The organism is Acidovorax carolinensis (assembly GCF_002157145.1).
GTDB lineage: Bacteria > Pseudomonadota > Gammaproteobacteria > Burkholderiales > Burkholderiaceae_C > Acidovorax > Acidovorax carolinensis.
Map to the genome: position 1 here is coordinate 2,316,600 of NZ_CP021361.1, position 57,671 is coordinate 2,374,270.

Annotated in this window: 48 protein-coding genes, 2 tRNA genes and 7 pseudogenes (2 of these 57 cut by a window edge); 26 read left to right on the plus strand and 31 right to left on the minus strand. The window is 62.7% G+C overall.

Annotated elements, in window-relative coordinates:
• A pseudogene (locus CBP34_RS10735) lies at positions 1-711 on the minus strand (MFS transporter) (it extends 461 nt beyond the left edge of the window).
• A gap of 292 nt (positions 712-1,003) precedes the next feature.
• Between CBP34_RS10735 and CBP34_RS10740 the strand changes: the two are divergent.
• The 13 genes from CBP34_RS10740 to CBP34_RS10805 all read left to right on the plus strand — a co-directional run bounded on the left by CBP34_RS10740 (position 1,004) and on the right by CBP34_RS10805 (position 12,429).
• Positions 1,004-1,318, plus strand: a complete 315-nt coding sequence (locus tag CBP34_RS10740) for a hypothetical protein (RefSeq protein ID WP_094098019.1) — start codon at positions 1,004-1,006, stop codon at positions 1,316-1,318.
• Positions 1,319-1,680: 362 nt separating this feature from the next.
• Entirely contained in the window at positions 1,681-2,991 is a 1,311-nt protein-coding gene (locus tag CBP34_RS10750) for a tyrosine-type recombinase/integrase (protein ID WP_236748404.1), read from the plus strand.
• A gap of 179 nt (positions 2,992-3,170) precedes the next feature.
• The gene (locus tag CBP34_RS10755; protein ID WP_094098020.1) at positions 3,171-3,629 is read left to right on the plus strand and encodes a helix-turn-helix transcriptional regulator; all 459 of its coding nucleotides are present in this window, start codon (positions 3,171-3,173) and stop codon (positions 3,627-3,629) included.
• A gap of 4 nt (positions 3,630-3,633) precedes the next feature.
• Complete coding sequence (locus tag CBP34_RS10760) at positions 3,634-5,868, plus strand: bifunctional DNA primase/polymerase (protein WP_094098021.1); 2,235 nt, start codon at positions 3,634-3,636, stop codon at positions 5,866-5,868.
• Positions 5,869-5,879: 11 nt separating this feature from the next.
• Positions 5,880-6,065 carry a hypothetical protein gene (locus tag CBP34_RS10765; protein ID WP_094098022.1) on the plus strand — a complete coding sequence of 62 codons (186 nt, stop codon included), beginning with the start codon at positions 5,880-5,882 and terminating at the stop codon, positions 6,063-6,065.
• Between the two features lie 135 nt (positions 6,066-6,200).
• Positions 6,201-7,427, plus strand: a complete 1,227-nt coding sequence (locus CBP34_RS10770) for a phage major capsid protein (RefSeq protein WP_094098023.1) — start codon at positions 6,201-6,203, stop codon at positions 7,425-7,427.
• A gap of 10 nt (positions 7,428-7,437) precedes the next feature.
• On the plus strand, positions 7,438-7,989 hold the full coding sequence (locus tag CBP34_RS10775; RefSeq protein ID WP_094098024.1) for an HK97 family phage prohead protease: 552 nt from the start codon (positions 7,438-7,440) through the stop codon (positions 7,987-7,989).
• Positions 7,990-8,015: 26 nt separating this feature from the next.
• Positions 8,016-9,179, plus strand: coding sequence for a phage portal protein (locus CBP34_RS10780; RefSeq protein ID WP_335622283.1), 1,164 nt, complete (start codon positions 8,016-8,018; stop codon positions 9,177-9,179).
• The gene (locus CBP34_RS19795; RefSeq protein ID WP_208616324.1) at positions 9,176-9,724 is read left to right on the plus strand and encodes an HNH endonuclease; all 549 of its coding nucleotides are present in this window, start codon (positions 9,176-9,178) and stop codon (positions 9,722-9,724) included. The genes CBP34_RS10780 and CBP34_RS19795 overlap by 4 nt, the downstream gene beginning before the upstream one ends.
• Positions 9,721-10,134, plus strand: a complete 414-nt coding sequence (locus tag CBP34_RS10790; protein WP_094098026.1) for a terminase — start codon at positions 9,721-9,723, stop codon at positions 10,132-10,134. Before CBP34_RS19795 ends, CBP34_RS10790 begins: the two co-directional genes overlap by 4 nt.
• On the plus strand, positions 10,131-11,633 hold the full coding sequence (locus CBP34_RS10795) for a terminase large subunit (protein WP_094098027.1): 1,503 nt from the start codon (positions 10,131-10,133) through the stop codon (positions 11,631-11,633). The genes CBP34_RS10790 and CBP34_RS10795 overlap by 4 nt, the downstream gene beginning before the upstream one ends.
• Positions 11,634-11,836: 203 nt before the next feature.
• The gene (locus tag CBP34_RS10800) at positions 11,837-12,115 is read left to right on the plus strand and encodes a head-tail connector protein (protein ID WP_094098028.1); all 279 of its coding nucleotides are present in this window, start codon (positions 11,837-11,839) and stop codon (positions 12,113-12,115) included.
• Positions 12,112-12,429 (plus strand): phage head closure protein, encoded by a 318-nt coding sequence (locus CBP34_RS10805; protein ID WP_094098029.1) that lies wholly within the window; start codon positions 12,112-12,114, stop codon positions 12,427-12,429. The genes CBP34_RS10800 and CBP34_RS10805 overlap by 4 nt, the downstream gene beginning before the upstream one ends.
• Positions 12,430-12,533: 104 nt before the next feature.
• On the opposite strand, the gene CBP34_RS10810 is transcribed toward CBP34_RS10805, so the two are convergent.
• From CBP34_RS10810 to tolB, 5 genes are all read right to left on the minus strand, one after another.
• Positions 12,534-12,609 (minus strand) — tRNA-Lys (locus tag CBP34_RS10810).
• 42 nt (positions 12,610-12,651) lie between these two features.
• Positions 12,652-13,485, minus strand: coding sequence for a tRNA threonylcarbamoyladenosine dehydratase (locus CBP34_RS10815; RefSeq protein WP_094098030.1), 834 nt, complete (start codon positions 13,483-13,485; stop codon positions 12,652-12,654).
• Positions 13,482-14,243: a tol-pal system protein YbgF gene (ybgF, locus tag CBP34_RS10820; RefSeq protein ID WP_204246653.1), complete on the minus strand. Its 762-nt coding sequence runs from the start codon at positions 14,241-14,243 to the stop codon at positions 13,482-13,484. The genes CBP34_RS10815 and ybgF overlap by 4 nt, the downstream gene beginning before the upstream one ends.
• 20 nt (positions 14,244-14,263) lie before the next feature.
• The gene (gene pal / locus CBP34_RS10825; protein ID WP_086912581.1) at positions 14,264-14,803 is read right to left on the minus strand and encodes a peptidoglycan-associated lipoprotein Pal; all 540 of its coding nucleotides are present in this window, start codon (positions 14,801-14,803) and stop codon (positions 14,264-14,266) included.
• 44 nt (positions 14,804-14,847) lie between these two features.
• The gene (gene tolB / locus CBP34_RS10830) at positions 14,848-16,170 is read right to left on the minus strand and encodes a Tol-Pal system beta propeller repeat protein TolB (RefSeq protein WP_086927428.1); all 1,323 of its coding nucleotides are present in this window, start codon (positions 16,168-16,170) and stop codon (positions 14,848-14,850) included.
• A 119-nt stretch (positions 16,171-16,289) separates the two neighbouring features.
• On the opposite strand from tolB, the gene msbA reads away from it, so the two are divergent.
• Positions 16,290-18,077, plus strand: coding sequence for a lipid A export permease/ATP-binding protein MsbA (msbA, locus tag CBP34_RS10835; RefSeq protein ID WP_094098031.1), 1,788 nt, complete (start codon positions 16,290-16,292; stop codon positions 18,075-18,077).
• Positions 18,078-18,115: 38 nt separating this feature from the next.
• On the opposite strand, the gene CBP34_RS10840 is transcribed toward msbA, so the two are convergent.
• The 6 genes and pseudogenes from CBP34_RS10840 to mltG all read right to left on the minus strand — a co-directional run bounded on the left by CBP34_RS10840 (position 18,116) and on the right by mltG (position 22,748).
• The gene (locus tag CBP34_RS10840) at positions 18,116-18,787 is read right to left on the minus strand and encodes an ankyrin repeat domain-containing protein (protein WP_094098032.1); all 672 of its coding nucleotides are present in this window, start codon (positions 18,785-18,787) and stop codon (positions 18,116-18,118) included.
• On the minus strand, positions 18,784-19,590 hold the full coding sequence (locus tag CBP34_RS10845; RefSeq protein WP_094098033.1) for a TatD family hydrolase: 807 nt from the start codon (positions 19,588-19,590) through the stop codon (positions 18,784-18,786). The genes CBP34_RS10840 and CBP34_RS10845 overlap by 4 nt, the downstream gene beginning before the upstream one ends.
• Before the next feature lie 62 nt (positions 19,591-19,652).
• The gene (locus CBP34_RS10850; RefSeq protein WP_024814905.1) at positions 19,653-20,012 is read right to left on the minus strand and encodes a PilZ domain-containing protein; all 360 of its coding nucleotides are present in this window, start codon (positions 20,010-20,012) and stop codon (positions 19,653-19,655) included.
• 16 nt (positions 20,013-20,028) lie between these two features.
• Positions 20,029-21,035: pseudogene (locus CBP34_RS10855) on the minus strand (DNA polymerase III subunit delta').
• Positions 21,032-21,709 (minus strand): dTMP kinase, encoded by a 678-nt coding sequence (tmk, locus tag CBP34_RS10860; protein ID WP_094098034.1) that lies wholly within the window; start codon positions 21,707-21,709, stop codon positions 21,032-21,034. Before tmk ends, CBP34_RS10855 begins: the two are co-directional and overlap by 4 nt.
• 46 nt (positions 21,710-21,755) lie before the next feature.
• Positions 21,756-22,748: an endolytic transglycosylase MltG gene (mltG, locus tag CBP34_RS10865; protein ID WP_418134666.1), complete on the minus strand. Its 993-nt coding sequence runs from the start codon at positions 22,746-22,748 to the stop codon at positions 21,756-21,758.
• 45 nt (positions 22,749-22,793) lie between these two features.
• Here mltG and ygfZ point away from each other — a divergent pair, with 45 nt between their 5' ends.
• Positions 22,794-23,708, plus strand: a complete 915-nt coding sequence (gene ygfZ / locus CBP34_RS10870; RefSeq protein ID WP_094098036.1) for a CAF17-like 4Fe-4S cluster assembly/insertion protein YgfZ — start codon at positions 22,794-22,796, stop codon at positions 23,706-23,708.
• An 85-nt stretch (positions 23,709-23,793) separates the two neighbouring features.
• On the opposite strand, the gene CBP34_RS10875 is transcribed toward ygfZ, so the two are convergent.
• On the minus strand, positions 23,794-24,327 hold the full coding sequence (locus CBP34_RS10875; protein WP_094098037.1) for an anti-sigma factor: 534 nt from the start codon (positions 24,325-24,327) through the stop codon (positions 23,794-23,796).
• A gap of 154 nt (positions 24,328-24,481) precedes the next feature.
• Between CBP34_RS10875 and CBP34_RS10880 the strand changes: the two genes are divergently transcribed.
• Entirely contained in the window at positions 24,482-25,924 is a 1,443-nt protein-coding gene (locus tag CBP34_RS10880) for an NYN domain-containing protein (protein WP_094099144.1), read from the plus strand.
• A gap of 51 nt (positions 25,925-25,975) precedes the next feature.
• Here the strand turns inward: CBP34_RS10880 and egtB are convergent.
• From egtB to CBP34_RS10900, 4 genes and pseudogenes are all read right to left on the minus strand, one after another.
• A pseudogene (gene egtB, locus CBP34_RS10885) lies at positions 25,976-27,222 on the minus strand (ergothioneine biosynthesis protein EgtB).
• 26 nt (positions 27,223-27,248) lie between these two features.
• A complete protein-coding gene (egtD, locus tag CBP34_RS10890; RefSeq protein ID WP_094098038.1) occupies positions 27,249-28,166 on the minus strand; it encodes an L-histidine N(alpha)-methyltransferase in 918 nt (305 codons plus the stop codon).
• A gap of 331 nt (positions 28,167-28,497) precedes the next feature.
• Complete coding sequence (locus tag CBP34_RS10895) at positions 28,498-29,106, minus strand: OmpW/AlkL family protein (RefSeq protein ID WP_094098039.1); 609 nt, start codon at positions 29,104-29,106, stop codon at positions 28,498-28,500.
• Between the two features lie 133 nt (positions 29,107-29,239).
• Positions 29,240-30,229, minus strand: coding sequence for a DUF808 domain-containing protein (locus CBP34_RS10900; RefSeq protein WP_094098040.1), 990 nt, complete (start codon positions 30,227-30,229; stop codon positions 29,240-29,242).
• A 431-nt stretch (positions 30,230-30,660) separates the two neighbouring features.
• Here CBP34_RS10900 and CBP34_RS20375 point away from each other — a divergent pair.
• Positions 30,661-30,966: pseudogene (locus CBP34_RS20375) on the plus strand (class I SAM-dependent methyltransferase); the annotation flags it as partial.
• 444 nt (positions 30,967-31,410) lie between these two features.
• Here CBP34_RS20375 and purL read toward each other — a convergent pair.
• Positions 31,411-35,430 carry a phosphoribosylformylglycinamidine synthase gene (purL, locus tag CBP34_RS10910; protein ID WP_094098041.1) on the minus strand — a complete coding sequence of 1,340 codons (4,020 nt, stop codon included), beginning with the start codon at positions 35,428-35,430 and terminating at the stop codon, positions 31,411-31,413.
• Positions 35,431-35,631: 201 nt separating this feature from the next.
• On the opposite strand from purL, the pseudogene map reads away from it, so the two are divergent.
• Together map and CBP34_RS10920 are read left to right on the plus strand one after the other, a co-directional pair.
• Positions 35,632-36,446, plus strand: a pseudogene (map, locus tag CBP34_RS10915) (type I methionyl aminopeptidase).
• Positions 36,447-36,513: 67 nt separating this feature from the next.
• Positions 36,514-39,105 carry a [protein-PII] uridylyltransferase gene (locus CBP34_RS10920; RefSeq protein ID WP_094098042.1) on the plus strand — a complete coding sequence of 864 codons (2,592 nt, stop codon included), beginning with the start codon at positions 36,514-36,516 and terminating at the stop codon, positions 39,103-39,105.
• Positions 39,106-39,162: 57 nt separating this feature from the next.
• On the opposite strand, the gene CBP34_RS10925 is transcribed toward CBP34_RS10920, so the two are convergent.
• The 12 genes and pseudogenes from CBP34_RS10925 to aceA all read right to left on the minus strand — a co-directional run bounded on the left by CBP34_RS10925 (position 39,163) and on the right by aceA (position 50,144).
• Positions 39,163-39,480 (minus strand): single-stranded DNA-binding protein, encoded by a 318-nt coding sequence (locus tag CBP34_RS10925; RefSeq protein WP_094098043.1) that lies wholly within the window; start codon positions 39,478-39,480, stop codon positions 39,163-39,165.
• Between the two features lie 103 nt (positions 39,481-39,583).
• A tRNA-Pro gene (locus CBP34_RS10930) sits at positions 39,584-39,660 on the minus strand.
• A gap of 30 nt (positions 39,661-39,690) precedes the next feature.
• Entirely contained in the window at positions 39,691-40,119 is a 429-nt protein-coding gene (locus CBP34_RS10935; RefSeq protein ID WP_094098044.1) for a MerR family transcriptional regulator, read from the minus strand.
• A 95-nt stretch (positions 40,120-40,214) separates the two neighbouring features.
• Positions 40,215-40,547: an integration host factor subunit alpha gene (locus tag CBP34_RS10940; protein ID WP_086912601.1), complete on the minus strand. Its 333-nt coding sequence runs from the start codon at positions 40,545-40,547 to the stop codon at positions 40,215-40,217.
• A gap of 21 nt (positions 40,548-40,568) precedes the next feature.
• A complete protein-coding gene (gene pheT / locus CBP34_RS10945) occupies positions 40,569-43,034 on the minus strand; it encodes a phenylalanine--tRNA ligase subunit beta (RefSeq protein WP_094098045.1) in 2,466 nt (821 codons plus the stop codon).
• A gap of 122 nt (positions 43,035-43,156) precedes the next feature.
• Positions 43,157-44,209 carry a phenylalanine--tRNA ligase subunit alpha gene (gene pheS / locus CBP34_RS10950; RefSeq protein WP_086912603.1) on the minus strand — a complete coding sequence of 351 codons (1,053 nt, stop codon included), beginning with the start codon at positions 44,207-44,209 and terminating at the stop codon, positions 43,157-43,159.
• A gap of 101 nt (positions 44,210-44,310) precedes the next feature.
• A complete protein-coding gene (gene rplT, locus CBP34_RS10955) occupies positions 44,311-44,670 on the minus strand; it encodes a 50S ribosomal protein L20 (RefSeq protein ID WP_005795139.1) in 360 nt (119 codons plus the stop codon).
• Between the two features lie 24 nt (positions 44,671-44,694).
• Complete coding sequence (gene rpmI, locus CBP34_RS10960) at positions 44,695-44,898, minus strand: 50S ribosomal protein L35 (protein ID WP_055402683.1); 204 nt, start codon at positions 44,896-44,898, stop codon at positions 44,695-44,697.
• Between the two features lie 172 nt (positions 44,899-45,070).
• Positions 45,071-45,607, minus strand: a complete 537-nt coding sequence (gene infC, locus CBP34_RS10965; RefSeq protein WP_236748405.1) for a translation initiation factor IF-3 — start codon at positions 45,605-45,607, stop codon at positions 45,071-45,073.
• Between the two features lie 152 nt (positions 45,608-45,759).
• Positions 45,760-47,679 (minus strand): threonine--tRNA ligase, encoded by a 1,920-nt coding sequence (thrS, locus tag CBP34_RS10970; protein WP_094098046.1) that lies wholly within the window; start codon positions 47,677-47,679, stop codon positions 45,760-45,762.
• Positions 47,680-47,996: 317 nt separating this feature from the next.
• A pseudogene (locus CBP34_RS10975) lies at positions 47,997-48,227 on the minus strand (isocitrate lyase); the annotation flags it as partial.
• Between the two features lie 585 nt (positions 48,228-48,812).
• A complete protein-coding gene (gene aceA, locus CBP34_RS10980) occupies positions 48,813-50,144 on the minus strand; it encodes an isocitrate lyase (RefSeq protein ID WP_094098047.1) in 1,332 nt (443 codons plus the stop codon).
• Between the two features lie 526 nt (positions 50,145-50,670).
• Here aceA and CBP34_RS10985 point away from each other — a divergent pair.
• On the plus strand, positions 50,671-51,585 hold the full coding sequence (locus CBP34_RS10985) for a DMT family transporter (RefSeq protein ID WP_236748406.1): 915 nt from the start codon (positions 50,671-50,673) through the stop codon (positions 51,583-51,585).
• Here the strand turns inward: CBP34_RS10985 and rraA are convergent.
• Positions 51,571-52,082: pseudogene (rraA, locus tag CBP34_RS10990) on the minus strand (ribonuclease E activity regulator RraA). The gene CBP34_RS10985 and the pseudogene rraA sit on opposite strands and share 15 nt — an antisense overlap.
• 278 nt (positions 52,083-52,360) lie before the next feature.
• Here rraA and CBP34_RS10995 point away from each other — a divergent pair.
• The 6 genes from CBP34_RS10995 to CBP34_RS11020 all read left to right on the plus strand — a co-directional run.
• Positions 52,361-52,693, plus strand: a complete 333-nt coding sequence (locus CBP34_RS10995) for an SWIB/MDM2 domain-containing protein (RefSeq protein ID WP_086912608.1) — start codon at positions 52,361-52,363, stop codon at positions 52,691-52,693.
• Between the two features lie 213 nt (positions 52,694-52,906).
• Complete coding sequence (locus tag CBP34_RS11000) at positions 52,907-55,174, plus strand: TonB-dependent receptor (protein WP_094098049.1); 2,268 nt, start codon at positions 52,907-52,909, stop codon at positions 55,172-55,174.
• 50 nt (positions 55,175-55,224) lie between these two features.
• Positions 55,225-55,914, plus strand: a complete 690-nt coding sequence (locus tag CBP34_RS11005; RefSeq protein WP_094098050.1) for a Fe2+-dependent dioxygenase — start codon at positions 55,225-55,227, stop codon at positions 55,912-55,914.
• 128 nt (positions 55,915-56,042) lie between these two features.
• Positions 56,043-57,182: an alpha-hydroxy acid oxidase gene (locus CBP34_RS11010; RefSeq protein WP_094098051.1), complete on the plus strand. Its 1,140-nt coding sequence runs from the start codon at positions 56,043-56,045 to the stop codon at positions 57,180-57,182.
• A gap of 102 nt (positions 57,183-57,284) precedes the next feature.
• Entirely contained in the window at positions 57,285-57,557 is a 273-nt protein-coding gene (locus CBP34_RS11015) for a (2Fe-2S)-binding protein (protein WP_094098052.1), read from the plus strand.
• A 100-nt stretch (positions 57,558-57,657) separates the two neighbouring features.
• Positions 57,658-57,671 carry the 5' end (the start) of an energy transducer TonB gene (locus tag CBP34_RS11020; protein WP_094098053.1) on the plus strand. It continues 685 nt past the right edge of the window, so the window shows 14 of its 699 coding nt (coding positions 1-14); its start codon is at positions 57,658-57,660; its stop codon lies beyond the right edge, outside the window.

Here is a 57,671-nt window from a genome sequence, read left to right on the forward strand (position 1 = left end):
GCCCGTCATGCGGGCTGGCACAAAGGCCAGCGTGCCAAACGCCAGGGCGCCTTCGACGGCCACCACGGTGAGCACCCAGCGCACGCGCGGCATGCGCAACAGATGCACCGTGCCCGCCAGGTAGGCCGCCAGTGAAAACGCGGGCGCATCCGCAACGGCCGCAGACGCGCTCACAAGCCCTTCGCGCGCATGGCGATACAGCAGCGCCGCCGCCGTCAGAAACAGCATGGACAGCACCGCAAACGCGGCGCGCCAGCCAAGCGTCTCGGTGGCGAAGCCCCCAAACCACTGGCCCGCCATCATCCCGGTGACGGTGGCGCCCATCAGGCGCGCCAGGGTTTCCTGCCGCTGCGCATAAGGCACCTGGTCACCAATCCAGGCCATCGACAACGGAATGATGCCCGCCGCCGCAGCCCCCATGGCAGCGCGGAACACCACCAGTACTGGCAGGCTGGGCGCCAGCGCAGTCATGGCACTGAACAGCGCGCAGGCGCCGGTGGCACCCATGATCACCCGCACTTTGCCCAGCCGGTCGCCCAGCGGGCCATACACCAGCTGCAACACGCCATAGGCCACTGCAAATGCGGCAATCACGGCGGATGCATCGCCGGTGGTGACCTGGAACTCGTGCGACAGGGTAATCAGCATGGGGTCACACACCCGCATCGATGCCATGCTGGAAAAGGCCGCCAACCCGATCAGGCGCAGCATCATGGGAGAAGTGGTCATGCCACAGATTGTCGAGTGGGACGCGACATGCAGCTGCCGCACTGTCGGATGCCCTGCCGCCGAGCCAGGAGCGGCAATGCAACGACACTGCATTCATACCCTCGGCCTCTTGCCGCCGGACCACCTGCAGTTCCCCGGTATGCGCACTTGGTGATCCACAACCACCCGTTACGCCCCGAAATAGCTATCAAAACAATAGCATTACACGCAGCATGCATATTGAAAAACTGCAAGAAGTGGCAAAAATCGATCCAAACCGAGTCGAATTGTTTGCATGCAGATACGCCTGCTCGACAAATTAACAGCAGGTAACTCTTTGGCAACATGGGTGGTGTGCAATCAGGACGTTTGCGAAATCTCAGAGCTTGCCATGCCGATCGCATATCTCAGACAACTCGCCTTGGCCCTGGAACGCACAAAAAATGCGGTGCGCGTGACCCATCCGTACCAGCTAGCCCTGGTCCAGTGGCTATGGTCCCGTGGTTACATCGAAGCCAAGATTTCTGCAGTGGCAGCGACCTCAAGGGCTGCGGCTGAAGTGCTCTGCATCACGGGATTGGGGCGACAGTTGATTGACCTTCAGACCTAGCGGGCAGCCGTCCTGGGTGGGGCAAAAACGCAAATCGGATGCCGATCGCCACCCATTCGTCACAGGCTTGCCACGCAGGAGATGGCCATTGGCCAATTGCTGCGGCAATATTGAGAACAAAAAAGGCCCCTGCATTGCTGCAGGGGCCCATTGTCTTGGTGGGACGTGCGGGGGTCGAACCCACGACAAACGGATTAAAAGTCCCAATCCATAGACAATCCTGGACAACCCTAGACTGTCACCAGAGCCGTAACCCGTTGATTTTGCTAGATACGTAGTCCAAGATAGTCCGTATGCGTGTGATACCATCCACGCTCAAACTGTCACCAGACTGTCACCAGCACTGCAAACGGACTACGCAAATGGCCACCAAAACTAACGGACAAATCATCAATGAACTGTCACCGGGGCAGTTCGGGAAGATGGGAAAGGTTATCCCGTCCGGATCGCTGGAAGCGCGCAAACTGGCGAGCGGCGCAGTTACCTTTTACTGGCGCGTCACGATCAACGGCAAGACCGCCCGCGAAGTGATCGGCGTCTATGACCCGAGCGCACCGCCCAAGAGCTTGCAACCAACCAGCAAGGGTTATTCCATCATCGCCGCCATGCGTGCCGCTGAAGTGCTGGCAGCGCAGCACCATGCAAATCTTGACAAAGGCGGGTTCGCTGGCGTGAAGGCCGCAGAACAGGAAGCCAAGGCCAGGGCCGTGACCGCCAAGCTGGAGGCGGCACAGTTCACATTGCAGGCCCTGCTGACCGACTATTGCGACCACCTGGAGGCCCTGGGCCGCGTGGCGCACAAGGATGCCCGAAGCATCTTCAAGTTGCATGTGATAGAGGCATGGCCCAAGGTCGCCGCCCTGCCCGCCAATCTGGTGACGGGCGAACAAATAGCGGACATGATGCGGCGCGTGATCGAACTGGGCAAAGCCCGCACGTCCAACAAGCTGCGCAGCTACATGCGGGCGGCATACCAGACGGCGAAGGCGGCACGCTCCAAGGCCAGCATTCCGGTGCGATTCAAAAGCTACAACGTCACCCACAATCCCGGCGCAGACACCGAGCCGGACGAAAGCGCCAACAAGGCCGACAAGCGCCCGCTGACAGCCGAGGAGCTGCGCGGCTACTGGCAGGCCATCAAGACCGCGCCGGGGTTCCGTGGGGCCGTCCTGCGGCTGCATCTTTTGACTGGTGGCCAGCGTATCGAGCAACTGGTGAACCTGCTTACCAGCAACGTGACCGGCGACAGCATCATGCTTTTCGACGGCAAGGGCAGACCCGGTAAGCCACCCCGCCCGCATACGGTGCCGCTGATCCCTCAAGCTGCCGCCGCCCTTTTGGAGTGCCAGCCCCGAGGCACCTACGCCATCAGCACGGACAAGGGCGAGACACACCTATCAGCCATCACCCTGAGCCACTGGGCAGTGGCAGCAAGCGCCCTGCCCGACTTCCAAGCAAAGCGCATTCGCTCCGGTGTGGAAACACTACTCGCCAGCGCCCGCATCAGCTCAGACATTCGGGGCCGGTTGCAGTCGCACGGCATCAGCGGTGTGCAGGCGCGGCACTATGACGGGCACGACTACATGGAAGAAAAGCGGCAAGCCCTGGAAACCCTGTTCCGGCTTTTGGATGCGCCCGAGGCCAGCAACGTGGTGCAACTCAAGACAGCGTGACGCCCACATGCACAGCAAGGCCCTACGGGGCCTTTTTTCATGTCAACACTACCTGTAGTGCGCTGCCATAAAAAAATCACTACAGATAGTGTTGCACAGCGTAAGAATTACTGGAATAATCGCAGCGCCCCGGATAATGCTATTTTTTCTATAGCAAAGGGCAATCAAGAAAGGCAAAAATGATCATCATCAAAGGTATGTCAAGAATTGAGCGCGGCACCTACACGCTACCTAGTCTCGGGCACGCGTTGATGGGCTACGTTGTGCGCAATGGCCGCGACCATGCGCCCGCACTGAGCATTACCGACGACATGCCCGAAGCCGGTGGAGGTGGCGAAAGCGCCGCAGCGCCCGAGGTGGCAGCATCAGACGACGATGGCGGGGATGGTGACGGCGACCCCGACTCAGACCGACGACGCCCACGTTCTAAATCTTCACACCCATCTTTCCCGCCTGCGCTACTCGCGTTTGAGCCTCTCTCGCACTACGTCAGTTTTGGCCGTAGTCGCATCTATCAGCTAATCGCGGCTGATGAATTTCCAAAACCAATCAAAGTAGGTAAGTCGTCCCGCTGGGTGAAAGCGGAAATAGACGCATGGATCAATAAGCAAGCCACATCGCAACGAGTGGAGGCCTAAGACCATGAGCACCACCACCGAAGTGGGCGCAAGCGTGCCCAATGAGAAAGTCGCCGGGGGCTACCAGACCACCACGGCGACTTCGAAAGAGTACAGCCCGATTTTCTCATGCAGTGAAGGCGAGAGCAACAATCAATTGATGCTTGAAGCAATGGACTATGCCGCCAGCGATTGGCATGTGTTCCCACTGCTGCCCAACACCAAACGCCCCGCCACCGAACATGGCCTGAAGGACGCCAGCACCGACCCGGACACGATCCGCGCATGGTGGACACGCTGGCCTAGTGCCAATATCGGCATTGCCCTGCCGCCCGAGCTGGTGGCCGTGGACATTGACGTCAAAGACGTTGACGGGCACGCCACCATGGCAGAGCTGGCAGCGCAGCATGGTGGACTGCCTGAAACCCTCACGGTTGAAACCACCACGGGCGGCTGGCACCTGTATTTCAAGAAGCCGCCCGAAGTGCGTGTGAAGAATCGCGCGGGCATCCGGCCAGGTATCGACGTTCGCGCGCATGGGGGCTACCTGGTGGCACCACCGAGCACGATCGACGGGCGGGCCTATCAGTGGATCGGGCAAGGCCGCATGGTGGATTGCCCGCAGTGGCTTTTGGATGTGCTGACCGAGGAAAAGAATGCTCCGGCAAGCCCCGCAACAGCCCCGCAGGCGCTGCAAAGCACCGCACGCGACCACTACAGCCAACGGGCATTGGAGCGCGCTACAAGCGCCGTTCTGGCAGCACCTGAAGGTGGGCGCAATGATGTGCTGAATGGCGCAGCCTACGGACTGTCCCGGCTGTCTTCCGCTGGGCGGCTGGACTGGCAGCAAGTGGCGGCGACCATGGAGCGCGCCGCACTGGCCGCAGGCCTGGAACCGGACGAGGTGCGCAAGACACTGGAGAGCGCGCGCACCGCTGGGCAGACTTCGCCCAACTATGAGGGCTTGCCAGACCGCCCACGGCAAAGTGCAGGTTTCGAGCCGCTGGAGGTTGACACCGACGAGCCACCCGGCCCGAAGCTATCGCCTGTTTCCGTTTTTGACGTGGTTTCCGCGCCATCCCCGCCGCCGCGTTATGTGTGGAAAGGATATCTGCCCCGTGGTGAGGTTTCGCTTTTGGGCGCGCACGGCGGCACGGGCAAAAGCTATATCTCATTGATGCTGGCAGTGGCAGCGGCGACCGGACGCCCATTGTTCGGGGTTGACACCGAACCATCGCGCGTCCTGTTCCTGAGCCTGGAGGACAGCGGGCCGGTAGTGCGGCACCGACTGGCCAATATCTGCCGTGAATGGGACATTGAACCCGAGGAGCTGGCCAATCTGCAAGTATTCGACGGCACCGAAGATCCCGAGCTTTTCGCAACGACAGGCCGCGATGCTGGCACCACCACGGGCACCTATGCCGAGCTGCGCAAGCTGGCAGCGGGCGCTGATCTTGTCATTGTGGACAACGCCAGCGATGCCTACGGCGGCGACGAAATCCAACGCCGCCAGGTGCGGGCCTTCATTCGGTGCCTGAAGTCAATTGCGAAGGACAACAACAGTGCGGTGCTGCTGCTGGCACACGTTGACAAAAACACCAGCCGAGCGCGCAAGGCCGAGGGCGGCGAAGGCTACAGCGGTAGCACCGCATGGCACAACAGCGTGCGCAGTCGCCTATTCATGACGCGCGATGAGGCGGGCGGGTTGAAGCTGGAACATCAGAAGATCAACCACGGGAAGCTGCGCGAGCCGCTGCACCTGTTTTGGCCTGCTGACGGCCTGCCGCAACTGGACGCGCCATTGGTGGGGGTTGTTGCGCACATTGCCGACCGCGTGAACACGAAGGCCCTGTTAAAGCTGATCGCTGAGTTCACCGAGCGCGGCGAGCATGTGAGCGCCGCTACCACCAGCCGGACGCACGCGGTAAAGCTGCTGTCCGGCGAGAGCACCTACCCCAAGGGCTTGAAACAAAACGATGTGTTTGATCTGCTGCGCCAGGCCGAGCGCGCCGGGTATCTGGCCCGCGTGGAGTACCGGGGCGCAGACCGCAAGCAGCGCGAGCGTTGGGAAGTCACGAGCCAGGGGCGGGAGCAGGCGGGCCTATCACCTGCGGCGACTGCGGCGACTGCGGCGACTTATGAGGTACTGGAAGTCACCGCACCTACCGCAGTGGAGTGCGGCGACTGCGGCGACTCCGCTAGGGGGTATGGGGGAAAGAGCGCGCACATGGAGTCACCGCACCCCACCGTGGCACTTTGAGAAACAACAGCATGAAAACACCTGTTCTCACACCTGAAACCCTGTACCAGCACCCCGACGGGTACGCAATCGAGTACGCACAAAACGCCTTGATTGCCACCGACGCAGACAACTTTGTGATCGTGCCCATCGGCAAGCGCAACTTGCTGGAACTGTCCCGAAAGCTCTACGACATAGCGCAGCGCATGAAGGACTGACACACCAAGCCCGCCCTGTGCGGGTTTTTTCTTGACACCACCATAGATTCCTGCTATATATTCCGCAGTATCAATAGTCTATGACTATTGCAACCCGCCCGGCGATTGCATGGGCACACCTCAAGAAAGAAGCACATGCAACTGCATCAAATCCGTGAAGCCCGCGCCGCCAAAGTCTCCGAAGCCCGCAGCCTGCTGGCATCCATGCCAACCCTCACGCCCGAAGCTCAGACGAAGTTCGACGCCATCAAGGCCGAAATCGTGAATCTGGAAGGCCAAGAAGCCCGCGCTCAGTTCGTGGAGGACGCCGAGCGCCGCAGCCTGGGCACGCCGGTGCACAAGGCCCGCAACGAGCTGGAAGGCCGCGTTAGCCTGATTGATGCCATCAATGCCCAAGTGGAAAACCGCGCTGTGTCTGGTGCCCTTGCTGAGTACGGCCAGGAACAAAAGCGCCAGGGCATTACCGCCCGCCGTGGTGGCGTGCTGGTGCCCTCTAGCGTGTTTGAGCAGCGCACCACCATGGACACCACCAGCGCGGCAAAAATCACGCCAGACGAATACAAGGCCAGCGAGTTCGTGGGCTTGTTCCGCAATGCCCTGGTAATGAAGTCCCTGGGTGCCCGCGTGCTGTCTGGTGTTCGTGGTGACGTGATCGTGCCAAAACAGACTGGTGCATCAAGCGCTTTTTGGGTAGGCGAAGGCGACCCCTTGACCGAATCGAGCGCAACGTTCGACAACATCAAGTTGACCCCCAAGCATGTGGGCGCACTTTCCAGCGTTTCGCGCCAGTTGCTGCAACAGGCCAACCCCTCGATCGAGCAACTCATTCGTGACGACTTTGTGCGGGTGATCGGCCAGGCCATTGACAAAGCAATGCTGCATGGCCTTGCTGCCAACGACGAGCCGGTGGGCATCATCAACACCGCGGGCATTCAAACCGCATCGCTGGCCACTTTGAGCTGGGCCGCTGTGGTGGCCATGCTGGAAAAGCTGGCGATTGAAAACGTCACTGCCAACGGCATCGTGACCCATGCCAAGGCCGCCACCAAACTGCAAACCACCCTCAAGGACTCCGTAGCCGGTGGCGAATACCTTATGCAAGGTGGCCGCGTGGCTGGCTTGAATGCCTACATCACCAACCAGTTGGACGCCAAGAGCGGCACGCCGGACAAGGGCCGAATCATCGCTGGCGACTTTTCGCAACTGATTGTGGCCGACTACCAAAGCTCTGAAATTCTGGCTAATCCATGGGGCACGGGTTTCTATGAAGCCGGTGCAATTCAGCTCCGAATCATGGCGACCATGGATATGGCAGTCCGCAACGCCAAGGCATTCGTGCTGGCTGACGATCTGAGCATCTAAGGAGAACGCGATGACGCTTGAAATTCGTACTGGCGAGCTTCGGGCGTCATCGCCCGGACGGCTGCAAGGATATGTTGCGCGTTTCGGTTCGGAAACCCGGATAGGGGACTTCTTCGAACGCGTTATGCCTGGTGCGTTTCGCGCATCGCTGGCAGACGGCCGCAACATCGTGGCACTTGCCGACCACGACCGCCGCGCCCTGCTGGGAAGCACCGCATCCGGCACCTTGCAACTTCGGGAAGATGACCATGGATTGGCTTTTGAACTTCGCCTGCCTGATACCTCAGTGGCCCGCGATATTGCCGTTTTGGTGGAGAGCCGCGTTATCCAAGGTTGCAGCTTCGGGTTTCATGTGCCCGAAGGTGGCGACACCTGGTTAGACCGTGGCGACGGCTCCATGCTGCGCGAGCTGCGCAACGTGGAATTGGTTGAAGTGACTGTGACGGCGCAACCGGCATATCCAGACACCGAAGTGGCCAAGCGCTCCAAGCCTATCGAGCAAGGCTATGCCCACTTCCATATCCACCGCGATAACAACTTTCTGTGGCTGGAACTGTCATGAGCATCATTACCCGCGCCTTGTCCCTGGTGGGCCTGGAAAAGCGCAGCACCATCGGCGTGAATGGCTGGCCTGTGCCCCTGACTGCCAGTGCTGTGACGCCTACGACCGCACAAGGTGTATCGGCGGTCTATGCGTGTGTGCAGGCCATCAGCGAAACCACCGCATCCCTTCCCCTGATCCTGTTCCGCCGTGGTGAAGATGGCGACCGGGAACGCGCCGCAGACCATCCCCTGTACCGTGTTTTGCACGACATGGCGAACCCCGAGCAAACTGCTCTGGAGTTCCGGGAATACATGCAGGCCGCCGTACTGCTCAAGGGCAACGCCTTCGCCCGCATCGTGCGAGGCTATGACGGCCAGGTGCGCGAACTGTGGCCACTCAATCCGGACAATGTGCAGGTTCGCCGCACGCCATCCGGCCTTGTCTATGAGTACAGCAAGGAAGGCACCCGAACCACCTTGCTTGCCCATGAATGCCTTCACCTTCGCCACCGCCTGGGCGATGACGGTGTGCTGGGTGTAAGCCCTATCGCCGCTGCCCGTGGTGTGGTGGAACTGGCCATTGCAGAGAATCAGCACGGGGTGAGCACCTTCACCAACGGCGCAAAGATGCTGGGGGTGTTGAGGTTTCCCGGCAAGCTCCGGCCCGAACAACGTCAAGCTATCGGCGCATCGTGGGCCAGTCAACATGCTGGTGCTGCGAATGCCGGACGGACTGCGATTCTTGAGGAGGGCGTGGAGTTTCAAGCCCTGTCTATGAGCCTTGAAGATGCATCGTGGATCGAGGCCCGCAAGCTATCCGTGATCGAGGTGTGTCGCCTGTTCCGCGTGCCGCCCACCATCGTGCAAAGCATGGAATCAGCGAACTACAGCAACTCTGTGGAGCTGGCACGGCAGTTCGTAACGATGACATTGCGCCGCCATTTGATCGGCTGGGAGCAAGCCATTGCAGCCAAGTGCCTGACCGAAGCCGGACGCCGCACCTACTTTGCCGAACATCAGGTGGAAGGCCTGCTGAGGGGCGACAGCGTGAACCGTGCGCAGTTCTATTCGAGCGGTATCTCGGACGGATGGCTCATGCGCTCAGAGGCCCGAAAACTCGAAAATTTAAGCGCCATCGAGGGTATCGACGATGCGCCACTGAGCCAAAAATCTGTCCCAGCTCCATTGCCTTACCCGAGCAAGCAATGAGCCGCCCGCCCGACTTCTTTAAGAACGCCCGGCAACAGCCACCCAAGGGCCTGGACAGCAACGGTATGCCCGAAGAGCGCCGCGTGAATGGCTACCTTGTCAAACCACCAATGAGGTGGACAAAGGACAGCAACGGGCGGACGCTGGGACTCAATTCCGCCGCGTGGCGCAAGCTCAGAAAGCAGGTGCTGGCCGAAGAACCGCTGTGCCGCCACTGCGCCGCCCAAGGGCTAGTGGTGCCAGCTACCGAAGTCGACCACATGCGAGGTGCAGCCGATAACAGCCGGGATGCGCTTCAGGCCCTTTGCAAGCCCTGTCACAGCATCAAGACTATGGCAGAGCTGTACGGCAGACCACCGCGCCTTGGATGCGACGAACAGGGCTACCCCATAGGTAGTGACCATCCTTGGAATAAAGCTGCTGTGGCGCGTTCTGGTGGCCTTGCTGCGGGTGTTTCAGAGCAGAAATCACCAGAGGCGATTGACCCCGAACCGACCTGTTCCCTTCGCTTTAACGTTGACTGCTTAAAAAAGAGGCACCCATGAAGCTAACAGCCAAGCGAAAGCGCTCCGACAGCGCCGCAGCCGCCATTGCTGCCACTCAGGCCGCAGCCCTGCCGCCCTTGTCGCCGCCTGCCCATGTGCTGGTGCCGGACGGTGCCCGCCCATTCTGGGATGCCATCGTGCAGGCCCGCCCGCGTGACACCTGGAACCCGGTGGACATGGCGAGTGCTGCCAACCTTGCCCGCGTGCAGTTCGCCCTGGAGGCCGCGCCCGTAGGCTCCGACGACCATGCGAAGCTAACCCGCCTTGCCCTTGCCCTGACACGCGCCATTGCTGTCAACACGGTGGCCACGGTGGGCCGCAGTGCAGACATTGCCAAGGGTGCCGAGCTGGAGCGCAGCGCACGCCAGGACGACGGCGATGATCTGATCCCGAGGCTCAGGGCGGTATGACCCGCGCCGCCCGCGTTATTGAGTTCATCACCCGTTTCATCGTCACGCCAGACGGTGCGCAGGTGGGGCAACCCATGGTGCTGGCAGAGTTTCAAAAGCAGTTCATTCGGGACGTGTACGACAACCCCGCAGGAACGCGCCGTGCTATTCTTTCAGTAGCACGCAAGAATGGGAAATCTGGCCTGATTGCTGGCCTGCTACTGGCGCACCTGGTGGGCCCCGAGGCGAAGCAAAACAGCCAGATCGTGAGCGGTGCCATGAGCCGGGATCAGGCCGCCCTGGTGTTCAATCTGGCCAGCAAGATGGTGCAGCTTTCCCCGAAGCTTTCCAGCATCGTGCGGATCATCCCGAGCGGCAAACGCCTGCTGGGCCTGCCGCTCAATACTGAATATCGCGCCCTTGCTGCTGACGGCAAGACCGCCCACGGCCTTAGCCCGGTGCTGGCCATCTTGGACGAAATCGGCCAGGTGCGTGGCCCGCAATCCGACTTCATCGACGCTATCACCACGTCACAAGGTGCCCACGAAGCGCCGCTGCTGATCGCCATCAGTACCGCCGCAGCGAATGACGCGGACTTGCTTTCAACGTGGATTGATGACGCCCGCGCCAGCCAGGATAAGCGCATCGTCTGCCATGTGTACGAAGCGCCCGCCGGGTGTGACTTGTTGGACGAAAGCGCATGGCGTGCGGCAAATCCTGCCCTGGGCACATTCCGCAGCCTTGATGACCTACGCGAGCAACTGACGCAAGCGCAGCGGATGCCGAGCATGGAAAACAGCGCCCGCAACTTGCTGCTGAATCAGCGGGTTTCGACTGTCTCGCCATTCATCAGCCCGGACGTGTGGAAGTCCTGCGCAGCCCTGCCCGCCTTTTTGGGTGACGTGCCTGTCTGGTGCGGGATCGACCTGAGCGCCCGCCTAGACCTCACGGCCATGGTGATCGTCGGCCAGGTGGATGACGTGTGGCATGTGCAGTCGTATTTCTGGTGCCCCGAGTCCGGCATTGAGGATCGCAGCCGCCGTGACCGTGCGCCTTACTCGACATGGGCGCGCCAGGGCCTGTTACGGACGACGCCAGGTGCCAGCGTGGACTATGAGTTTGTCGCCGCAGACATTGCCGAGATTCTTGCTGACCTTGATGTTCGTGGGATAGCTTTTGACAGATGGCGAATCGACCTGCTGAAGAAAGAGTTCGACCGCCTGGGTGTTGATCTGCCGCTAGTCGAACATGGCCAGGGCTTTAAAGACATGAGTGTCGCCCTTGATGCCCTGGAGGCCGAGCTGCTGAATGGGCGCATCGCCCACGGTGGCCATCCGGTGCTGACCATGTGTGCCGCCAATGCCGTGGTGACAAAAGACCCAGCCGGTGGGCGCAAGCTGGACAAGGCGAAGGCTACCGGACGCATTGACGGATTGCAGGCCCTTGCCATGGCCATGGGTGTGGCCAGCAAAGCCACCGAGGCGCAGGGGATCGCCTTCGACAGTTTCACGTTCGTTTGAATATCGCCCTAGCCGGGGGGCCACATGAGTGGAAGGCCGGACGCGGATTAGTCGGACAGTGCCGCGCATAAGAAAAACCCCGACAGCCAGCAAGTGGGCTTTCACGGACTGGGCGCAAAGGTGAGTGATTCTCTGATGCGTCCATGGCCCTGATCCTTTCTCCCACGGTGCTGGCACCTATTCCAACCATTTGAAAGATTCAAATGCTCGACTTTGCCGAAACGAAGCTGTATCTCCGCTGTGACCACGACGAAGAGGACGGATTGATCCAGATGTTGATGACGACTGCGACCGCAGCCGTGGCGGACTATCTCAACATGCCGCTGGACCAGATGACAGCGACCGTGCCCAGCCCAATCAAAAGCGCCGCCATGTTGATGGTGAACGACCTGTATCTGAACCGGGAAGCGCAGGGCGACCGAAAGCTGTACGGCAACGACACGTACCGCAACCTGCTGAACCCCTACCGGGCGCACTCATGAGAGCGGGCGACCTTGACCAACGGGTGACGGTGGAGCGGCTGCAAGGCGGCTTTGACGAGCTGGGCCAACCCATCGAGAGCTGGGCCCCCTTGTTCACCTGCTGGGCCGCTGTGGAGCCGCTGGTGGGCCGGGAATACCTTGCTGCTGCTGCCCTGGTGGCCGAGGTGACGGCACGCATCAGGATGCGCTACCGGCCCGGTATCACCGCCGCAGACAGGGTGATCCATGACGGCAAGGTGTACGGCATCACCAGCGTGGCAGACGTGCATTCAAGCCGTCGTGAGCTGGTGTTGATGTGCAGGGCCATCGGTTGACTGTCACCAGCCCGCAAACTGTCACCAGACTGTCACCAGCTCAGAAAGTAAAAAACCCCGCTACCTATTTGATAGCGGGGTTTCCATGTGCCATAAGGCTTATCTGGTGGGACGTGCGGGGGTCGAACCCACGACAAACGGATTAAAAGTCCGCTGCTCTACCAACTGAGCTAACGTCCCAACTTGCAGAAGATGTTTTATCAACTGCTGCAAAGCCTTGGATTATAGCGTGATTTTTTCGGGCTTCTTGCTGCCGACTGCCAGTTTGTCGAGCACCCAACCGGCCGCACACTGCCCAAAGGTTGCCGTCACGGCCACGACAGAGCCGTATCCATGGCAGTTCAAGGTGCCGTCGCCATCCACGGCACATGAGGCATCGGGCGCAGCCACGGCCTCCCGGCTGAACACGCAGGTGACGCCCATTTTGCGCCCCTCCCGGGGGGCCTGATGGTGTTTGCGCAGTCGGTAACGCAATTGCGCCAGCAAGGGGTCGTGCGTTGTTGCGCTGAGATCGTCGATATCGATCTTGTGCGCATGCCGCTTTCCGCCTGCAGCACCCACACTGACAAAAAGCGTTCCGGTGTCGCGAGCCCAGGCTGCCATCGCCGTCTTGGCCTTGATCTGGTCACAGGCGTCAATCACCGCGTCCATCGGTTCTGTCAGCAGGCTGGACCAATTCTCGGGCGTAACGAAATCCTCAATGCACAACACCTCGCACAGGGGATTGATGAGCGCAATGCGCTCCTGCATTGCCACCACCTTGGCCTGGCCGACGGTCGTGGTCAACGCATGAATCTGCCGATTGATGTTGGATTCGGCCACATGGTCGAGGTCGATCAGGGTGATGCGCCCCACACCGCTGCGAGCCAGTGCCTCGGCGGCCCAGGATCCCACGCCGCCAATGCCTGCCACAACGACGTGGGACTGCCGGATGCGCTGTGCGCCTGCAACACCATACAAGCGTTCCAGGCCGCCAAAACGGCGCTGCAGATCTGCATCGAAAACCGCTTCACCCTCCACCGCGGCCACATGCGCGGGCGCGATCAATGCCGTCATTTAAGACGTGACAACCGCTCTTTCGCAGCGACGGCAGCCTCGGATTGGGGATACGCCTTCAACAGATCTTCCAGAGTCTTTCGGGCCGCGCGGGTTTCCTTCAACTCGATCTGGCAGTTGGCAATGGACAAGGCCGCTTCGGGCGCACGGGCGTGGCCTGGAGACCCTGACAACAGCAGCCGGAAGTTACCGATTGCATCTTTGTATTCACGCGCCGCATACTGTGCATTGCCCAGCCAAAAACGTGCCGACGGCACATAGCCGCTGCGCGGGTATTGCCGCACAAAACCGGCAAACGCCGTGTTGGCCTCGGCGAATTTGCCGGAGCGAAAGACTGCCAGGGCGGCCTCGAAATCGCGCTTCTCGGCGGCATCGGCTTGAAACTCAAGTCCATCCACCGTCACTTTCACGGGCTCAAACTGGCGCAACCGCTCATCGACACCTTGCGCGATGTCCTTTTGGCGGCGCTGGAGCTCTCCCACGTCACGCAACAGCTGTTCGTTCTGTCCGCGCAATTTGGCTTGCTCCACGCGCAGCGCTTCAATCTGAGTCTGCAGGTCCAGCAATCCGCGCCGCAGCTGCGAGCTGTCATCACCCGATTTGCGAATATCCTCCGCCGATCGCTGCTGCAGCGCGTCAACCCGCTGCCGCAACTCAAGGATGGCACGCCGTGCCTCATCATCCTCAAACAGCGCAGCGTGGCCGGTGGCAGCAAAGGCACAGGACAACAGCAGCGTCAGCAGCGTCTTGGCCGGCATTGGAAACCTTGCTGCGCGCATCAACGGTAAGACAGTTCAGCGCGGCGGTTTTGCGCGTGCACATCTTCACTGCTGCCTTGGACCGCCGGCTTCTCTTTGCCGAAACTCACGGCTTCCACCTGGGCGTCAGGAACACCCAACAAGCCAAGCGAGCGACGAACAGCTTCGGCACGTTTTTGGCCCAGGGCCAGGTTGTATTCGCGACCACCACGCTCGTCGGTGTGGCCTTCCACCATCACCTTTCGGTTGCCGCTCGACTTGATGAAGCGGGCATGGGCTTCGATCAGCGACTGGAATTCGGGCTTGATAACGTAGCTGTCGTAATCAAAATACACGAGCCGGCTGACACCGACCGGACCGGCCGCGTCCGCTGCGGATTGCCCTACATTGACACCGGCCACACCGGCTTGTCCAGCACCGCCGGATGTGGCACCGCCATTGGCGCCCGTGGTGGGGATGGCCGTTTTGTCTTCAACGGGAACATCGTCGAGCTTGACGCCCGAACTGCAGCCCGCCATGAGGGCTGCGACGGTGATGGCGAGGGAAATGCGTTTGATCATCCAAAATTCTCCTGCAAGCTTGATTTACAAATGTGCCAATAGGTTCACTGCTTCTGAAACGGGCCCCAATCGGGTTCGCGAATGTCGCCGCCCTGCCCCGCGAGGCGCGCCTTGATTTTTCCATCCAGGGTGCTGGTCATCAGGGCTTCACGGCCTTGCTGTTGCGTGGCGTAAACGATCAGGCGGCTGTTCGGGGCAAAACTGGGGTTTTCATCGGCGCTGGTGTCGGTAATGGCCGAAACGGCTCCCGACGACAGATCCAACACATGCAGCTTGAAGGCGCCGCTGACACGCGAGATGTAGGCAAGCCAGCGCCCGTCAGGACTGATGCTGGGCGAGATGTTGTAGGTGCCCGTGAAGGTGACACGCTCGGCATTGCCGCCAGCTGTGGGAACCTTGTAGATCTGTGGCGCGCCACCGCGGTCACTCACAAAGTAGATGTGGCGGCCATCACTGGAAAACACGGGTTCGGTGTCAATTCCGCTGCTTTGCATCAGTCGACGCGGCTCGCCACCGTTGGCGTCAATGGTGTAGAGCTGGGAGCCCCCGTCCCGGCTCAGGGTGACAGCCAGCGTGCGGCCATCCGGCGCCCATGCTGGCGCGCTGTTGGAGCCCCGGAAATTCGCGATGAGCCGGCGCCGCCCCGTTGCCACGTCGTGCACATACACCACGGGCTTGCGCGACTCAAACGACACATAGGCGATCTGCCCACCATTGGGCGACCAGGCCGGAGAAATAATAGGCTCGGGGCTGGACAAGGCCGACTGCGCATTCTCGCCATCGGCATCGGCCACCCAGAGGCTGTAACGCGTGCCCGCCTTGGTGACATAAACAATGCGCGTCGAGAAAACGCCGCGTTCGCCCGTCAGCTTCTCGTAGATGAAATCGGCAATACGGTGCGCTACCAGGCGCAGATCACCTTGGGTGACCACAAAACTCTGGCCACCAAGGTCTTGCCCACGCACTACATCCCACAGGCGAAAGCGCACGTCAAAACGCCCATCGGCAAGGCGCGTCACGCTTCCGGTGGCCAGCGAATCAGCGCTTTTTTGCCGCCACAGCGCCACATCGGGGCGCGAGGTTTCATCGAGCGCGGAGCCCGATGCGTCTACCGCGCGAAATTGCCCGCTGCGCTCCAGGTCGGCCTGAACGATAGCGGCGATTTTCTGGGGAGATTGCGCCTCGCCGCGAAAGGGGGCGATGGCAATGGGCAGCTGGGTCAGTCCAACGCCCGTGACCTCGACGCGGAACTGCGCCAAGGCGGGCAATGTGGGGGTGGAGATGATCAGCGCGGCCAGCAGACGGCGGCGCAGGGATTGCGGCAAGGCCGCTGCAGGTAAGGAGGTAGGAGTTCGATCAGTGGTCATTGGCAGCCAGCGGAAACCGAGCGAAAGCCGGTGAACAGGCGTGAATGTTACACACCATCTAGGTGCCCCTGTGACAAACTGTGCAATGGGCATGCAGCGAAACGTAGAATCCGCCCCACATGCACGCTACCGATACAAGCGCCCAGGCGACCTCTGCCGCGCCTTCTTCCCCGCCCAGCCTGCGCGCCCGAATGTCGCGACTCACGACCTATTTCGGCCACCATCGCCTCGCCTGGGTCGTCGCCATCGTGGCAACCCTGGTGGGCGCCGCCACCGAACCGCTCATTCCCGCCTTGCTGCAGCCGCTGCTGGACCGTGGTTTCACCCAGGGAACGCTGCAACTGTGGATGGTGCCGGTTGCCATTCTGGGCGTTTTTCTGGTGCGCGGAATGGCGCAATTCGTGGCCCAGTATGCGCTGGCGCGCATTGCCAACGAAGGCATGCTGGCGCTGCGACAGGCACTGTTTGATCGCGTGCTGGCAGCGGAAATGGCCCTTTTCAGCCGACAGTCTGCCAGCGCGCTGTCCAACACCGTGGTGTACGAGGTGCAGACAGGTTCCACCCTGCTGGTCCAGGCATTGATGGGTTTGTCGCGCGATGGCTTTACGCTCATTGCCCTGCTGGGCTACCTGCTTTTTCTGAACTGGCAACTCACGCTGATTGTGGCCGTGGTGGTGCCCGGCGTCGCGTGGATCATGAAGACGCTGTCACGGCGCCTGTACAGCCTGACCAAAAGCAGCCAGCAGGCAACGGACGAACTGGCCTATGTCGTGGAAGAAAACGTCTTGGCGCATCGCATGGTGCGCCTGCACGGGGCACAAGCGGGTCAGGCAGAACGCTTTGGCAGCCTGAGCCGAAACCTGCGTCGCCTGGCCATCAAATCGACCATCGCGTCGTCGTCCATGACGCCGCTGACGCAGTTGCTTGCCGCCGCCGCCCTGTCAACGGTGATCTGCATCGCCCTGTGGCAAAACCGCGGCGCGGTGGACACGCGGGGGGTGACGGTGGGCGGTTTTGTCGCGTTCATCACGGCAATGCTCATGCTGATTGCACCCATCCGCCGGCTTGCGGACGTAGCCAACCCGATCACCCGGGGCCTGGCGGCGCTGGAGCGCGGGCTTGCGCTGCTCAGCGATGCGGCTGCAGAAACCGGCGGCAAATACACCACCGAGCGTGCGCAAGGCGCCCTGACCCTGCAGGATGTGACGGTGTCCTTCGGACCAGAACACGCCCCCGCCCTGGACCGCGTGAGCCTGTCCGTTCGGCCGGGCGAAATCGTGGCCCTGGTGGGTCCCTCGGGCGCAGGCAAGACCACCCTGGTCAACCTGCTCCCCCGTTTTGTCAATCCCTCGTCGGGCCAGATCATGCTGGATGGCCACCCCCTGGCCGAATGGCGCCTCGATGCGCTGCGTTCGCAGTTCGCCATGGTCAGCCAGGACGTGGTGATGTTCAACGACACCATCGCCGCGAACGTGGCCTTGGGCAGCAGCGTGGATGAGCAACGGGTGCACGAATGCCTTGCGGCTGCGAACCTGAAGGAACATGTGGCTGCACTGCCCCAGGGCATCCACACGGTGGTCGGCCACAACGCCACCCAGCTTTCCGGCGGCCAACGCCAGCGTCTGGCCATCGCTCGGGCCTTGTACAAGGATGCGCCCATCCTCATCCTGGACGAGGCAACGTCCGCGCTGGATACCGAGTCAGAGCGGCTGGTACAGGACGCCCTGCAACGGCTGATGCGCGGCCGCACTACATTGGTCATTGCCCACCGCCTGTCCACCATCGAGCATGCCGACCGCGTGGTGGTGATGGAGCGAGGCCACATTGCAGAGCAAGGCACGCACAGCGCCCTGCTGGCCAGCGGCGGGCTTTATGCCCGCCTGCAAAATCGCCCGAACGCCGGATAGAACAGATTCCGAGGGCCCGCTGCGCGCTCAGCCACCAACTACCACTTGCCGCGGTTGGGCTGGCGGCGGCGCACTGCGGCGGCAATGGTTTCCGCCGTCTCCTTGCGACTGACCCGCAGCGCAAAGTCACTGGCGGTCAGCCCCAGCTGGTTTTTCAGCGATGGATCTGCACCCTCGTCCAGCAACAACTGCACTGCGTCGCTGGTGCCATATTGCGCCGCCATCATCAAGGGCGTCGTGCCGTTGGGCGACGCCGCATCGATGTAGGCATGGTTCTCCAGCAACAGGGCGATGATGCGCGTGTGCTCGGGTGTGGTGCCCGACGCGGCATAGTGCAGGGCCGTCCAGCCCGGCTTGTTCACATCGGCATCCCGCGCAATCAAGGCCTTGACGGCCTCGATGTGGCCCTTGATGGCTGCCAGCATGAGCGGACTTTCGTCCTGCGCGTTGCGTGCCTCCACATTCAACTGCCGCGCCCCCATGAGTGCGTCAAAGGCCTTGCGGGAATCGAGCTGCAAGGCCATCGCTAACCCGACCTGCCCCCTGGGGTCGCGCGTATTCGGGTCAAAACCGCGCCGCAGCAGCGCTGCAATCGCGGCGCCATCATCGCGCCGGATGGCGGTGAAGAAATCATCGTAGGAGCCTGCGCGCGCCATCGCGCTCGCAGCCACCAGCGCCAGGGCCAGCACGGAACGGCGTTGCAGACTCATGCCACCACTCCCTTGAACAACGTCTCGAAATTGCGGCTGGTGGCCTGGGCCACCACGTCCACCTCGATGCCCCGCGTCAGCGCGATTTGCCGCGCCACCAGGGGCACATACGACGGGTTATTTGTCTTGCCGCGATAAGGCACAGGCGCAAGATACGGGCTGTCGGTTTCGATCAGCATACGATCCAGGGGAACATAGGCCGCCACATCGCGCAATTCCTGCGCACTCTTGAACGTGACGATGCCCGAGAACGAGATGTAGTAACCCAGGTCGAGCGCAGCGCGCGCCACCTGCATCGACTCGGTAAAGCAGTGAAACACGCCGCCTGCCAGATTGCCGGCACCATCTTCGCCCTCTTCGCGCAGGATGGCCAGGGTGTCATCCGAGGCGCTGCGGGTGTGAATGACCAGGGGCTTGCCGCAGGCCCGCGCAGCGCGGATATGCGTGCGAAAGCGCTCGCGCTGCCATTCCAGGTCGGCAATGCTGCGGCCGCCCTTGCGGTCCTCCATGCCGTAATAGTCCAGGCCCGTTTCGCCAATGGCCACCACGCGGGGCAACGCAGCGCGGTCCAGCAGATCCTGCACCGATGGCTCGGTCACACCCTCGTTGTCGGGATGCACGCCCACCGTGCTCCAGAAGTTGTCATGGGCCAGCGCGAGGGCATGCACACCATCGAATTCCTCCATCGTGGTGCAAATGCACAAGGCACGGTCCACCTGGGCGTCGGACATGGCCTGGCGGATGACGGGTAACTGACTGAGCAGTTCCGGAAAGCTGAGGTGACAGTGGGAATCGGTAAACATGCGGTTTCAAAACAAAAAAGCCGACCAGCCAGCGCGGGTCGGCACAGGATCACACCAGGCAATCAGATGGTTTGCGTGGGACGCTCCGAACCGAGGGCCGTGCCCAGCAGTTCCTCGATCTTGGCCTTGAGCTGGCGCGATTTCTCGTCCTTGGGGAACTGGATGCCAACCCCCTGCGTGCGGTTGCCGGCTGCGCGCGGCGGGGTGACCCATGCCACACGCCCGGCCACCGGATAGCGCTGTGTATCGTCGGGCAGGGTCAGCAGCACATACACATCGTCACCCAGTTTGTAGTCGCGCGGCGTGGGAACAAAAATGCCCCCTTCCACAAAAAAGGGAATGTAGGCCGCGTACAAGGCGGCCTTCTCCTTGATGGCCAGCTGCATGACACTGGGACGGGGCGCTGTGGATGGACTGCTCATGGTGATGGCTACTACTTCAGTGCCTTGAGTGTAGGGTGTTTCGCGCCTGGGCCACAAGCGCCTCCAGCATCAGGCCGGCATTGAACGGATGGTCGGCCGTGCGTGCAGCTTTGGCCAGGGCGCGCGACCAGCGCGTAAGAGCCCCCAGCGGTGGCGGCTTGGGCAGGTCGCCCGGCGCGAAATAGCGAGGTGCCGCACCCACGCAGGCAGCCAGCAGGTCATGGCACAGCTTCTGCAGGGCGTCTATCGCCTGGGCGGGCGCCCAATCGCCCAGCGCCGCCACGTCGCCGCGCGCCATGGCCTGGGGCAGTGCCGCCCAGGCCTGTGGGCTGCGTCCAGACCGTGCGAGCGCCAGGGCGTCGTCCGGCCGGCCGCCGGCGGCGCGCAGGTGTGCCGCTGCGGCCGCTGGCTCCACCCCCTGCCCGTTCAGCCACTGCAGCATCTCGGCCTCGGCGGGCCAGACCATGGTGTGGCCCAGGCAGCGACTGCGAATGGTGGGCAGCAGCTGGTGCGCCGCTTCGCTGGCCAGCACAAAGCGCACATCGCCGGGCGGCTCCTCCAGGGTCTTGAGGAGCGCATTGGCCGTGATGTGGTTCATCTGCTCCGCCGGATAGACCAGCACCGCCTTGCCCCGCCCCCGGCCGGACGTACGCTGGGCAAACTCCACCGCATCGCGCATGGCCTCCACGCGGATCTCGCGGCTGGGCTTGCGCTTCTTGTCGTCGATGTCGGCCTGGGCCTTTTCTGACAGAGGCCAGCCCAGCGCCATCATCTGCACCTCAGGCATCAGCACGCACAGGTCGGCATGGGTGCGCACATCGATGGCGTGGCAGCTGCCGCACCGGCCGCATGCGCCCTGGGGCGTGGGGGCATCGCACAGCCAAGCGCGCACGAGCTCCATGCCCAGTGCGTACTGGCCCAGCCCGAGGGGCCTTGCAGCAGCCAGGCATGGCCGCGCTGGGCCAGCAAGCTGCTGCGCTGTGCGGCAATCCAGGGCGCAAGGGCAGCGACCCTCTCGCTCATTGCGGGCCTCCCTGGCTGGCCACCATGATCGCCAGCCACCCCTTGCGCACGAACACGCTGGTGAGCTGCTGCCATACGCGGTGGCGGTCCTGCGCGGCGTCCAGCCGTGCAAAGCGCTGGGGCGCTGCGGCGGCCCGGTCGGCATAGCCCTGGGCCACGCGGCGGAAGAACTCCACGGGCTGCGCCTCAAAACGGTCGGGAACACGGGCACCGGCCAGGCGCTCGGCGGCGACCTCGGGCGCGAGATCAAACCAGACGGTCAAATCAGGTTCACGCATCAAATCGGCATCAGGCGCAAGCCCAGTCTGCGCCAGTCGCTCCAAAGTTGATAGCACATCCAGATCAAAACCCCGCCCTGCCCCCTGGTAGGCAAAGGTCGCGTCGGTGAAACGGTCGCACAGCACCACATCGCCCCGCGCCAGGGCGGGCTCGATGACATTGCGCAAGTGGTCGCGACGCGCGGCAAAAATCAGCAGGGACTCGGTGAGCGCATCCATGGGGTCGTTCAGCACCATCTCGCGCAGCTTTTCGGCCAGCGGGGTACCCCCCGGCTCACGGCTCACGGTGACCGCGCGCCCTTGGGCGCGGAACGCCGCCGCCAGGCCCTCGATGTGCGAGGACTTGCCCGCACCGTCGATGCCTTCAAAGGTAATGAACAGACCGGGTCGTAACATGGAATCCTTGGTTGAATCGGGACGCGGTGGCGCGCACAGAGGCCGCTCATTGCCCCCGCTGGTAGCGATTGACGGCGCGGTTGTGCTCGTCCAGCGACGCGCTGAAATGGCTGGTGCCATCGCCCTTGGCCACAAAGTACAGGGCGCGTGTGGGGTCGGGCTGCACGGCGGCCAGCAGCGAGGCCTTGCCGGGCATGGCAATCGGCGTGGGCGGCAGGCCCGCACGGGTGTAGGTGTTCCAGGGCGTGTCGGTCTGCAGGTCGCGGCGGCGCAGGTTGCCGTCAAACTTCTCGCCCAGGCCATAGATCACCGTGGGGTCGGTCTGCAGCAGCATGCCCACGCGCAGGCGGTTGGTGAACACACCCGCGATCTGGCCGCGGTCGCTGGCCTTGCCGGTTTCCTTTTCGACGATGCTGGCCAGAATAAGGGCTTGGTCGGCCGACTTGAGCGGGGTATCGGCAGCGCGCTGCGCCCAGGCGGCTTCGAGGCGGCGATCCATGGCGTGCAGAGCCCTGCGCAGCAGGGCGATGTCACTCGACCCCTTGGCATAGGTGTAGGTATCCGGAAAAAACCGCCCCTCGGGCGCCACGCCGGGTCGGCCCAGTTGGGCCATCAGGGCTTCGTCAGTCAGGGTGGCGGCGTCGTGCCTGAGCTGCTCCTCCCTGGCCAGCGCCTGGCGCACCTGGCGCCAGTTCCAGCCCTCCACCAGCGTGAGTGCGCGCAACGCCTCCTCGCCCCGTGCCAGCTTGCGCAGCAAACCGATCGGCGTCGTGCCCGGCGGGATTTCGTAGTTGCCCGCCTTGATGGCACGGTCCTGCCCCGAAAAACGGAACCAGGCATACAGCAGGCGGGCGTCGGTATTCACCCCCGCCGCCACCACATCGCGGGCCACACCGCGCGGTGTGGTGCCGGGTTCGATGGCAAGCTCCAGCGCCTGCGTGCCAGCGCCAGTCATTTGCAAAGGCTGGTGCAGCCACCAATAGGCCGCACCGCCCAGTGCGATCACCACCAACACGATCAAAGCCAGTAAACGTCGCACAACCCTGCTGCCTGTAAGAATGGGAGCGGGCATCATAATTCAGCGATGACGTACCCCTTGAATGGCATTGCCCCCCTGTCCCATCTCGGCGTGATTCGCGTGGAAGGCGAAGACGCTGCCAAGTTCCTGCACGGCCAGCTGACCCAGGATTTCGCCCTGCTCGGCATGGACCAGGCGCGCCTGGCCGCCTTTTTGTCGGCCAAGGGCCGCATGCAGGCCAGCTTCATCGGCTTCAAGCGCAGCGCGACCGAGGTGCTGCTCGTCTGCAGCCGCGACCTGCTGGCCCCCACGCTCAAGCGCCTGTCGATGTTTGTGTTGCGCGCCAAAGCCAAGTTGACCGACGCCACCGCGGATTACGCGCTGTACGGCATGGTCGGAGATGCTATTAATTCAGTAGCTGTTAGCGCACAGCCCGCCTGGACCAAGGCCGATTTTGGCTCTGCCACTGTGGTGCACCTGTATCCCGCTGACGGCCAACCCCGTGCGCTCTGGGTGGCCCCCGTGTCGGAGGCGCCCCCTGCCGGCCCGACACTCGACCCGGCGCTATGGCTGTGGAGCGAGGTACGCAGCGGCGTCGCCACGCTGACCACCCCCGTGGTGGAAGCGTTTGTGCCGCAGATGCTCAACTACGAATCGGTAGGCGGAGTGAACTTCAAGAAGGGCTGCTACCCCGGACAAGAAGTGGTCGCCCGCAGCCAGTTCCGGGGCACGCTCAAGCGGCGCGCCTACATTGCACACGCCGATGCCGATGTGACGGCAGGTGCAGATGTTTTTGCGGCCAGCGACCTCGAGCAACCCTGCGGCATCGTGGTGCAGGTGGCACACGCACCCGGTGGTGGGGTGGATGCCATCGTGTCACTGCAGATTGCCGCCACGCAAGACGCGCTGCAGGTCGGCGCCACTGACGGCGTCGCGATCACTCTGGCCCCGTTGCCCTACCCGTTGCTTGAGGATATTTGAGGGGATAGCGGGAACAAGGGAACACCATGGGGGCCGCCCAACGGCCGAGCCAATGCAGGCGTGTCCCCTGCCCTGCCCGCCGCGCTCAGAGGGCCTTCTTGACCAGCCCGCCCCTGAACAGGTAAGGCAACCGGGGCCCGCGTCCCTGGGCGGCGCCACCCTTGTCTTCCACGCTGATGGCCAGCTCCTGCACCCCCGCCAATGCGGCGGCCGAAGCGGGCAGTTGCAGTGTCTTGTAGGTGCTGGTGATCACGCCCAGGGAGCGCGGTGGTTTGTCGCCATCGAGCGCCCACAGCTGCATGCTGTCCTCCCGCCCTTCGCGCACCTCGTTCAGGCGCTGCAGTTGCAGCACGCTGCCCTGCACGTCGGCCGTCACCAGCAGGGCCGGCAATTGCTTGTCGTCCAGCAGCACAGACAGGTACTGCACCTGGGCCACCGTGGTCACCTTGGCCTGAAGGTGCGCGATCTGGGCCTTGAGTTGTTCGACCATGCTTGCACTGGCTGCCCAGGCGATGAGCAGGACCACCATCAGAAAAATGGCCAGGGCGCGCCACCAGGCGCTGACTCCGCTGCGAGCCGGTGCGGAGGGTGGCGGTGTGATCGAGGGGGTGTCGGGCATGTCGGAATCCGTGGAAGCAGCAATCGATCGGGAGTATGCCCTTGCCCATCAACGGCTGGCACGTACCGGCATGCCTGCCCGGCGCCTCGGTCGCGATCGCCATCTGCCGCAGTTTCCGTGTGATGATCCGGCCAGCAACGTGAATGGAAACACCATGGCCTCCCCCACCGACAACATCAGCATGGCACTTTTTTGCGACTTCGAGAATGTCGCACTCGGAGTACGCGACGCCAAGTACGAAAAATTCGATATCAAGCCGGTTCTTGAACGCCTTCTGCTCAAGGGCTCCATTGTGGTCAAGAAAGCCTATTGCGACTGGGACCGCTACAAGGGCTTCAAGGCCACCATGCATGAAGCCAATTTTGAGCTGATCGAAATTCCCCACGTACGCCAGTCGGGCAAGAACTCGGCCGACATCCGCCTGGTGGTGGACGCGCTGGACCTGTGCTACACCAAGTCGCACGTCAATACTTTCGTGATCATCAGCGGCGACTCGGACTTTTCTCCGCTGGTTTCCAAGCTGCGCGAAAACGCCAAGCAGGTGATCGGCGTGGGCGTCAAGCAGTCCACCTCGGACCTGCTGATTGCCAATTGCGACGAATTCATTTTTTACGACGACCTGGTGCGCGAGAGCCAACGCGCGCAAGCCCGGCGCCAGCCAGCCGATGCGCCACCCCAGGCCCGGCGCTCGCCCGAGGAAGAGCGCAACCGCAAGGAGGCGCAGGAGTCGCGCCGCACCCAGGGCATCGAGCTGGCCGTGGAGACCTTTGATGCATTGGTCTCCGAGCGCGGCGACAGCGGCAAGATCTGGGCTTCTGTGCTCAAGGAAGCGATCAAGCGCCGCAAGCCCGATTTCAGCGAAACCTATTACGGCTTCCGGGCCTTTGGCAACCTGCTGGAAGAAGCCCAGGAGCGCGGCCTGCTGGAGTTTGGCCGCGACGAAAAATCGGGCGCCTACGTGTTTCGCAGCCACGGCATTGGCGGCGGCGCTGCCCCTGTGCGGCCCGAAGCGACGGCCGACCGGCCCGCCACCAGCTACTTCCGGCACGACGCCCCCCAATCCGGCAGAGAACCCGGTGCTGACAGCCATGGGCCGCGCCAGCGGGGACGCGGCGGCCGGTCCCGGTACGCATCGGAATCCGTTCCACGCGAACTGCCGCCAACCGTGCAGACCAGCGCGGAGGATCTCGCGAACGACGACGTACCCGTCAACGAACCGCATCGCGGCAACGACGCCCACCACGGCTTGCACGAACCGGTCGATGCGCCGCAGGAAAGGCCGATGGGCAGCTATTTCCGGCAGCAACCCCCTGCCGCAGAGCCGCCTGCCGAGATGACAGAACCCGCGCCCCCTGCCGAGCCGCAACCCGCGGCTGCGCGCGGCCGTGGCCGCAGCCGCAAGGCGGTGTCGTCACCCGTCGAAGTGGTCGCACCACCCGCAGCCCGCCAGGCGAAGACAATGCCGCAAGCGTCCGCCGACGCCGCCAGCGCGTTACCAGTGGCTGCCGCCGAAACGGATGTGGAGCAACCCAAAAAAGCCCCAGCCCGGCCACGCCGAGCCCGCAGCAAGCCCGCGACAGACACCGGGGCCCAATGAAGCCGCCCCGCGCGGTGCAGGCCCTCGGCGCCTGCCGCGCGTGAACGGGCCTCAGCCCAGGTCCTTCGCCAGCCGCACGCCCGCAAACTGCCAGCGCGCCGTGGCCGGGAAAAAATTGCGGTAGCTGGCGCGCGCATGGCCGGGTGGCGTGGCGCACGAGCCACCCCGCAGCACATACTGGTTCACCATGAACTTGCCGTTGTATTCGCCCACAGCGCCCTCTGCCACCCGAAAACCGGGGTATGGCGCGTAGCTCGACTGCGTCCATTGCCACACCTCGCCCGCGAGCTGCTCCAGACCGACACCCAGGGCTGCGCGGGGGTGCAGGATGTCGCTTCGGGCCTCGCCGCCTGCGGTGCCTGAGAACAAGGGTGCTGCCGCATGCTCCCACTCGGCCTCGGTGGGCAGACGCGCCCCGCCCAGCGTGCATAAGCGTCCACCTCGAAATACGACAGGTGCACCACGGGCTGCTCGGCCTGCAGGGGGCGCAGCCCGGCGAGGCTGAACTCGTGCCAGGCAGAAGCGACACGCTGCCAGTACAGGGGCTGCTCCAGCGCTTGGGTAGCGCGCCAGTCCCAGCCTTCGGCCAGCCAGTGGGCCGGATTGCGGTAGCCACCATCGTCCACAAAGGCGGCAAACTCGGCATTGGTGACGAGGCGCGACGCCAGCGCATAGGGCTGTAGATACACCCGGTGGCGGGGGCGCTCGTTGTCAAACGCAAAGCCAGCGCCCGCATGGCCCATCTCGCAAAGCCCACCGGCAAACGCATGCCAGACCAGTGGCTGTGCAGCTTCACGTTCGGCGGCCGCGGGCTGGGCCGGGTGGTAGGCGGGATGCATCGGATTGCACGACAGCAGGTGCTTGATGTCGGTCAGCAGCAGCTCCTGGTGCTGCTGCTCGTGCTGCAGGCCCAACTCCACCAGCGCGCACGGCGCCGCGTCGTGCACCAGCGTGGGCAGCAGGCGCACCATGCGCGCATCCACATCGGCCCGGTAGGCCAGCACCTCGGCCAACGCGGGGCGGGTGAGCAGGCCGCGCTGCGGCCGTGGGTGCCGGGCGCCCACGCCGTGGTAATACGAGTTGAACAAGACACGGAACGCCGGATGAAACGGCGCAAATCCGGTCTCGTGCGCCTCCAGCACAAAGGTTTCAAAAAACCAGGTGGTGTGGGCCAGATGCCATTTGGCCGGGCTCGCGTCGGGCATGGACTGGGCGGTGCAGTCTTCGGGTGACAGGGGCGCGGCCAGGCCCGTGGTGTGGCGGCGAATGTCGAGGTAGCGGGAAAGCAGGGAATTCATGAGCAGACAGCACTCCAGCAGATGGTTCAAGGACGGGCGTGCAGAACGGCAAACCAGCCCCGCTCGTCCGTCCAGGCCTGCGCACGGGAAAATCCAGCCTGGGCCAGCATGGTGGTGAACACCGCAAGGGGGTATTTGTAGCTGTTTTCCGTGTGAATGCGCTCACCCGCCGCAAAGTGGCGCTCGCCGCCCGGCCAGCGCACGCGGATGGGTGCGCTGGCCTCCAGGTGCATCTCGATGCGCGAATCCTCCTGGTTGAAAAAGGCGCGATGGCCCCACTGTTCTTCCACAAAGTCGCTGCCAATCAGGTGGTTGATGTGCGTGAGCACATTGCGGTTGAAGGCCGCTGTCACCCCGGCTGCGTCGTCATAGGCAGCCTCCAGCACCGCCACATCCTTGGGCAGATCGATGCCGATCAGCAAGCCTCCGTCGCTGTCGACCAGGGCGCGCATGTGGCGCAACAGGTCGAGCGCGTGGGGCGGATCAAAGTTGCCGATGGACGAGCCCGGATAGAACACCAGGCGCTGGGCCCGGGGAATGTCAGCGGGCAACGCAAGGCCCTGGGTCATGTCGCCGCCGACCGCCCGCGCGTCCAGGCCGGGTATGTCCGCGCGCAGCCGCCGCACAGCCTCGTGCAAATAGTCGACCGAAATATCCACCCCCACAAAGCAGGCAGGGCGCACCCGGTGGCACAGCGCGCGGGCCTTTTCACAACTGCCTGCGCCCAGTTCGATCACGGTGCGGACCGGGCCCAGCTGGTGGGCCATGTCGGCCGCATGCGCCTGCATCAGGGCGTTCTCGGTGCGCGTGGGGTAGTACTCGGGCAGCCGGGTGATGGCATCAAACAGTTGCGAGCCACGCTGATCGTAAAAATATTTGGGTGAAATGCGCGCAGGGCGCTGGTTCAGGCCGTCGATGATGTCGCTATGGCAGGTGGGGGGCATGGCGGTGGGCGTCGGGCTGCAGGAAGGAAACGATGCCACAGGCTACCCCACTGCGCTCACCCTGGGTGACAGCGTGCAACCACGGGCAGTGCAGGAATGCACCGACACGGTATTGCACCGGCCGATTTCTACCGCGATAGCTCTCCAGCTATTTCATAGTTTTTTTGACTTCAGACCAATACCATCAAGCGCTAATAGCTATCATTTAAATAGCAACTCTTCAACCGCTCCCAGCGCTTAAGTGAAGTCACAAAAAAAAGGCCAGCGCAAGCGCCAGCCCATTCCACCTTGGAGTCTTTGTTCAAGGCGCCGCTCGCGCAGCGCCTTGGCGTCAGAAGCGCCAGCCGAGGCCAACGCCTGCCAGCACGGGGTCCACCTTGAAGGTGCCAACCTTGGTGCCGCCAGAGAACACGTCGGTCTTGATGTAAACCTTCTTGACGTCGAAGTTCAGCGACAGGTTCTTGGTCAGCGGAATGTCCACGCCGATCTGCAGCGCAGCGCCAAAGCTGTTCTTGTCAATGCTGGGGTTCAGCGCGGCGGCTACTGCGGGGTCAAAGCGCACGCTGGAAAAGCGCGTGTAGTTGACACCGGCGCCCACGTAAGGCTTGAAGCCGGGGGCGTCAAAGTGGTATTGCAGCAGCAACGAGGGTGGCAGGTGCTTGAGGCTGCCAATGTTGGTGCCGTTGGAACGCACGTCGTGCTTTTGCGGCACCGTGAGGACCAGTTCGGCGGCGACGTTCTTGTTGAAGAAGTACGTGATGTCAACTTCAGGAATCGTCTTGTTGTTGACCGACAGGCCCAGGCCCGTGCTGTCCTTGTTGGCGCTGTCCAGATGGAGGGCACGCACGCGCACCAGCCAAGGGCTCTCGGCTTGCTGCGCAAAGGCAGCGCCAGAGGTCATTGCACACAGAACGGCGACAGCCAGCAGATTTTTTTTCATACAGAACTCGATGCGGTTGAACGGGGACGACCCCCGTACCGCCATTGAGCCTGTTAGCAAAATGGTCAACCTTGCCTCAGGTCAAACTCTTAGTAGTTACCCCAAAGTGTGTTGCCCGGCGCTCACCCAGGTATCAATGTGCCGTGCCGCCCTTGCGCAGCCGGGTCAGCAAGGTCACAACCGCCAGCACCAGGCTACCGGCCACAATGCCGATTACTGCGTTCAGCAGGTTGGGAACCAGCACCGCCCACAGACCGCCAACTGGCCACTGGGCGGCCACCGCGCCCATGCCCTCCACGGCATGGTGCACCGCGGGAACCCCGTGCACCAGGATGCCGCCGCCCACCAGAAACATCGCTGCCGTGCCCGCCACCGAAAGCGCCTTCATCAGCCAGGGCGCGGCGCGCACAATGCCCGCGCCCAGCGCACGGGCTGCGGCGCCGGGCTTCTGGCTGAGCCACAGGCCCAGGTCATCGAGCTTGACGATGCCCGCCACAAAGCCGTAAACACCCAGCGTCATGACCAGCGCAATGCCGACGAGCACGGTTACTTGCTGCACAAAGGGCGCACCCGCCACCGTGCCCAGGGTGATGGCAATGATTTCCGCTGACAGGATGAAATCGGTGCGAACCGCTCCCTTGATCTTGTCCTTCTCAAAAGCCACCAAGTCCACGGCCGGATTGGCGTTGGCCTTGGCATGGCTTTCGTGCGCGGCCTCGTCCTGGTGGGGGCTGTGCAGAAACTTGTGGGCCAATTTTTCAAAACCCTCGTAGCACAGGAAGGCGCCCCCCACCATGAGCAGCGGCGTCACCGCCCAGGGCGCAAAGGCGCTGATGAGCAGCGCCGCCGGCACCAGAATGGCCTTGTTCACCAGCGAACCCTTGGCCACGGCCCAGACCACCGGAATTTCCCGGTCGGCACGCACGCCCGTGACCTGCTGGGCATTCAGCGCCAGATCGTCACCCAGCACGCCCGCCGTCTTTTGGGCTGCCACCTTGGTCATGACCGACACGTCATCGGCCATGGCAGCGCTCTTCTTGGCAGCCACCTTGGTCATGAGGGCTACATCGTCGAGAACGGTCGCAATGTCGTCCAACAATGCGAGGAGGCTGCCAGCGGCCATGGAAATTCCTTGGTGAAACGGGGGAAAACGGGCGAATGCGGGTGTACTGCAACGGTCAGATCCGCAGCGTGGCCTGCACTATAGCAACGCACCATGGCAGCCCATGCAGCACGTCGCCCGATGCCCCCTGTCAGGCGCCCGCCCCCGTGGGGGAACATGCAGGCACCTGAGGGCGCATACTCGACGGCTCTCACCCAACACTTCGGGGTCCCCTGACATGGGCTTCGCGCCCCACCATGCCAGGCTATCTCACCAAACAGGAAAGCGTCCCGATTGCGGGCGTGGACAACCTGCTGATCCGTTCGCTGCGCGACCGCCAGCAATTCTTTGACCCTCTGGGCGTGGCAGAACGCCTGGGCATCTCGTCTGCGGCCTGGCCAATATTTGGCCTGTTGTGGCCTTCGGGCGCCCAGCTGGCGGCGCGCATGGCCATGCGCCCCTTGCGCACGAACGAGCGGGTGCTGGAGATCGGCTGTGGCCTGGGGCTGGCCAGCCTGGTTTGCCACCGGCGCGGCATCGATATAACGGCCAGCGACTGCCACCCGCTGGCCAGTCCCTTCCTGCTGGAAAACCTGCGGCTCAACGCCCTGCCCCCGATGAAATACCGCACGGGGCAGTGGGGCACCCCGTCTGCCGCAGATGACGCACCGCCACCCTTGGCCAGCGCCGTGCAGGGGCAGTTTGATCTGATCATGGGCAGCGATGTGCTGTATGAGCGCGATGCGCGCGCCACCCTGGCGGGCTTCATCGACCGCCATGCTGGTGCGGGTGCACAGATCTGGATCGTGGACCCCAATCGCGGCAACCGCTCGGCATTCCACAAACAGATGGCAGCCTACGGCTTCGAAGTGACCGAGGAACGGCTGGACCACCCGGTGCGCGGCGATCTGCCAGCCTACAAGGGGCGCCTGCTGGTGTACCAGAGAACGGGTTGCCCCCCTGAGCCGCTGCGCGGCTTCCCCCTGAGGGGGGACGCCGCCGGTGGCCTGGCAAAGGTTCCACGATGGCACTGGCCAGGGCAGCGCCGGTTTCAGGGGTTGCGGGTGGCGCGCAGCGCAATACATGGCCGCCAGGATGCAAACCGACGTGACAAAGGCGCCCCAAAAGCGAAAAGGCCAAGCCACAAGGGCCCAGCCTTTTCGCATGGCACGGGCCGCGCAGCCCGGCCGGTCAGGAAACGATTAACCCACCCACTTGCGGGCGTTACGCCAGATGCGCATCCAGGGGCTCAGCGCACTGATGTCACCGCTGGTCCAGCTCATCTGCACGTTGCGGAACACACGCTCGGGGTGCGGCATCATGGCCGTGAAACGGCCGTCGGCCGTGGTCACGGCGGTCAGGCCGCCGGCGCTGCCGTTGGGGTTGAACGGGTACTGCTCGGTGGCCGCGCCGTGGTTGTCCACAAAACGCATGGACGCAATGGCCTTGTCTGCGTTGCCACGGTATTTGAAGTTGGCATAGCCCTCGCCATGCGCCACGGCAATCGGCAGGCGGCTGCCGGCCATGCCTTGCAGGAACAGGCTGGGCGATTCGAGCACTTCCACCAGCGACAGGCGGGCCTCGAAGCGCTCGCTCTGGTTGGTGGTGAAGCGTGGCCAGTCTTGCGCGCCGGGGATGATGTCAGCCAGCTCGGCAAACATCTGGCAGCCATTGCACACGCCCAGGCCAAACGTGTCGGTGCGGCCAAAGAAGCCCTGGAACTGCGCGGCCAGCACCGGGTTGAAGGTGATGGAGCGTGCCCAGCCAATGCCCGCGCCCAGCGTGTCGCCGTAGCTGAAGCCACCACAAGCCACCACGCCCTGGAAGTCTTCAAGCCTGGCGCGGCCGGTCTGCAGGTCGGTCATGTGCACGTCAAACGCCTCAAAGCCCGCTTCGGTGAAGGCGTAGGCCATCTCCACATGCGAATTGACGCCCTGCTCGCGCAGGATGGCGACCTTGGGGCGCGAGAGGTTCAGGAACGGCGCCGCCACATTGTCGGACGTATCGAACGTGAGATGCAGCTGCATGCCGGGGTCGGTGGGCTCGCCCGCTGCGGCGTGCTCAGCGTCGGCGTTGTCGGGGTTGTCGCGCTGCTGGCAGATCTTCCAGCTCACGGCATCCCACACCTGGTGCAGGTCGGCCAGCGGAGCGCTGAACACGGCCTTGGCATCGCGCCACACCTGCAACTGGCCCTTGCCAGCATCAATGCTGGAGGACACGGGGCGCGTCTTGCCGATGAAATGGCTGAACTTCGACAGGCCATGCTCGCGCAGGGTCTGCATCACCTCGTTGCGCTCTGCCGTGCGCACCTGCAGCACCACGCCCAGTTCTTCATTAAACAGGGCCTTGAGCGTCAGTTCTTCGCGGCGCGCACTCACCTGCTGCGCCCAGTTCTTGGCGTCGCCGGTTTCCATGCGGCTGTCGCTGATCCCGTCGCCTTCGGTGACAAGCATGTCCACGTTCAGGGCCACACCCACATGGCCGGCAAAGGCCATTTCGGCCACGGCGGCCAGCAGACCACCGTCGCTGCGGTCGTGGTAGGCCAGGATCTGGCCCTTGGCGCGCAGCGCGTTCACGGCGTTAACGAGGTTGACCAGGTCCTGGGGGTCGTCCAGGTCTGGCGCCACATCGCCGCTTTGCTCAAGCGTCTGGCCCAGGATGCTGCCGCCCATGCGGCTTTGGCCCTTGCCCAGGTCCACCAGCACCAGGGTGGTGTCGTCTTCCGTGGCGTTGAGCTGGGGGGTGAGCGTGCCGCGCACATCGGCCAGCGATGCAAAGGCGCTCACGATCAGGCTGACCGGCGAAGTGACCTTTTTCCTGTCGCCGCCATCCTGCCATTGCGTGCGCATCGACAGGCTGTCCTTGCCCACGGGGATCGAGATGCCCAGCGCCGGGCACAGCTCCATGCCCACAGCCTTCACGGTGGCGTACAGGTCGGCATCCTCGCCGGGCTCGCCACACGCAGCCATCCAGTTGGCGCTGAGCTTGACGCGCGGCAGCTCGATGGGTGCGGCCAGCAGGTTGGTGATGGCCTCGGCCACCGCCATGCGGCCCGATGCCGGGGCGTTGATAGCCGCCAGCGGCGTGCGTTCGCCCATGCTCATGGCCTCGCCAGCGAAGCCCTTGAAATCGGCCAGCGTGACAGCGCAATCGGCCACGGGCACCTGCCAGGGGCCCACCATCTGATCGCGATGGCTCAGGCCACCCACGGTGCGGTCGCCAATGGTGATCAGAAAGCGCTTGGAAGCCACCGTGGGGTGGGCCAGCACGTCGATCACGGCCTTTTGCAGCGGAACGCCGGTCAAGTCCATGGGCGCGAAGCTGCGCTGCACGGTGGTCACATCGCGGTGCATCTTGGGCGGCTTGCCCAGCAGCACGTTCATGGGCATGTCCACGGGCAGCTTCTGGTCGTCGGCCGTGGCAGCACTGTCGTGCAGCACCAGCTGGCGTTCTTCGGTGGCCGTGCCGATCACGGCAAACGGGCAGCGCTCGCGCTCGCAGAAGGCTTTGAACAAAGGCAGCGACTCGGGCGCAATGGCCAGCACGTAGCGTTCCTGGCTCTCGTTGCTCCAGATTTCCTTGGGCGCCATGCCCGATTCTTCGAGCTGCACGGCGCGCAGATCAAAGCGCGCGCCACGGCCTGCGTCGTTGGTCAGCTCGGGGAATGCATTGCTCAAGCCGCCCGCACCCACGTCGTGGATGGCGAGGATGGGGTTGGCCGCGCCTTGCGCCCAGCAGTGGTTGATGACCTCTTGCGCACGGCGCTCGATCTCGGGATTACCGCGCTGCACCGAGTCGAAGTCGAGCTCGGCCGCATTGGTACCGGTGGCCATGGAACTGGCCGCACTGCCGCCCATGCCGATGCGCATGCCCGGGCCGCCCAGCTGGATCAGCAGCGAACCCGCGGGGAATTCGATCTTCTGGGTGAGCTGGGCGTCAATAACGCCCAGGCCGCCCGCGATCATGATGGGCTTGTGGTAGCCCCGGTCCACGCCCGCCACGGTTTGCTCGTACTCGCGGAAGTAGCCCAGCAGGTTGGGCCGGCCGAACTCGTTGTTGAACGCGGCCCCACCCAGCGGGCCTTCCACCATGATCTGCAAGGGGCTGGCGATGTGCTCGGGCTTGCCCAGCGTGCTGCCCCAGAGCTTGGACACCGTGAACCCCGTCATGCCGGCCTTGGGCTTGGAGCCGCGCCCGGTGGCGCCCTCGTCACGGATTTCGCCGCCCGCACCGGTGGAGGCGCCCGGAAACGGCGAGATCGCCGTGGGGTGGTTGTGCGTTTCCACCTTCATCAGCACATGGTGCGTTGCACTACTCTTTTCATAGCTGCTCGCGCTTAATACATAAGCGCCAGCGGCCATTTTTGCCACAAATCGCTCGACCTGGTGGCCCTCCATGACCGAGGCGTTGTCCGAATACGCCACCACGGTGTGCTGCGGTGCCAGCTGGTGCGTGTTGCGGATCATGCCAAACAGGCTCTTGTCCTGCGCCACGCCGTCGATGGTGAACTGGGCGTTGAAGATCTTGTGGCGGCAGTGCTCGCTATTGGCCTGGGCAAACATCATCAGCTCCACGTCGGTGGGGTTGCGCTTGAGTCCGGTGAAGGCGGTCACGAGGTAGTCGATTTCATCATCGGCCAGCGCCAGGCCAAAGCGGGTGTTGGCGGCCTCCAGCGCCTTCCTGCCCTGTTCAGGGCCACCGGCCAGCACATCCACATGCTCCATGGGCGCGGGCTGCAGCTCGGTGAACAGTGCTGCAGCGCCTGCGCGATCGGCCACGACCGACTCGGTCATGCGGTCATGCAACAAGGCTGCCACCTGGGCCAGTTGCCCGGCGGTCAGCTCGGGCGTCTTGCCCAGCAGACCGGCCTTGAGGCTGATGCGGTATTCGGTGATGCGCTCGACCCGGCGAATGGCCAGGCCACAGTTGCGCGCAATGTCAGTGGCCTTGGATGCCCAAGGCGACAGGGTGCCCAGACGCGGCGTGACGATGAGCATCGCGCCGTCTTCGGGGCCAGCGTACGGGTCGCCGTAGGTCAACAGCGCGGCCAGGCGTTCTTGCTCCGTGGGTGTAGGGGCCGCATCGGTGGCGACCAGGTGCACGAATCGCGCTGCAATGCCACTGATCTTGGGGTGGATAGCCTCCAGGGCAGGTTGAAGTTGCTGGGCGCGGAAGTTGCTGAGGGCGTTGCCGCCCGCCAGCGTGGTCATGTGCAAGGTCACGGTAGCGGCCTGTTCGGAATATGAGAGGGGTAAGGCGCGCCGAACCTCCTGCATCACCGGGCTCGCCCCTCCTGCAAAGGTGGTTGCGGCCCGGCCTGATGACGCTAGGGAGCTTGTAGCGCAACCCGCCATTTTACCGGGAGCGGCGCACAGCCATGCCCTTGCCCGGCAAGGCTTGAGGGGCGATGGGATAATTGCGGCATGAGTATCACCATCAAAACCGCAGAGGACATCGCCGGCATGCGCCTCGCCTGCCGCCTGGCCTCTGAAGTGCTGGACTACATCGCACCGCACATCAAACCCGGCATCACCACCAAGGAAATCGACCGCCTGGGGGCCGAATGCATGGCTGCACAAGGCACCATTTCCGCCACCGTGGGTTACCAGCCACCGGGCTACCCGCCCTACCCTGGCGCGCTGTGCACCTCGGTCAACCATGTGGTGTGCCACGGCATCCCCAACGACAAGCCGCTCAAGAAGGGCGATATCGTCAATGTGGACGTCACCGTGATCACCAAGGACGGCTGGTATGGCGACAACAGCCGCATGTACCTGATCGGCGAGTGCTCGATTGCCGCCAAACGCCTGTCTGCGCTCACCTATGACGCGATGTGGCTGGGCATCCAGCAAGTGCGCCCCGGCGCGCACCTGGGCGACATCGGCCACGCCATCCAGAAATTTGCCGAAGGGCATGGCTTCTCGGTGGTGCGCGAGTTCTGCGGCCACGGCATCGGCAAGGTGTTCCACGAAGAACCCCAGGTGCTGCACTACGGCCGCCCCGGCACGCTGGAAGAACTCAAGCCCGGCATGGTGTTCACCATCGAGCCCATGATCAATGCGGGCCGGCGCGAGATCAAGGAGTTCGGCAACGACGGCTGGACCATCGTCACCAAGGACCACAGCCTGTCGGCCCAATGGGAGCACACGGTGCTGGTTACCGAAACAGGCTACGAGGTAATGACGCTTTCCGCTGGCTCCCCCCGCTGCCAGCGTTTGTGACCGCCACAAGCACCTGAAGCACCCGCGAGCACAACTCTTGCTTGCACAGGTCATGGCCCACCGCTTTCTTCATTTCCCCTGCCCATGACCGAAATACACGCCCTGCGGGACACCTACCGCCGCGACAAGGCGGCCCTGCTCGCCTCCATGCAGGCCACCGGCGCCTCGACCCGCGGCATCCGCCTGATGTTGCGCAAGCTATCCACCCTCGCGGGCGGGTTGCTGCAGACGCTGTGGCAGCGCGCCATGCTGCCCGCCGACCTGGCCCTGGTGGCCGTGGGTGGCTTCGGGCGTGACCAGCTGTTTCCTTACTCCGATGTCGATGTGCTGTTGCTGCTGCCCGAAGGCTGCACGACAGAGTCGGGGTGCGAGTTGCGCACCCGGCTGGAGAGCTTCATTGGCAGCTGCTGGGATGCAGGCCTGGAAATTGGCTCCAGCGTGCGCACCGTAGCGGAATGTCTGGCCGAAGCGGCGCAGGATGTGACGGTGCAGACATCGTTGCTGGAGGCTCGCTTGGTCTGCGGCAGCCCGGCGCTGTTTGCGCAGTTCCAGCAGCAATACCGCGCACAGATGAACCCGCAGGCTTTTCTGGTGGCCAAGACACTGGAGATGCGCCAGCGGCATACCAAGTACGAAAACACGCCGTACGCGCTGGAACCCAATTGCAAGGAGTCGCCCGGGGGTTTGCGCGACCTGCAGATGATTTTGTGGGTGGCAAGCGCCGCCGGCCTGGGCAACACCTGGAAAGAACTGGCGGCCAGCGGCCTTGCCACAGCGTTCGAACTGCGCCAGATTGAGCGCAACGAGGCCCTGCTGTGCCTGGTGCGCGCGCGCCTGCATGCCATTGCCGGGCGCCATGAAGACCGGCTGGTGTTCGACCTGCAGACGGCCGTGGCTGAATCATTTGGCTACCGTTCGCAAGCGCCCGATGGCACGGGCCTGCCCATGCGCGCCAGCGAAGCCCTGATGCGCCGCTACTACTGGGCGGCCAAGGCGGTGTCGCAACTCACCCAGATTCTGCTGCTGAACATCGAAGAGCGCCTGAATCCCTCGACCCACGCGCCGCGCCCTATCAATGCGCGGTTTTTCGAAAAAGCCGGGCTCATCGAGGTGGCCAGCGACGACCTGTATGAGCGTGATCCGCACGCAATCCTGGAAACCTTCCTGCTCTACCAGACCAGCGTCGGGCTCAAGGATCTTTCGGCGCGCACCCTGCGTGCGCTGTACAACGCACGTGGCGTGATGGACGGCGCCTTCCGGCGCGACCCGGTCAACCGCGCCGCCTTCATGCGCATCCTGCAGCAGCCCTCGGGCATCACACATGCCATGCGGCTCATGAACCAGACGTCGGTGCTGGGGCGTTACCTGTGGGCATTTCGAGGCATCGTCGGGCAGATGCAGCACGACCTGTTCCACGTCTACACCGTAGACCAGCACATCCTCATGGTGCTGCGCAACATGCGCCGCTTCTTCATGGCCGAGCATGCCCATGAGTACCCGTTTTGCTCCCAGCTCGCCGCCGGCTGGGACAAGCCGTGGATTTTGTACATCGCCGCGCTGTTCCACGACATCGGCAAGGGCCGCGGCGGCGACCATTCGCAAATTGGCGCCATGGAAGTGCGCCGCTTTTGCCGCCACCACGGCGTGGACAAAGAAGACGCCCAGCTCATCGAGTTCCTGGTCCGCGAACACCTGGGCATGAGCCGCATCGCCCAGAAAGAAGACCTGAGCGATCCCGACGTGATCGCAGCCTTTGCGCGCCGCGTGGGCAATGAGCGCTACCTGACTGCGCTGTACCTGCTTACGGTGGCCGACATCCGCGGCACCAGCCCCAAGGTCTGGAATGCCTGGAAGGGCAAGCTGCTGGAAGACCTGTACCGCGCCACCCTGCGCACGCTGGGCGGCAGGGCCCCCGACGCGGCCGCCGAAATCGAAGCCCGCAAGCGTGAAGCGCTGGTGCTGCTGGCCCTCAACGCCCTGCCCTTCGAGGCCCACAAGGCGTTGTGGGCCACACTCGACGTCAGCTATTTCATGCGCCACGAGGCCGCCGACATTGCCTGGCACACACGCCACCTTTCGCGCCATGTGGGTGCGACCCAACCGGTGGTGCGTGCACGCCAGTCGCTCGCGGGCGAAGGCTTGCAGGTGATGGTTTACGCACCCGACCAGCCGGACCTGTTTGCCCGCATCTGCGGTTACTTTGACCGTGCCGGCTTCAGCATCCTGGATGCGCGCGTGCATACCGCCAACAATGGCCACGCGCTCGACACGTTCCAGGTCGTGGCCTCTGCCCAGCCCGGCCATTACCGCGAACTCACGCACATGGTGGAAAGCGACCTGGTGCGTGCCATTGAGACCGGTGGGCCGCTGCCCGACCCCGCGGCCAAGCGCGTGTCGCGCCGCGTCAAGAGCTTTCCGGTGGCACCCCGCGTCACGCTGCGCCCCGATGAAAAAGCCCAGCGCTGGCTGCTGGCCATCTCGGCCAGCGACCGCGCCGGCTTGCTCTATCTGGTGGCCCGCATCCTGGCCCGGCACCAGCTCAGCGTGCAGCTGGCCAAAGTGAGCACATTGGGCGAACGCGTCGAGGATACCTTCCTGATACAAGGCCCCGAACTGCAGAACAATGCCAGGCAGATCGAGATAGAAACCGAGTTGCTCCAGGCACTTTCAGCCTGACAAACCGTGAGCTGACTGCCGGGGTGCAAAGAACCGTCGTCGCTCACCTCCCGATCATCACGCCAAATGGGTGCCGCCAGCATCGTAGGCAGTCAGAACACGGTGAGCCACCATGTCCAGAGCAGGCCGGGTATTGCCCTGCTTGTCCGTCCAGACCCGGGGCGTGAGGCCACCTGCCAAGGCGATGGGCTCGCCCTCACCGAGCGCCTGCAGGGCCGAGCACACAGCGGACTCGAAGCCGATCACATTCACGATCAGCGTCTCGCCATCGCCACTGCTGGCCAACACCTTGGCCACCGCAAAAGGTTTGCCGGCCTTGTCGATGCGCAGCTCTGCCGGTCCAAAAAGCTTTCCTGCGACGAGTCCACTGATCATGAGATTTCCTGTAGGGGGCAATGGAACAGGGCCAGCCTGAGTGGCCTTGAACGCGCAAAGCAAAAAAGCCCAGAACCTTTCGGCTCTGGGCTTTTGCTATCAATGGTCGGCGTGGCGGGATTCGAACTCGCGACCCCTTGCACCCCATGCAAGTGCGCTACCAGGCTGCGCTACACGCCGACAAGACTTAAATTATATACAGAAATATCTTCAGTTCAGCGAAAGCAGGGCACGAATCTCAAATAATTCCTGACGCACTGCATAGTTGTCGAGTAAGTCGCCAGTGGCATTGACGCTGGCGCCCTGCATGGCAACGCCGCCCTCGAGCAACGACTCCGATTCCGACATCAACGTCTGCGCAAGCGTTTCATCATGCGCCGCAGGCGCAGAATCCTGCAAGCGGTTGCGCGCACCGCTGATGGTGAAGCCCTGGTCATACAAAAGATCCCGGATGCGGCGGATCATGAGCACCTCATGGTGCTGGTAATACCGGCGATTGCCTCGCCGCTTCATCGGCCGCAACTGGGTGAATTCCTGTTCCCAGTAGCGCAGAACATGGGGCTTGACACCACACAACTCCGCCACTTCACCAATCGTGAAGTACCGTTTGGCGGGGATGGAAGGAAGCAGGGTACCCATGGATGCTGGTTCAGACGAAAAGCTGACTAGCGTACTGCAGACGGCCCGCAGGCGCCAGACTGAAATAACAATTCAGCCATCTACTGGCCGAATATTCACGCACCAGCAGAACCCGCGGACTGGATCTGCTCCTTGAGCTTGCTGCTGGCATGAAACGTCACCACCCGGCGCGCCTGGATGGGGATGGCTTCCCCCGTGCGCGGGTTGCGCCCCGGTCGCGGCGCCTTGGTACGGATCTGGAAATTTCCAAAACCCGAGAGCTTGACGTCTTTGCCATCCACGAGGCGTTGTGCGATCAAGTCGAAAAAAGCGTCGATCATGTCTTTGGACTCGCGCTTGTTCAACCCGATCTGATCGAACAGGAGATCGGCCAGTTGCGCCTTGGTCAGCGCAGGGGTTTCGATACTTTCTACCGCAAATTCAATCACGTAGGCACTCCCGGTTCTACATCAAACACGCAACCGTCCACCGGTGCGGGCGACCAATTGGGCCACAACAGCCTGCACCGCAGTATCGATCTCGGCTTCCGTCAGCGTTGCTTCGGCACGCCCCAGCGTCAGGCGCACCGCCAGACTCTTCTCGCCGGGGGCCAGTCCGCCAGCGGGCGCAGCTTCGCCAACGCGCAAGGGCTTGGGTCGGTACACATCAAACAGCACGGCAGAACGCAGCATGGTGCCGGGCACGGCCGCCGCGATGGCATCCATCACCTCGGCATGCGTCACGCGTTCGGCAACCACCACCGCCAGGTCACGCTCGACCGCCTGGTGCTTGGTGACCGGCTGGAACTGGCGCACCACGCGCTGCAGTACAGCGTCAAGCTCCAGCTCGAACATCACTGGCGCCTGGGGCAGATCCCAGGATTGGCGCCACTGCGGATGCAGCTCGCCCACAAAGCCGATGGCGCGGCCATCCACCAGCACGCGTGCGCAGCGGCCGGGGTGCATGGCGGGGTGGGTGCCGGGCTCGAACGTGGCACGCAACGGCGCCAGCAATGCCTCGACATCGCCCTTCACGTCAAAGAAGTCGATGGCCTGCTCCTTGCGGCCCCATTGCAGCATGTCGTTCGGGCCGTAAGCCAGGCCCGACACCCGCATGGGCTGGTGAAAGCCTTCAACCGTGGTGTCGGTGTTGCGCACGCTGGCATCACGCAGGAACACGCGGCCCAGCTCGAAAACGCGCACCCGCTCGGCCTTGCGGTCCAGATTGAACTTCAAAACCTGCAACAAAGAACCCAGCAAAGTCGAGCGCATCACGCTCATCTGGCTGGCGATCGGGTTGAGCAGCTTGATGGGCTGCGGGTTGGCGGCCAACTCGTGCTCCCAGCGTTCTTCCACAAAGCTGAAATTGATCGTCTCCTGATACCCCAGGGCTGCCAGCGAACGGCGCACCGCAAACGAACTGCGCGTGGCCTCGGGCGCCAGCTTGGGGGTGATGGGCGCCAGCGGCGGCGTGGTCGGCAGGTTGTTGTAGCCCACCATGCGGGCAACCTCTTCGATCAGGTCTTCTTCAATGGTGATGTCGAAACGGAACGACGGCGGGGTGACCGTGAGCGTTCCCTCCCCCTGCACCACGGGCAGCCCCAGGCGCTGCAGTGCATCGGCGCTTTGGGCTTGCGTCAGCGGCATGCCAATGACCTTGGCGGCACGCGCCACGCGCAGCGTGACGGGCTGCGGCGCAGGCAGGTTCACCGCCTGGTCATCCATGGGGCCGCAGGCTGTGTCGGGCGTGCCGCAGATGTCGATGACGAGTTGGGTGATGCGCTCGATGTGCTCCACCGTCAGGCTCGGATCTACGCCGCGCTCAAAACGGTGACCGGCATCGGTCGAGAAATTGAAGCGGCGCGAACGGCCTGCGACGGCCTTGGGCCACCAGAAGGCGGCTTCGATGTAGATGTGCCGGGTGTCGTCAGACACCGCCGTGGCGTCACCGCCCATGATGCCCGCCAGCGATTCAACCTGGCTGTCATCGGCGATCACACCCACTTTGTCGTCCACCGTGATGGTGTTGCCATTGAGCAGCTTGAGCTGCTCGCCCGGCTTGCCCCAGCGTACGTCCAGGCCGCCGTGAATCTTGTCCAGATCGAAAATGTGCGAAGGTCGGCCCAGTTCGAACATCACGTAATTGGAAATGTCCACCAGCGGAGAGACTCCGCGCTGGCCGCAGCGCGCCAGGCGGTCCAGCATCCATTGGGGCGTAGCGGCACGCGTGTTCACGTGGCGCACGATGCGGCCGGAGAAGCGGCCGCACAGGTCGGGGGCGCTCACCTTGACGGGCAGCTTGTCGGCCACCTTTGCGGCCACGGCGGGAAACGACGGCTGCTGCAGCGGCACGCCGGTCAGCGCCGACACTTCGCGCGCAATGCCGTAAACGCTCAGGCAGTGCGCCAGGTTGGGCGTGAGCTTGAGGGTGAACAGCGTGTCATCCAGATTCAGGTGTTCACGGATGTCCTGGCCCACCGGTGCCGCAGCATCCAGCTCCAGCAGGCCACCGTGGTCTTCCGACAGCTTGAGCTCACGGGCGGAGCACAACATGCCTTGGCTCTCCACGCCACGCAGTTTGCCCACCTTGATGAGAAACGGCTTGCCATCATCACCCGGTGGGAGTTCGGCACCCACCAGGGCACAAGGCACCTTGATACCCACGCGGGCATTGGGCGCGCCACACACGATGTTGAGCAGGGCACCCTGCCCCATGCCATCCACCTGGCCGACATCGACCTGGCAAATGCGCAGGCGGTCAGCGTCGGGGTGCTGCACGGCTTCCTTGATCTCGCCCACCACGATCTTGGTGAACGGCGGGGCGACGGGGCGCAGCTCTTCCACCTCCAGACCGGCCATGGTCAGCGTGTCGGCCAGTTCTTGGGTGGTCAGCGGTGGGTTGCAGAATTCGCGCAACCAGGACTCGGGGAATTGCATAGGAAGACTCTTTGGCGTTAGCTCTTAAAAATATAGCTGCCCGCGCTCTTCAGTATTAGGTTTCAAGATAAAGACGTATTGAAACCCAATGAATACAGGCGCCAGCAGCTCACTTTTTTGCGTTACTGGAACTGCGACAGGAAACGGACATCGCCGTCAAAGAACAGGCGCAGATCGTTGACGCCATAACGCAGCATGGTCAGGCGGTCTGGTCCCATGCCAAACGCAAAGCCAATGTACTTCTCGGGATCGAGACCCATGTTGCGCACCACGTTGGGGTGCACCTGGCCCGAGCCAGCCACTTCGAGCCAGCGGCCCGCCAACGGGCCTGTCTGGAACTGGATGTCGATCTCGGCGCTGGGCTCGGTGAACGGAAAAAAGCTGGGGCGAAAGCGCAACACGAGATCGTCGCTTTCAAAGAACGTGCGGCAGAAATCCGTGAAGATGACCTTCAGGTCCTTGAAGCTCACGTTCTCGCCGATCCACAGGCCTTCGCACTGGTGGAACATGGGCGAGTGGGTGGCGTCGCTGTCCACGCGGTATGTGCGGCCCGGTACGATGACACGGATCTCAGGCATCGGCTGGCCGGCATCGAGAAGCGCGCGGTGTTTCTTGACGTGCTGAACAGCGTGCCGCACCTGCACAGGGCTGGTGTGCGTGCGCAGCAGGTTCGGGGCGCCGGGTGCACCGCCCTCGACGTAGAAGGTGTCATGCATGGAACGCGCAGGATGATCTTCCGGCGTGTTCAATGCGGTGAAGTTGAACCAATCGGTTTCGATCTCGGGGCCTTCGGCCACGTCAAAACCCATGGAGCCGAAGATGCCCTGGATGCGTTCGAGCGTGAGCGATACCGGGTGCAGCCCGCCCTGCCCGCGCTGGCGGCCCGGCAGGCTTACGTCCAGCGCCTCGGCCTTGAGTTGAAGCTGCAGTTCGGCATCGGCCAGGGCCTGGCGGCGCGCAGTAAGAGCTGCCTCGATCGCCTGCTTGGCCACGTTGATGGCCGCACCGCGGGATTTCTTTTCCTCGACGGAAAGCTGCGCCATGCCCTTCATGAGCTCGGTCACGCGGCCCGACTTGCCCAGAAACTGCGCCTTGGCGTTTTCGAGGTCAGCGGGGGTGACGCTTTGGGCAAACAGTTGCGTCGCGCTCTCGACCAGGGAATCCAACTCGTTCATATCGACTCTTGAAAATGAACAAGGGCTAGTGCCTTTTCAAGCCCTAGCCCTTGCTGTTATTGCGCAAGCAGCTATCAGAACGATAGCCGCTCATCGTGAACTCAAGCAGCCAGCTTGGCCTTGACTTGCTCCACGATGCTGCCAAAGGCAGCCTTGTCGTGCACTGCGAGGTCGGCCAGCATCTTGCGGTCGATCTCGATGGATGCCTTCTTCAGGCCGTTGGCGAACTGGCTGTAGGTCAGGCCCAGTTCACGGGCAGCGGCGTTGATACGGGCGATCCACAGCTGGCGGAACACGCGCTTCTTGGTGCGGCGGTCACGGTAGGCATATTGCCCAGCCTTCATTACCGCCTGTTTGGCGATACGGAAGACGTTACCGCGGCGACCACGGAAACCCTTGGCAAGGGCGAGAACTTTTTTGTGACGGGCACGGGCCGTTACACCACGTTTGACGCGAGGCATGTATGTACTCCTTGTTCGTCGTTATTAAAGGCCAGCGCTGGGCAGCATTTGTGCGATCGAGCCCATATTGGTCTCATGCACAGCAACTGCACCACGCAGGTGGCGCTTGTTCTTGGTGGTCTTCTTGGTCAAGATGTGACGCTTGAAGGCTTGACCGCGCTTGACGGTGCCACCGGGACGAACGCGGAAACGTTTTTTCGCGCTGCTCTTGGTCTTCATTTTGGGCATGTGAATGCTCCTTTTCGTTGTGCTCGTGAGGCGTTTGCAAACCGATCTGCAAACTTGTTGGCCCCGAGCCACTTTTATTGAAAGGCTTTCGCCTTTCGTTCGGCGGCGCCGAAGCACCGCCTTTTCGAATGCCACACCCTTGAGGGCGAGACATTCAAATTCTCAGTTTTTCTCAGGCCGAGGTGCCCGTTGCCGAGGCACCTTCTGCTGCCGGCTTGGCAGCAGCAGGCTTCTTCTTGCCAGGGGCGATCATCATGATCATCTGGCGGCCTTCCAGCTTGGGAAACTGCTCGATGAGGATGGTGTCAGCCAGCTCGTCGCGGATGCGATTGAGCAAGGCCAAACCCAATTCCTGGTGCGTGATTTCACGACCGCGAAACCGCAGCGTGATCTTGCACTTGTCTCCGTCCGCCAGAAAACGGCGGATGTTGCGCATCTTGATGTTGTAGTCGCCATCGTCCGTACCCGGACGGAATTTGACTTCCTTGATCTCGATGACCGTCTGCTTGGCCTTGGCTTCGGCAGCACGCTTTTGTTCCTGGTACTTGAACTTGCCATAGTCCATCAGGCGGCACACCGGCGGATTCGCCGTCGCGGCGATTTCCACCAGATCCACATCCAGCTCGCCCGCCATGCGCAAGGCTTCCATCAAGCTCACAACGCCCAAAGGCTCATTCTCAGGACCGGAAAGACGAACTTCCGGGGCCATGATTTCACGGTTCAGGCGGTGCTTGCGCTCTTCACGGTGGCGACGATCACGAAATTCAGTAGCGATGGCTATCTTCCTTGAATCAAAATGCTACAAAAATAGTAGCTAACACCGCACAGTGGGCGCACGCCAGAGCATGTTTTCAATCAAAATCACACTTTGGAAGCGATGTCCTGGGCGATCAGTTCTGCGAACGCTTCAACGGACATCACGCCGAGGTCTCGATTGCCCCGGCCGCGCACTGCGACGGCACCTGCTGCCTTCTCCTTGTCACCAGCGACAAGTATGTAAGGCAGCTTTTGCAACGAATGCTCGCGTATTTTATACGTAATCTTTTCGTTGCGCAGATCCAGGGCCACCCTAAGGTCCTGATGGGGCAACGCTTTTTGCAGTTTTGCAGCAATTTCCCGACAGTAATCGCCCTGTGCGTCAGTGATGTTCAGCACCGCAATCTGCACCGGCGCCAGCCAGACCGGCAACGCGCCGGCGTGCTGCTCAATCAGGATGCCGATGAAGCGCTCCAGACTGCCCACAATGGCACGGTGCAGCATGACAGGGCGATGGCGGGCGCCGTCCTCACCCACGTATTCGGCATCCAGGCGCTCGGGCATGGAGAAATCGACCTGCATGGTGCCGCACTGCCACTGCCGGCCAATCGCATCCTTGAGCGTGTACTCGATCTTGGGGCCGTAGAAAGCGCCATCGCCGGGAGCGATTTCAAACTCACAGCCGGACGCGCGCAGGCTTTCCATCAGCGCGTGCTCCGCCTTGTCCCAGCTTTCGTCGGAACCAATTCGGGCCTCGGGGCGGGTTGCCACCTTGTAGATGATGTTGTTAAAACCAAAGTCCTTATAGACCTTCTGCAGCAGCGCCGTGTAGGCAGTGCACTCGGGCAGGATATGGTCCTCAGTGCAGAAGATATGCCCGTCATCCTGCGTGAAGCCGCGCACGCGCATGATGCCGTGCAGACCGCCCGTGGGCTCGTTGCGGTGGCACTGGCCGAATTCACCATAGCGCAACGGCAGGTCGCGGTAACTCTTGATGCCCTGCTTGAAGATCAGAATGTGGCCAGGGCAGTTCATCGGCTTGAGGGCGTAGTCACGCTTCTCGCTCTCCGTCGTGAACATGTTGTCGCGGTATTTGTCCCAGTGACCGGTCTTCTCCCACAGCGTCTTGTCGAGCAACTGCGGGCCCTTGACCTCCAGGTAGCCGTTGTCACGGTACACGCGGCGCATGTACTGCTCCACCTCCTGCCACACGGACCAGCCTTTGGGATGCCAGAAAACGACACCCGGCGCATGGTCGTCAATGTGGAACAGATCGAGCTCACGCCCCAGCTTGCGGTGGTCGCGCTTCTCGGCCTCTTCCAGCATGGTGAGGTACTGCTGCAATTCGTCTTTGGTAGCCCAGGCCGTGCCGTAGACGCGCTGCAGCATCTCGTTGCGGTGATCGCCGCGCCAGTAGGCACCCGCCACCTTCATGAGCTTGAAGAACTTGAGCTTGCCGGTGCTGGGCACGTGGGGGCCACGGCACAGGTCTTCAAACGCACCTTCGCGGTACAGACTCACGTCTTCATTGCTGGGAATGCTGGCAATGATTTCGGCCTTGTAGTGCTCGCCCAGGCCCTTGAAATAGGCCACCGCTTCATCGCGCGGCAGCACACGGCGCACCACGGGCTCGTCCTTGGCTGCCAGTTCGGTCATGCGTTTTTCGATGGCGACGAGGTCTTCGGGCGTGAAGGGGCGTTTGTACGAGAAATCGTAGAAGAACCCGTTCTCGATCACCGGGCCAATCGTGACTTGCGCGTCGGGAAACAGCTCCTTGACCGCATAGGCCAGCAAGTGGGCCGTGGAGTGGCGGATCACCTCCAAGCCATCTGCATCCTTGGCCGTGATGATCGACAGCGGGCTGTCGGCCGTGATCGGATAGCTGGTGTCCACCACCTTGCCGTCGATCTTTCCCGCCAGGGCCGCCTTGGCCAGGCCAGCGCCAATGGAGGCAGCCACCTCGGCCACAGTGACAGGGCCCGGAAATTCGCGCCGTGAACCGTCTGGAAGCGTGATGTGAATCATGGGGTAGCTCTTTCTATTCAATCGGTGTATTGGGTACGGGCACGCGCCAGGCCCAGAAACAAAAAAGCGCGGAACAGGTCCGCGCTCTTTTTGGAAGTGTGTGCAATCTCGTGCAGGCGCGAACATCCAGCCTCAGCGGCCGGTCAACATCTCCGATGTAGTTCGCGGTGTCATAACCAGATTGCCTTTCTCGCTCTTGTGCAGTGAATTTGTTCACATTTTAACCTTGATGCCAACAAAAAAGCCCGAAGCGGCTGCTTCGGGCTTTCATCCGGTGCATTTTGCGCCCCACCAAAGCGGCGCATCAGCCCCGCAGATCAGTGGAACTGCTCTTCTTCGGTCGAACCCGTCAGGGCCTTGACAGAAGACGAACCGCCCTGGATCACCGTGGTCACGTCGTCAAAGTAGCCTGCGCCCACTTCCTGCTGGTGCGACACGAAGGTGTAGCCCTTTTCGCGTGCTGCGAATTCAGGCTCTTGCACCATCTCGGTGTAGTGCTTCATGCCTTCGCCCTGGGCGTATGCATGGGCGAACTGGAAAGTGTTGAACAGGCCAAAGATCCTCGTAAGTTGAAGATTTACAAGCGCTTTTTCACCTTTTTCAGGTTGCTTTTCTGCACCACCCACCCATCCCCCAACTGGTGTTTCTATGCCGGGTTCTGATGGTCAATGGGATCAACACTTTTCCTTGCTCCAGGCCATGGCGCTCCCACCACCCACCCAACCCAGCCATCTTTTCCGCTGGGGGGGTGGAGGGGGAAGATTTTGCCCAGTTTTTCCGCTACGCGCTGGCCCTTTGGCTTTCCAGTCCTGGACCAATGGCGGCATTGGCTGCGGCGTCCACGGCGGCATGCAATGTGGCATCAGACAAGTGTGCGTAACGCTGCGTCGTCTTGACCTGGGAATGCCCCAACAGCTTGGGAGTCACTTAGTACAGCAAACGGTACGAACAGCAACGCCATACCGTGCGAGGCCGCTGTACACCGACCGCGGCACGAATGACTGGTTCTCAAGGCGGCGAGCGACCGCAACGGGTCGAATCCAGCCCTCCAGAAACACAAAAACCACCCAACGCCAAAGCATCAGGTGGTTTTCAGTAACCCCAGCACCCCCGCGGGCACCGGGCGAGTCAGATCAGTGGAACTGCTCTTCTTCGGTCGAACCCGTCAGGGCCTTCACGCTGGACGAGCCACCCTGGATCACCGTGGTCACGTCATCGAAGTAGCCTGCGCCCACTTCCTGCTGGTGCGACACAAAGGTGTAGCCCTTTTCGCGTGCAGCAAATTCAGGCTCCTGCACCATCTCGGTGTAGTGCTTCATGCCTTCGCCCTGGGCGTATGCATGAGCGAACTGGAAGGTGTTGAACCAGTTGATGTGGATGCCGGCCAGCGTGATGAACTGGTACTTGTAGCCCAGTGCGGACAGGTCGTCCTGGAACGAAGCGATCTGCTTGTCGTTGAGGTTTTTCTTCCAGTTGAACGATGGCGAGCAGTTGTACGACAGCAGCTTGCCGGGGCAAGCAGCATGCACAGCCTGTGCGAACTCACGGGCGAAGCCGATGTCTGGCACGCCGGTTTCGCACCAGACCAGGTCCGCGTAGGGGGCGTAGGCCACGCCACGGCTAATGGCCTGTTCCAGGCCGTTCTTCACGCGGTAGAAGCCTTCTTGCGTGCGCTCGCCGGTCAGGAAAGGCTTGTCGTTGGCGTCGTGATCGGACGTGATCAGGTTGGCGGCTTCGGCATCGGTACGGGCCAGCACAATGGTGGACACGCCCATCACGTCAGCGGCAAAGCGTGCCGAGATCAGCTTCTCGCAAGCTTCTTGCGTGGGCACCAGCACCTTGCCACCCATGTGGCCGCACTTCTTCACTGCGGCCAGCTGGTCTTCGAAGTGAACACCGGCAGCGCCCGAAGCGATCATGTTCTTCATCAGCTCGAATGCGTTCAGCACGCCACCGAAACCGGCTTCTGCGTCAGCCACGATAGGCAGGAAGTAGTCGATGAATTCCTTGTCGCCGGGGTTGATGCCACGGCCCCACTGGATTTCGTCAGCGCGCTTGAAGGTGTTGTTGATGCGGCGAACCATGGTGGGCACCGAGTCGTAGGCATACAGCGACTGGTCGGGGTACATGGTTTCCGAGGTGTTGCCGTCGGCAGCCACTTGCCAACCCGACAGGTACACGGCTTCGAGGCCAGCCTTGGCTTGCTGCATGGCCTGGCCGGCAGAGATGGCGCCGAACGCGTTGACGTAGCCCTTCTTGGCCCCGCCGTTGATCTTGTCCCACAGCTTTTCAGCACCGCGCTTGGCCAGCGTGTGCTCGATGGGCAGCGAGCCGCGCAGGCGCACCACGTCAGCAGCAGAGTAACCGCGCTTGACACCCTTCCAGCGGGGGTTCTGCGCCCAGTCTTTTTCCAGGGCGGCAATTTGCTGTTCGCGGCTCAGTTGTTCATTCAGGGATTGGGGCATGAGATCACTCCAGAGGTAGGTTGAAAACGCCGGGCTGCCACTGTGCCGCCCTTGGAGACAACTTTATGTCTTCTATAAGACTTGCGCAAGCTCTTATGTCTTATATAAGAGATAAATTTTTTCATTAAAAAACAATGACTTATCTGCATTATTCCTCAATATGAAAATCATTTTCTCGTATTGAGAAAATTTGCGGCGCCGCAGCATGATCACGATTTCAAATAATGAAAACAAGTTTTTGCATTGTGGGAAACTCGACAGACACACGCCCGACGGACTCTCGTGAGTGTTTCCCGCAATGTAGACCGGGCCGGTTTCACCAATGCGACACCGCCCCACTGCCTCGCGCCACCGAGCATCAACCTCGCGCCGAAGGTTCCCATGCACCGCTTGCGCCCACCAAGGCACATCAGCTCGGAAATGGGCCACGCTTCGTCGGGCATGATGCAACGTCCTGATTGCTCCATCTTCCAGTCCAGTGAACGCCCCAAGCCGCCCTATTGCCTGTTTGTGCCTGGCCCTGAGCATGGCACTGGTAGGCAGCTATGTAGCGCTGTCCAAGCCGCTGGCAGCCGCTATGCCGGTGTTTCTGCTGGCCTGGATGCGTTTTGGGATTGGCGGGCTGGCCATGGTGCACTGGCTGAAGAAGCCGGCCGACGAACCGCCACTCACACCCCAGGTGCGGTGGCTACTATTTCTGGAGTCCTTCCTCGGCAATTTCCTGTTCACCGTCTGCATGATCTATGGCGTCAGCCTGACCAGCGCCGTGTCCGCGGGGGTGGTCATGGCCGCCATTCCTGCGGCCGTTGCGGTGATGAGCTGGGCCTTCCTGCGCGAACGCGTGGCGCCCCGCACCTGGGTGGCGGTGGCCTGTGCGGTGGCCGGTATTGCACTGCTTTCACTATCAAAAACAGAGCATTTAGCGCAAACGCCACAGGCGCTAGATGCCAAAAACACTTCAAACCTTGCCTGGCTGGGGCAATTGCTTCTGATCGGTGCCGTGGTCTGCGAAGCGGCGTATTCGGTCATCGGCAAGAAACTGACGGGCGCACTCGGCCCCAAACGCATCACTTCGCTGATCAATTTGTGGGGGTTTGCGCTTTCCACGCCGCTGGGCCTTTACATGGCCTGGGGATTTGACTTTGCAGCGGTGGGCTGGGCCACCTGGCTGCTGCTGGTGTTTTATGCACTGGCCGCCTGCATGTGGACCGTGTGGCTGTGGATGACAGGCCTGAAGGTCGTGCCGGCGGCGCAAGGCGGCATATTCACCGTGCTGCTGCCTGTCAGTGCCGCCCTGGTAGGCGTACTGGTGCTGGGCGAAGCCTTTTCGGGCCTGCAGTTGCTGGCGTTCGGCATAGCACTGGCCAGCGTGCTGCTGGCCACCCTGCCCACGCGCGCGGCCCTGCGTGTGGGCCAGCGGTCACGTTCAGACCAAAAGTGACCGGTTGCTGACCAAGATGCCGTCGGCATCGGCATAGAGCCAGTCGCCAGGACGCACCCACACGCCCTGGATCTGCACCGCCACATCACGCCGGCCTTCATTGCGCTTTTCGGTAGGCAGGGGCATCAGGCCCAAGGCGCGAATGCCCACGGCGGCGGCGTGCAGTTCGGCAACATCGCGCACGCAGCCATCCACCACCAAACCCGCCCAGCCGTTGCGGACAGCGGCGGCGGCCAGATTGCCGCCCACCAGCGCGCGGCGCAGCGAGCCTCCACCATCCACCACGAGCACGCGGCCCAGACCGGGGAATCCACCGCGGCCTTGACCAGGGTGTTGTCCTCAAAGCACTTCACCGTTGCCACGGCGCCGGCAAAGGCGGCCACGCCACCGTAGCTCTGGAATACGGGCGGCAGCACACGAAATGTGCCGCTGTCATCGCCCTTGTGCACATCGCAGAAATCGCAGGTGCTGAAGGCCGTGGAAGAAGGGGCTGTCATGGTTGGGAAACCTTTCACGCGGGAAGTTGAATGGAAAAAAAGGGTGGCCGCCTGGGCGTCGGCGCATTGTCTCGCAGCGCGGGAAAACCCCCGATTGCGCGGCAATGCACCTCTTTCATGACCCACGGCCGCGCCCAGAGTGCGCTACAGCAACATATCGAGGGAAAAAAAGCCCCGGCTCGCTTGGAAAGGTGTTTTTTTCCCAGTAGCATCACCGTGCCAGTGGGAAAGTCTCGATTTCGCTGGTGAAAATTTACTTCCAACAAGGACAACCCAACATGGCAACTGCAAAAAAAGCTCCGGCAAAAGCCGCTCCCGCAGCCAAGGCGCCCGCCACCAAGGCCGCCGCGCCCGCCAAGAAGCGCACCCCCAATGCCGCCTTCATGAAGGCGCTCACGCCCAGCCCCGCGCTGGCCGCCGTGGTGGGCTCGGCACCGCTGCCGCGCACGGAGATCATCAGCAAGCTGTGGGTCTACATCAAGGCCCACAACCTGCAGGATGCCGCCAACAAGCGCAACATCAATGCAGACGCCAAGCTCAAGGAGCTGTTCGGCAAGCCGCAAGTGTCGATGTTCGAACTGGCCGGCCTGATTGGCAAGCACGTCAAGTAAGCAGCCCTTTCCTGTCTGTCTCAAGAAAACCGGCCTTGCCGGTTTTTTTTCGTCTGGAAGACCGAAAACTGTGGCACCTCAACATCAATGCAAATGAGAATGACCCGCATTTGAGGTAACATAAAGCTGCACGACGACGCACAGCCATGTTGATCTAGCCATTGCCTCTCGCCTGCTCTTGGCGCCCCCGCGCGCCACCTGCATATCCATTCAATGACGGAGGCCTCCTTGGCAAAATCACGCGCTCAGCATCGCAGCACCTCGCTGCGTTCACCCTCTATCCCCGCTTCCACCACGCCGGCCCCTGCGCTCGGCGTATCGTCGGACAAGACGCTGCTGCCCCTGGGCGCACTGATGCTGGTCGCGTCCATGGGCGCCATGGCACAGACCAGCACCCCGGAAACAACCTTGTCGACCGTGACCGTGAATGAAGCGGCCGAAGTCCAGGGCAAGGACACACTGCTGCTCAAGAAAACCACCGTCGGCAAGGGCAAGCAGGACATCAAGGACATCCCGCAGTCCGTCACGGTGTTCACCGAAAAGCTGATGACCGACCGCAACCAGGACGACTTCCGCGAGGTGCTGCGCACCACAGCGGGCGTGACCTTCCTGGCAGGCGAAACCGGCGAAGAAGACGTGCGCCTGCGCGGCTTCTCGCTGGGCCAGGCCGGCGACATCTATATCGACGGCATGAAGGACGCGCCGCTGATCGAGCGCGACACCTTCAACAACGACCGCGTGGAAGTGCTCAAGGGCTCGGCCTCCATGCTCTTTGGCAAGGGATCGACGGGCGGCGTGGTCAACCAGGTAAACAAATATCCCCTGCTGATCGACCAGCATGAAGCGGCCTACACCTTTGGCACCGGCAAATACCACCGCGCCACGGGCGACTTCAACTTCGTGACGGGCGAAAACGCAGCGTTTCGCCTGAATGCGATGGTGCAGGAAGCCGACAACTACGGCGCCAAGCAGGACAAGCGCGGCATTGCGCCCACGCTTGCCTGGGGCATCGGCACGCGCGACGAGTTCTCCATCGGGCTGTATTACCTCGAGTCCAAGGGCCGCCCGATCTACAACCACCCCTGGCGCCTCTCGGCCGATGGCAAGATCAACACGCCCCTGCCCGCCCGGAATTTCTATGGCCTGGAAAGCGACTACAACAACACGTCGTCGCAGCACGTCACGCTGGGCCACATCCACCGCTTTGACGACGGCGGCGAACTCAACACCCGCCTGCGCTATGGCTCCTACGAGCGCAACATGCTGGCCAGCACGATCGGCTTCCAGAACAGCGCCATCACCCTGGGCCAGATCAACGACAGCACGGTGCTGACCCGTGGCTCCAAGGGCCGCATCGGCGAAAGCGATGTGCTGCAGGTGCAAAGCGACTACAGCAACACCTTCAACTGGGGCGGCAGGAAGCATGCAGTGCTGACCGGCGTGGACTATTACGACGACGACGCCAAGCGCAACCAGAACTACGCCAACACCACCACCCGTCCCACCACCACGGTGGGCACGCCCAACGACGGCGCCTGGGTGGCCGACGGCCGTGCGCCGGTGCAGTGGAACACGTTCACGTCGCGCAACCTGGGCCTGTACTTCCAGGACACGGTCTCGCTGACCGACACGCTCAAGCTCGTCGGCGGCCTGCGCTACGACAACTTCCGCGCCGCCTACCACAACGCCACGGGCAGCCTGAGCAACTCCCGCTCCGACAGCCTGTTCAGCCCCCGCGTGGGGATGATCTTCCAGCCTGACGAGCTGACCTCGTACTACATGTCGTACGGTACTTCGTACAACACCTCGGGCGACACCTACCAATTCGGCAACCCCGGTGCCACCACGGCGCGCGCGTCCAACACGCCGCCCGAAAAGAGCCGCAACATCGAGATCGGCAGCAAGTTCGAGCTCTTCGAGCGCCGTGCCTTGCTGGGCGTGGCCGCTTTCTACAGCGAGAAGTACAACGAGCGCAACACCGACCCCGACACCGCGGCCGCACAAGAATTGCTGTCCGGCAAGCGCCACGCCACCGGCATGGAATTCAACCTGGCCGGACGCATCACGCCGAAATGGGAAGTGTTCTTCAACCACACCTGGATTCCTGAGGCCAAGATCGACCGCAGCAACGTGGCACTGGCAGCCAACGGCGGCGGCGCGCAGGTACAGGGCGACCGCCCCGGTCTCACGCCCAGGCACAGCGGCAGCGTGTGGAGCACCTACGCCGTCACGTCCAGCGTTCGCTTCGGCGCAGGCCTGACCTACCGTGGCAAGCAAAACCCGGAGGGATCGCGCGCGGTATATGCCAGCGGTTTCAGCACCATCGATGCCATGGTCGAATACGCACTGGATGAGAAGACCGCACTCAAGCTGAACGTGAGCAACCTGACGGATCGCGTGGTTGCCGACTCGCTGTACCGGGGCTTCTACACCCCTGGCGCACCCCGCTCGGTGCAGGTGACCCTGAAGACCCGCTTCTAACCCTAAGAACGTGTTCACGATCTCCCAGAGGCCCTGCGGGGCCTGACACCATGTTTCTGCACATCAAAGACGTTCTGACACCTGAAGAAATCACCTTCTTCCGGCAAGCCCTCGGGGCGCAAGCACCGTGGATTGAGGGAGCGCGCAGCGCCGGCGGCCAGGCCATTCACCAGAAGAACAACCTGCAGCTGGCGCAAGGCAGCGAGCTGTCGGCTCAGTTGCAGGCCATGGTGAAGGCGGCGCTGCACCGCAACGCCCTCTTCTTCTCGGCGGCGTTGCCGCGCCGCATCTACAACCCGCTGTTCAACAACTACGGCGATGGCGCCAACTTCTATGGCAACCATGTCGACAGCGCCGTCATGCACTCGAAGGCAGACAACTGCTGGGTGCGCAGCGACCTGTCGTGCACGCTGTTCCTGACGCCGCCCGAGGACTACGACGGCGGCGAGCTGGTGATCACCGAAGCCCTCGGCGAAAAGCGCATCAAGCTGCCTGCGGGCGACATGATCCTGTACCCCAGCAGCACGGTGCACCAGGTGTCGCCCGTCACGCGCGGGCACCGCATCAGCAGCTTTTTCTGGGTGGAAAGCATGGTGCGGGGGCTGGAACAGCGCCAGCTGCTGTTCGACATGGACATGTCGCTGCTCAAGCTGCGCCAGGCCCATGGCGAAAAAGAACCCTCGGTCATCGCGCTCTCGGGCACTTACCACAACCTTCTGCGCATGTGGGCCGATGTATGACGCAGCATCATCGAGGCGGTAGCGCACCAGCGGCCTGACCCGATGGCACGCCCACCAGAAATTGCTCACTCGCTTTTCAATAGCACCTCGCGCTTGCCGAACAAGCGCCAGGTGCTGTTTTCGTTTGTATGAACCACATTCCTGCACGACACCAGCTTTCTCCCGGCATCGTCAACCTGGCAGACCACGAACTGCAGGCGCGGCAGCATCTGGACGACAACGCCTGGGCCTACTTCAGCGGCGGCGCCGCCGACGAGATCACCCTGCGCGCCAACCGCAGCGCCTGGGACACACTGCCCCTGTGGCCGCGGGTGCTGCGGCCGCTGGCGGGTGGCCATACCCGGGTCAGCCTGCTGGGCCGCACCCTGGCACACCCCATCCTGCTGGCGCCCATCGCGTTCCAGCGCCTCGCCCATCCGGACGGCGAGCTGGCGATGGCCTACGCGGCAGCGGCGCTGGGCGCGGGCGTGGTGCTCAGTACCCAGGCCAGTGTGTCGCTGGAGTCCGTTGCGCAAGCCGTGCTGCCCGACCCCGGGCGCGGCCCGCTGTGGTTTCAGCTTTACCTGCAGAACGACCGGGGCTTCACCCAGGCGCTGGTGCAGCGTGCCGAAGCCGCCGGCTACGAAGCCCTGGTGCTCACGGTGGACGCACCATCGAGCGGTGTGCGCGACCGCGAACGCCGCGCGGGCTTTCGGCTGCCACCCGGTGTGAGCCCGGTCAACCTCGCGGGCTTGCAGGCAACGCCCTCGCCGCCATTGCGCCCCGGCCAAAGTGCGCTGTTTGACGGCCTGCTGCACCACGCCCCCACCTGGGACGACATTGCCTGGCTGCAGTCCATCACCCGCCTGCCCGTGCTGCTCAAGGGTGTGCTGCATCCGGCCGATGCGCGCCAGGCGGTGGCGGCGGGCGCGGCGGGCCTGATCGTTTCCAACCATGGCGGGCGCACGCTGGACACGGCGCCCGCCACTGCCAGCGCCCTGCCGCGGGTCGTGCAGGCCGTGGGCGGCGCGCTGCCGGTGCTGGTGGATGGCGGCATCCGGCGCGGCACCGATGTGCTCAAGGCCATGGCGCTGGGCGCGTCCGCCGTGCTGGTGGGTCGCCCTGCGGTGTGGGGCCTGGCCCATGCCGGTGCCGCTGGCGTGGCCCATGTTCTGCGCCTGTTACGCGACGAGCTGGAAAATGCCATGGCCCTGACCGGTTGCGCCACGCTGGCGGATGCATCACCAGCGTTGCTGGATGCAGACTTCACCGCCGACCGCAGAAGCTGAAAAAAACATTCTCCTTCCCGGCAGGAATGATTTATTGCAAATGCGATGGATTCGCATTTATAATCAGCCCATCAACAACAGCCAGCCAAACTGCCTGCCGCCATGATCGTCTGTGTTTGCCGCCGAATTTCCGACCGTGAAATTGCCCGCCATGCGCGTGCAGGAATGAGTTTCGACGAGATCCAGTTCGAGCTGGGCGTGGCCACCCAATGCGGATGCTGCGAAAGCTGCGCCCGCGACGTGGTGGCGCAATGCAGCGCAACCAGCACGGTGGCCGCCCTGCACAATGAGGTCGCGGCGCAACCGGTCCAGCTTGCCAACTCCATTTTGGAAAGCAAGTCATGGAACTCCTCTCTACACTCGCGGGCAGCCTGATCTTCGTGGCCGGTTCGGCCTGGTGGATCTTTCGCAAGTAATCTGAATACTTTTAGGCGATAGCGCTTATGCAGAAAGCGCTGGCAGCTATCATTTTTATATGTCCCAACGAGA

Coding starts and splice junctions, on each gene's coding strand:
- CBP34_RS10740 (WP_094098019.1), top strand. CDS start 1,004: ATGCAGATACGCCTGCTCGACAAATTAACAGCAGGTAACTCTTTGGCA.
- CBP34_RS10750 (WP_236748404.1), top strand. CDS start 1,681: ATGGCCACCAAAACTAACGGACAAATCATCAATGAACTGTCACCGGGG.
- CBP34_RS10755 (WP_094098020.1), top strand. CDS start 3,171: ATGATCATCATCAAAGGTATGTCAAGAATTGAGCGCGGCACCTACACG.
- CBP34_RS10760 (WP_094098021.1), top strand. CDS start 3,634: ATGAGCACCACCACCGAAGTGGGCGCAAGCGTGCCCAATGAGAAAGTC.
- CBP34_RS10765 (WP_094098022.1), top strand. CDS start 5,880: ATGAAAACACCTGTTCTCACACCTGAAACCCTGTACCAGCACCCCGAC.
- CBP34_RS10770 (WP_094098023.1), top strand. CDS start 6,201: ATGCAACTGCATCAAATCCGTGAAGCCCGCGCCGCCAAAGTCTCCGAA.
- CBP34_RS10775 (WP_094098024.1), top strand. CDS start 7,438: ATGACGCTTGAAATTCGTACTGGCGAGCTTCGGGCGTCATCGCCCGGA.
- CBP34_RS19795 (WP_208616324.1), top strand. CDS start 9,176: ATGAGCCGCCCGCCCGACTTCTTTAAGAACGCCCGGCAACAGCCACCC.
- CBP34_RS10790 (WP_094098026.1), top strand. CDS start 9,721: ATGAAGCTAACAGCCAAGCGAAAGCGCTCCGACAGCGCCGCAGCCGCC.
- CBP34_RS10795 (WP_094098027.1), top strand. CDS start 10,131: ATGACCCGCGCCGCCCGCGTTATTGAGTTCATCACCCGTTTCATCGTC.
- CBP34_RS10800 (WP_094098028.1), top strand. CDS start 11,837: ATGCTCGACTTTGCCGAAACGAAGCTGTATCTCCGCTGTGACCACGAC.
- CBP34_RS10805 (WP_094098029.1), top strand. CDS start 12,112: ATGAGAGCGGGCGACCTTGACCAACGGGTGACGGTGGAGCGGCTGCAA.
- CBP34_RS10815 (WP_094098030.1), bottom strand. CDS start 13,485: ATGACGGCATTGATCGCGCCCGCGCATGTGGCCGCGGTGGAGGGTGAA.
- ybgF (WP_204246653.1), bottom strand. CDS start 14,243: ATGCCGGCCAAGACGCTGCTGACGCTGCTGTTGTCCTGTGCCTTTGCT.
- pal (WP_086912581.1), bottom strand. CDS start 14,803: ATGATCAAACGCATTTCCCTCGCCATCACCGTCGCAGCCCTCATGGCG.
- tolB (WP_086927428.1), bottom strand. CDS start 16,170: ATGACCACTGATCGAACTCCTACCTCCTTACCTGCAGCGGCCTTGCCG.
- msbA (WP_094098031.1), top strand. CDS start 16,290: ATGCACGCTACCGATACAAGCGCCCAGGCGACCTCTGCCGCGCCTTCT.
- CBP34_RS10840 (WP_094098032.1), bottom strand. CDS start 18,787: ATGAGTCTGCAACGCCGTTCCGTGCTGGCCCTGGCGCTGGTGGCTGCG.
- CBP34_RS10845 (WP_094098033.1), bottom strand. CDS start 19,590: ATGTTTACCGATTCCCACTGTCACCTCAGCTTTCCGGAACTGCTCAGT.
- CBP34_RS10850 (WP_024814905.1), bottom strand. CDS start 20,012: ATGAGCAGTCCATCCACAGCGCCCCGTCCCAGTGTCATGCAGCTGGCC.
- tmk (WP_094098034.1), bottom strand. CDS start 21,709: ATGTTACGACCCGGTCTGTTCATTACCTTTGAAGGCATCGACGGTGCG.
- ygfZ (WP_094098036.1), top strand. CDS start 22,794: ATGACGTACCCCTTGAATGGCATTGCCCCCCTGTCCCATCTCGGCGTG.
- CBP34_RS10875 (WP_094098037.1), bottom strand. CDS start 24,327: ATGCCCGACACCCCCTCGATCACACCGCCACCCTCCGCACCGGCTCGC.
- CBP34_RS10880 (WP_094099144.1), top strand. CDS start 24,482: ATGGCCTCCCCCACCGACAACATCAGCATGGCACTTTTTTGCGACTTC.
- egtD (WP_094098038.1), bottom strand. CDS start 28,166: ATGCCCCCCACCTGCCATAGCGACATCATCGACGGCCTGAACCAGCGC.
- CBP34_RS10895 (WP_094098039.1), bottom strand. CDS start 29,106: ATGAAAAAAAATCTGCTGGCTGTCGCCGTTCTGTGTGCAATGACCTCT.
- CBP34_RS10900 (WP_094098040.1), bottom strand. CDS start 30,229: ATGGCCGCTGGCAGCCTCCTCGCATTGTTGGACGACATTGCGACCGTT.
- CBP34_RS10920 (WP_094098042.1), top strand. CDS start 36,514: ATGACCGAAATACACGCCCTGCGGGACACCTACCGCCGCGACAAGGCG.
- CBP34_RS10925 (WP_094098043.1), bottom strand. CDS start 39,480: ATGATCAGTGGACTCGTCGCAGGAAAGCTTTTTGGACCGGCAGAGCTG.
- CBP34_RS10935 (WP_094098044.1), bottom strand. CDS start 40,119: ATGGGTACCCTGCTTCCTTCCATCCCCGCCAAACGGTACTTCACGATT.
- pheT (WP_094098045.1), bottom strand. CDS start 43,034: ATGCAATTCCCCGAGTCCTGGTTGCGCGAATTCTGCAACCCACCGCTG.
- pheS (WP_086912603.1), bottom strand. CDS start 44,209: ATGAACGAGTTGGATTCCCTGGTCGAGAGCGCGACGCAACTGTTTGCC.
- rplT (WP_005795139.1), bottom strand. CDS start 44,670: ATGCCTCGCGTCAAACGTGGTGTAACGGCCCGTGCCCGTCACAAAAAA.
- rpmI (WP_055402683.1), bottom strand. CDS start 44,898: ATGCCCAAAATGAAGACCAAGAGCAGCGCGAAAAAACGTTTCCGCGTT.
- infC (WP_236748405.1), bottom strand. CDS start 45,607: ATGGCCCCGGAAGTTCGTCTTTCCGGTCCTGAGAATGAGCCTTTGGGC.
- thrS (WP_094098046.1), bottom strand. CDS start 47,679: ATGATTCACATCACGCTTCCAGACGGTTCACGGCGCGAATTTCCGGGC.
- aceA (WP_094098047.1), bottom strand. CDS start 50,144: ATGCCCCAATCCCTGAATGAACAACTGAGCCGCGAACAGCAAATTGCC.
- CBP34_RS10985 (WP_236748406.1), top strand. CDS start 50,671: ATGGCACTGGTAGGCAGCTATGTAGCGCTGTCCAAGCCGCTGGCAGCC.
- CBP34_RS10995 (WP_086912608.1), top strand. CDS start 52,361: ATGGCAACTGCAAAAAAAGCTCCGGCAAAAGCCGCTCCCGCAGCCAAG.
- CBP34_RS11000 (WP_094098049.1), top strand. CDS start 52,907: ATGACGGAGGCCTCCTTGGCAAAATCACGCGCTCAGCATCGCAGCACC.
- CBP34_RS11005 (WP_094098050.1), top strand. CDS start 55,225: ATGTTTCTGCACATCAAAGACGTTCTGACACCTGAAGAAATCACCTTC.
- CBP34_RS11010 (WP_094098051.1), top strand. CDS start 56,043: ATGAACCACATTCCTGCACGACACCAGCTTTCTCCCGGCATCGTCAAC.
- CBP34_RS11015 (WP_094098052.1), top strand. CDS start 57,285: ATGATCGTCTGTGTTTGCCGCCGAATTTCCGACCGTGAAATTGCCCGC.